Annotated in this window: 59 protein-coding genes (2 of these 59 only partly in view); 42 read left to right on the top strand and 17 right to left on the bottom strand. The window is 42.3% G+C overall.

The genetic code is table 11. The features are described from left to right. Both ADHAQ_RS0100920 and ADHAQ_RS0100925 read right to left on the bottom strand, forming a co-directional pair. On the bottom strand, positions 1–798 hold the beginning of the coding sequence (locus tag ADHAQ_RS0100920; protein WP_157433307.1) for a toprim domain-containing protein. The gene continues 1098 nt to the left of window position 1, outside the view; only the first 798 of its 1896 coding nucleotides appear in the window; its start codon is at positions 796–798; its stop codon lies off the left edge, out of view. Positions 799–891: 93 nt separating this feature from the next. Continuing rightward, positions 892–1269: a hypothetical protein gene (locus ADHAQ_RS0100925; protein WP_026461334.1), complete on the bottom strand. Its 378-nt coding sequence runs from the start codon at positions 1267–1269 to the stop codon at positions 892–894. A 294-nt stretch (positions 1270–1563) separates the two neighbouring features. Here ADHAQ_RS0100925 and ADHAQ_RS0100930 point away from each other — a divergent pair, with 294 nt between their 5' ends. The 14 genes from ADHAQ_RS0100930 to ADHAQ_RS28790 all read left to right on the top strand — a co-directional run bounded on the left by ADHAQ_RS0100930 (position 1564) and on the right by ADHAQ_RS28790 (position 12783). Beyond that, the gene (locus ADHAQ_RS0100930) at positions 1564–2232 is read left to right on the top strand and encodes a hypothetical protein (RefSeq protein WP_026461335.1); all 669 of its coding nucleotides are present in this window, start codon (positions 1564–1566) and stop codon (positions 2230–2232) included. 167 nt (positions 2233–2399) lie between these two features. Continuing rightward, positions 2400–2804: a hypothetical protein gene (locus ADHAQ_RS0100935; protein ID WP_051359622.1), complete on the top strand. Its 405-nt coding sequence runs from the start codon at positions 2400–2402 to the stop codon at positions 2802–2804. A 12-nt stretch (positions 2805–2816) separates the two neighbouring features. Further along, entirely contained in the window at positions 2817–3146 is a 330-nt protein-coding gene (locus ADHAQ_RS0100940) for a hypothetical protein (RefSeq protein WP_026461337.1), read from the top strand. Then, a complete protein-coding gene (locus ADHAQ_RS24090; RefSeq protein WP_051359623.1) occupies positions 3118–5712 on the top strand; it encodes a VirB4 family type IV secretion system protein in 2595 nt (864 codons plus the stop codon). Before ADHAQ_RS0100940 ends, ADHAQ_RS24090 begins: the two co-directional genes overlap by 29 nt. A 7-nt stretch (positions 5713–5719) precedes the next feature. Next, positions 5720–7069 (top strand): TraJ family protein, encoded by a 1350-nt coding sequence (locus ADHAQ_RS0100950; RefSeq protein WP_157433308.1) that lies wholly within the window; start codon positions 5720–5722, stop codon positions 7067–7069. Positions 7070–7102: 33 nt separating this feature from the next. Further along, on the top strand, positions 7103–7867 hold the full coding sequence (locus ADHAQ_RS24095) for a hypothetical protein (protein ID WP_051359624.1): 765 nt from the start codon (positions 7103–7105) through the stop codon (positions 7865–7867). 23 nt (positions 7868–7890) lie between these two features. Next, complete coding sequence (locus ADHAQ_RS0100960; protein ID WP_026461339.1) at positions 7891–8748, top strand: DUF4138 domain-containing protein; 858 nt, start codon at positions 7891–7893, stop codon at positions 8746–8748. Between the two features lie 15 nt (positions 8749–8763). Beyond that, positions 8764–10113 carry a conjugative transposon protein TraM gene (gene traM, locus ADHAQ_RS0100965; RefSeq protein ID WP_026461340.1) on the top strand — a complete coding sequence of 450 codons (1350 nt, stop codon included), beginning with the start codon at positions 8764–8766 and terminating at the stop codon, positions 10111–10113. A gap of 29 nt (positions 10114–10142) precedes the next feature. Further along, positions 10143–11027, top strand: coding sequence for a hypothetical protein (locus ADHAQ_RS0100970; RefSeq protein WP_026461341.1), 885 nt, complete (start codon positions 10143–10145; stop codon positions 11025–11027). Position 11028: 1 nt separating this feature from the next. Further along, positions 11029–11568, top strand: a complete 540-nt coding sequence (locus ADHAQ_RS0100975; protein ID WP_026461342.1) for a hypothetical protein — start codon at positions 11029–11031, stop codon at positions 11566–11568. A gap of 240 nt (positions 11569–11808) precedes the next feature. Beyond that, on the top strand, positions 11809–12045 hold the full coding sequence (locus tag ADHAQ_RS0100980; RefSeq protein WP_026461343.1) for a hypothetical protein: 237 nt from the start codon (positions 11809–11811) through the stop codon (positions 12043–12045). 22 nt (positions 12046–12067) lie between these two features. Next, the gene (locus tag ADHAQ_RS0100985; RefSeq protein WP_026461344.1) at positions 12068–12421 is read left to right on the top strand and encodes a hypothetical protein; all 354 of its coding nucleotides are present in this window, start codon (positions 12068–12070) and stop codon (positions 12419–12421) included. 68 nt (positions 12422–12489) lie between these two features. Beyond that, positions 12490–12618 (top strand): hypothetical protein, encoded by a 129-nt coding sequence (locus ADHAQ_RS28785; RefSeq protein ID WP_281172304.1) that lies wholly within the window; start codon positions 12490–12492, stop codon positions 12616–12618. A 30-nt stretch (positions 12619–12648) separates the two neighbouring features. Next, positions 12649–12783: a hypothetical protein gene (locus ADHAQ_RS28790; protein WP_281172305.1), complete on the top strand. Its 135-nt coding sequence runs from the start codon at positions 12649–12651 to the stop codon at positions 12781–12783. Between the two features lie 85 nt (positions 12784–12868). On the opposite strand, the gene ADHAQ_RS24100 is transcribed toward ADHAQ_RS28790, so the two are convergent. Further along, complete coding sequence (locus tag ADHAQ_RS24100) at positions 12869–13915, bottom strand: IS110 family transposase (protein WP_051359625.1); 1047 nt, start codon at positions 13913–13915, stop codon at positions 12869–12871. A gap of 422 nt (positions 13916–14337) precedes the next feature. Between ADHAQ_RS24100 and ADHAQ_RS0101000 the strand changes: the two genes are divergently transcribed. From ADHAQ_RS0101000 to ADHAQ_RS0101055, 11 genes are all read left to right on the top strand, one after another. Continuing rightward, positions 14338–14733 (top strand): HYC_CC_PP family protein, encoded by a 396-nt coding sequence (locus ADHAQ_RS0101000; protein ID WP_026461345.1) that lies wholly within the window; start codon positions 14338–14340, stop codon positions 14731–14733. 327 nt (positions 14734–15060) lie between these two features. Further along, positions 15061–15330 carry a heavy metal-binding domain-containing protein gene (locus tag ADHAQ_RS0101005; RefSeq protein WP_026461346.1) on the top strand — a complete coding sequence of 90 codons (270 nt, stop codon included), beginning with the start codon at positions 15061–15063 and terminating at the stop codon, positions 15328–15330. Positions 15331–15383: 53 nt separating this feature from the next. Then, a complete protein-coding gene (locus ADHAQ_RS28795) occupies positions 15384–16664 on the top strand; it encodes an efflux RND transporter permease subunit (RefSeq protein WP_026461347.1) in 1281 nt (426 codons plus the stop codon). Further along, positions 16657–18549: an efflux RND transporter permease subunit gene (locus tag ADHAQ_RS28800; RefSeq protein ID WP_051359626.1), complete on the top strand. Its 1893-nt coding sequence runs from the start codon at positions 16657–16659 to the stop codon at positions 18547–18549. Before ADHAQ_RS28795 ends, ADHAQ_RS28800 begins: the two co-directional genes overlap by 8 nt. After that, complete coding sequence (locus tag ADHAQ_RS0101020; RefSeq protein WP_026461349.1) at positions 18536–19783, top strand: TolC family protein; 1248 nt, start codon at positions 18536–18538, stop codon at positions 19781–19783. The genes ADHAQ_RS28800 and ADHAQ_RS0101020 overlap by 14 nt, the downstream gene beginning before the upstream one ends. Then, positions 19761–21110 (top strand): heavy metal-binding domain-containing protein, encoded by a 1350-nt coding sequence (locus tag ADHAQ_RS0101025; protein WP_026461350.1) that lies wholly within the window; start codon positions 19761–19763, stop codon positions 21108–21110. Before ADHAQ_RS0101020 ends, ADHAQ_RS0101025 begins: the two co-directional genes overlap by 23 nt. Further along, the gene (locus ADHAQ_RS0101030) at positions 21107–22330 is read left to right on the top strand and encodes an efflux RND transporter periplasmic adaptor subunit (protein ID WP_026461351.1); all 1224 of its coding nucleotides are present in this window, start codon (positions 21107–21109) and stop codon (positions 22328–22330) included. The genes ADHAQ_RS0101025 and ADHAQ_RS0101030 overlap by 4 nt, the downstream gene beginning before the upstream one ends. Positions 22331–22492: 162 nt before the next feature. Further along, a complete protein-coding gene (locus tag ADHAQ_RS0101040) occupies positions 22493–23557 on the top strand; it encodes a YncE family protein (protein ID WP_026461352.1) in 1065 nt (354 codons plus the stop codon). A 32-nt stretch (positions 23558–23589) separates the two neighbouring features. Beyond that, positions 23590–24285, top strand: coding sequence for a DUF2231 domain-containing protein (locus ADHAQ_RS0101045; RefSeq protein ID WP_026461353.1), 696 nt, complete (start codon positions 23590–23592; stop codon positions 24283–24285). A gap of 51 nt (positions 24286–24336) precedes the next feature. Continuing rightward, positions 24337–24972 (top strand): DUF2911 domain-containing protein, encoded by a 636-nt coding sequence (locus ADHAQ_RS0101050; RefSeq protein ID WP_034256423.1) that lies wholly within the window; start codon positions 24337–24339, stop codon positions 24970–24972. A 32-nt stretch (positions 24973–25004) separates the two neighbouring features. Next, positions 25005–25604, top strand: coding sequence for a helix-turn-helix domain-containing protein (locus ADHAQ_RS0101055; protein WP_026461355.1), 600 nt, complete (start codon positions 25005–25007; stop codon positions 25602–25604). 17 nt (positions 25605–25621) lie between these two features. On the opposite strand, the gene ADHAQ_RS24105 is transcribed toward ADHAQ_RS0101055, so the two are convergent. The 5 genes from ADHAQ_RS24105 to ADHAQ_RS0101080 all read right to left on the bottom strand — a co-directional run bounded on the left by ADHAQ_RS24105 (position 25622) and on the right by ADHAQ_RS0101080 (position 30109). Beyond that, entirely contained in the window at positions 25622–26419 is a 798-nt protein-coding gene (locus tag ADHAQ_RS24105) for a phospholipase D-like domain-containing protein (RefSeq protein ID WP_034256425.1), read from the bottom strand. A 58-nt stretch (positions 26420–26477) separates the two neighbouring features. After that, positions 26478–27311 carry a hypothetical protein gene (locus ADHAQ_RS0101065; RefSeq protein ID WP_026461357.1) on the bottom strand — a complete coding sequence of 278 codons (834 nt, stop codon included), beginning with the start codon at positions 27309–27311 and terminating at the stop codon, positions 26478–26480. Between the two features lie 23 nt (positions 27312–27334). Next, positions 27335–28267, bottom strand: coding sequence for a hypothetical protein (locus tag ADHAQ_RS0101070; protein ID WP_026461358.1), 933 nt, complete (start codon positions 28265–28267; stop codon positions 27335–27337). 151 nt (positions 28268–28418) lie between these two features. Then, a complete protein-coding gene (locus ADHAQ_RS24110; RefSeq protein WP_051359628.1) occupies positions 28419–29084 on the bottom strand; it encodes a DUF305 domain-containing protein in 666 nt (221 codons plus the stop codon). Positions 29085–29341: 257 nt separating this feature from the next. Beyond that, positions 29342–30109 carry a DUF6503 family protein gene (locus tag ADHAQ_RS0101080; protein ID WP_026461359.1) on the bottom strand — a complete coding sequence of 256 codons (768 nt, stop codon included), beginning with the start codon at positions 30107–30109 and terminating at the stop codon, positions 29342–29344. Between the two features lie 240 nt (positions 30110–30349). On the opposite strand from ADHAQ_RS0101080, the gene ADHAQ_RS0101085 reads away from it, so the two are divergent. The 11 genes from ADHAQ_RS0101085 to ADHAQ_RS28290 all read left to right on the top strand — a co-directional run bounded on the left by ADHAQ_RS0101085 (position 30350) and on the right by ADHAQ_RS28290 (position 39490). Then, positions 30350–30697, top strand: a complete 348-nt coding sequence (locus ADHAQ_RS0101085; RefSeq protein ID WP_026461360.1) for a four-helix bundle copper-binding protein — start codon at positions 30350–30352, stop codon at positions 30695–30697. A gap of 48 nt (positions 30698–30745) precedes the next feature. After that, on the top strand, positions 30746–31036 hold the full coding sequence (locus tag ADHAQ_RS0101090; protein ID WP_026461381.1) for a DUF6122 family protein: 291 nt from the start codon (positions 30746–30748) through the stop codon (positions 31034–31036). Between the two features lie 20 nt (positions 31037–31056). Beyond that, positions 31057–31698 (top strand): DUF305 domain-containing protein, encoded by a 642-nt coding sequence (locus ADHAQ_RS0101095; protein ID WP_034256427.1) that lies wholly within the window; start codon positions 31057–31059, stop codon positions 31696–31698. Between the two features lie 126 nt (positions 31699–31824). After that, positions 31825–32037 carry a heavy-metal-associated domain-containing protein gene (locus ADHAQ_RS0101100; protein WP_026461362.1) on the top strand — a complete coding sequence of 71 codons (213 nt, stop codon included), beginning with the start codon at positions 31825–31827 and terminating at the stop codon, positions 32035–32037. 191 nt (positions 32038–32228) lie between these two features. Beyond that, positions 32229–32735, top strand: a complete 507-nt coding sequence (locus ADHAQ_RS0101105; RefSeq protein ID WP_026461363.1) for a heavy metal-binding domain-containing protein — start codon at positions 32229–32231, stop codon at positions 32733–32735. 58 nt (positions 32736–32793) lie between these two features. After that, positions 32794–33213, top strand: coding sequence for a hypothetical protein (locus tag ADHAQ_RS0101110; RefSeq protein ID WP_026461364.1), 420 nt, complete (start codon positions 32794–32796; stop codon positions 33211–33213). 1 nt (position 33214) lies between these two features. Beyond that, a complete protein-coding gene (locus tag ADHAQ_RS0101115; RefSeq protein ID WP_026461365.1) occupies positions 33215–35317 on the top strand; it encodes a copper-translocating P-type ATPase in 2103 nt (700 codons plus the stop codon). A gap of 243 nt (positions 35318–35560) precedes the next feature. Beyond that, positions 35561–36634 (top strand): DUF2231 domain-containing protein, encoded by a 1074-nt coding sequence (locus ADHAQ_RS26990; RefSeq protein ID WP_051359630.1) that lies wholly within the window; start codon positions 35561–35563, stop codon positions 36632–36634. A gap of 38 nt (positions 36635–36672) precedes the next feature. After that, a complete protein-coding gene (locus ADHAQ_RS24120; RefSeq protein WP_084523682.1) occupies positions 36673–39057 on the top strand; it encodes a multicopper oxidase domain-containing protein in 2385 nt (794 codons plus the stop codon). A gap of 4 nt (positions 39058–39061) precedes the next feature. Then, entirely contained in the window at positions 39062–39268 is a 207-nt protein-coding gene (locus tag ADHAQ_RS26995; protein ID WP_026461366.1) for a TVP38/TMEM64 family protein, read from the top strand. A gap of 18 nt (positions 39269–39286) precedes the next feature. Then, the gene (locus ADHAQ_RS28290; protein ID WP_026461367.1) at positions 39287–39490 is read left to right on the top strand and encodes a hypothetical protein; all 204 of its coding nucleotides are present in this window, start codon (positions 39287–39289) and stop codon (positions 39488–39490) included. A gap of 26 nt (positions 39491–39516) precedes the next feature. Here the strand turns inward: ADHAQ_RS28290 and ADHAQ_RS0101140 are convergent, their stop codons facing one another. After that, on the bottom strand, positions 39517–41784 hold the full coding sequence (locus ADHAQ_RS0101140) for a heavy metal translocating P-type ATPase (protein ID WP_026461368.1): 2268 nt from the start codon (positions 41782–41784) through the stop codon (positions 39517–39519). Positions 41785–42002: 218 nt separating this feature from the next. On the opposite strand from ADHAQ_RS0101140, the gene ADHAQ_RS24130 reads away from it, so the two are divergent. From ADHAQ_RS24130 to ADHAQ_RS24135, 3 genes are all read left to right on the top strand, one after another. Continuing rightward, positions 42003–42638 (top strand): hypothetical protein, encoded by a 636-nt coding sequence (locus tag ADHAQ_RS24130; protein WP_051359632.1) that lies wholly within the window; start codon positions 42003–42005, stop codon positions 42636–42638. A gap of 197 nt (positions 42639–42835) precedes the next feature. Further along, entirely contained in the window at positions 42836–43807 is a 972-nt protein-coding gene (locus tag ADHAQ_RS0101150) for a phosphatidylserine decarboxylase (protein ID WP_084523684.1), read from the top strand. Positions 43808–44073: 266 nt separating this feature from the next. After that, positions 44074–45153 carry a sialidase family protein gene (locus tag ADHAQ_RS24135; protein ID WP_051359633.1) on the top strand — a complete coding sequence of 360 codons (1080 nt, stop codon included), beginning with the start codon at positions 44074–44076 and terminating at the stop codon, positions 45151–45153. A gap of 425 nt (positions 45154–45578) precedes the next feature. Here the strand turns inward: ADHAQ_RS24135 and ADHAQ_RS24140 are convergent, their stop codons facing one another. The 3 genes from ADHAQ_RS24140 to ADHAQ_RS0101175 form a co-directional block, all read right to left on the bottom strand. After that, positions 45579–46625, bottom strand: a complete 1047-nt coding sequence (locus tag ADHAQ_RS24140) for an IS110 family transposase (protein ID WP_051359625.1) — start codon at positions 46623–46625, stop codon at positions 45579–45581. Between the two features lie 425 nt (positions 46626–47050). Beyond that, on the bottom strand, positions 47051–47365 hold the full coding sequence (locus ADHAQ_RS0101170; RefSeq protein WP_026461370.1) for a hypothetical protein: 315 nt from the start codon (positions 47363–47365) through the stop codon (positions 47051–47053). A gap of 527 nt (positions 47366–47892) precedes the next feature. Continuing rightward, positions 47893–48261 (bottom strand): GIY-YIG nuclease family protein, encoded by a 369-nt coding sequence (locus ADHAQ_RS0101175; protein ID WP_026461371.1) that lies wholly within the window; start codon positions 48259–48261, stop codon positions 47893–47895. A 298-nt stretch (positions 48262–48559) separates the two neighbouring features. Here ADHAQ_RS0101175 and ADHAQ_RS0101180 point away from each other — a divergent pair, with 298 nt between their 5' ends. Together ADHAQ_RS0101180 and ADHAQ_RS28805 are read left to right on the top strand one after the other, a co-directional pair. Continuing rightward, complete coding sequence (locus ADHAQ_RS0101180; RefSeq protein WP_034256429.1) at positions 48560–49663, top strand: Fic family protein; 1104 nt, start codon at positions 48560–48562, stop codon at positions 49661–49663. A gap of 230 nt (positions 49664–49893) precedes the next feature. Continuing rightward, complete coding sequence (locus ADHAQ_RS28805) at positions 49894–50025, top strand: hypothetical protein (protein ID WP_281172307.1); 132 nt, start codon at positions 49894–49896, stop codon at positions 50023–50025. 524 nt (positions 50026–50549) lie between these two features. On the opposite strand, the gene ADHAQ_RS0101190 is transcribed toward ADHAQ_RS28805, so the two are convergent. From ADHAQ_RS0101190 to ADHAQ_RS27005, 5 genes are all read right to left on the bottom strand, one after another. Next, positions 50550–51878 (bottom strand): nucleotide-binding domain-containing protein, encoded by a 1329-nt coding sequence (locus ADHAQ_RS0101190; protein WP_026461373.1) that lies wholly within the window; start codon positions 51876–51878, stop codon positions 50550–50552. Between the two features lie 12 nt (positions 51879–51890). Then, the gene (locus ADHAQ_RS0101195) at positions 51891–52415 is read right to left on the bottom strand and encodes a Pycsar system effector family protein (RefSeq protein WP_026461374.1); all 525 of its coding nucleotides are present in this window, start codon (positions 52413–52415) and stop codon (positions 51891–51893) included. Positions 52416–52528: 113 nt separating this feature from the next. Further along, positions 52529–54076, bottom strand: a complete 1548-nt coding sequence (locus tag ADHAQ_RS0101200; RefSeq protein ID WP_026461375.1) for an E2 ligase fold family C protein — start codon at positions 54074–54076, stop codon at positions 52529–52531. After that, the gene (locus ADHAQ_RS24145; protein ID WP_051359634.1) at positions 54067–54618 is read right to left on the bottom strand and encodes a Mov34/MPN/PAD-1 family protein; all 552 of its coding nucleotides are present in this window, start codon (positions 54616–54618) and stop codon (positions 54067–54069) included. The genes ADHAQ_RS0101200 and ADHAQ_RS24145 overlap by 10 nt, the downstream gene beginning before the upstream one ends. Next, on the bottom strand, positions 54615–55592 hold the full coding sequence (locus ADHAQ_RS27005; RefSeq protein WP_051359635.1) for a putative metal-binding protein: 978 nt from the start codon (positions 55590–55592) through the stop codon (positions 54615–54617). Before ADHAQ_RS27005 ends, ADHAQ_RS24145 begins: the two co-directional genes overlap by 4 nt. Positions 55593–55982: 390 nt before the next feature. Between ADHAQ_RS27005 and ADHAQ_RS0101220 the strand changes: the two genes are divergently transcribed. Continuing rightward, positions 55983–56899: the 5' portion of a helix-turn-helix domain-containing protein gene (locus tag ADHAQ_RS0101220; protein ID WP_026461377.1), read on the top strand. 136 nt of this gene lie beyond the right edge of the window; the window shows 917 of its 1053 coding nt (coding positions 1–917); it begins with the start codon at positions 55983–55985; its stop codon lies beyond the right edge, outside the window.

The raw sequence follows: 56899 nt of genomic DNA on the forward strand, positions 1-56899 counted from the left end.
TCCTGCCGTTGCGATGTACATAGTGTTTTTACCGTCCTGATGCAGCTGGTGGTAGCTTAGGGAATCAATCGCACTTTCACTTACGACCAACCTTTCAATTGGCGTATCTTTCCCCTGGGTGGGATATGAAACCCAAATCCCGTCTTTGGGTAGTTCCAGCAAATTTTTAAAGCCGGTATTCTTTTGCTCAACACTGGCAAGGCCATTTTCATTATAAAGCGGAAAGGCGGTATTTCGAAAACCATGCTCGTTCTTTTCTGTTGTAAATATCCGCCCTTTGAAAGCCGGGCTATCAATAGTTTCGTCGGAAAGAGACCGGCTATGCAAGTAATGGCGGTCTGATAATTCCTTTTTTACCCCCAATACTTCGGCAATCAGCCGGGTCCGTTTTTCCTCTTCAGTTTCAATCTCTATCAATGATTTAGCGGACTTCTCCAGGCTTCTTTCAGATAAGTTGTTTTGATGTGTGGTAGACACGGAGCTTTGGGGTTCCGGAGTTTCGTTTAGATAGGCCCGTAAATGCTGCCGGACTTCTCCCAGGCTCTTATTTTCCCTGGTTTTTACAAAATCAATGATACTGCCCTTGTCCCGGTCGTCACCTGGATTAAAATAAATTTGCTTATCATCTTTTCTGGAAACAATGATATGTTCCCCATTATTTTCCAGGTGCTGCCAATCGCCGCGCTTACCTTGTTCCTTTAACTGGTAGCCTTGCTTTTGCGCATATCCGACTAAATCAATTGTTTGTTTAAATCGCTCTAATTCCTGAGGGTCATTTTCAATTAGTTTTTGTTCCATATCTCGGTGCACATTAAATTTATAAGAATTCTTTAAAATGCAAATAGCGGTGAGCACCGCTAAGACGTAAAAAATAAAAAGCCAACCTGGCTTTCAGCGAGAGGAGGGAGGGGTTATTTGGTCGATATAAGCTAACTGCTCTTTAAATTTATTTAGTTCCTCTATTCCGGCAAACAAGTATAAGTATTTGTTTTCTTCCGAGGTGGCCAAAGGATTGAGCGAAGCAGTAGTATCAAAAGATAGGGCACTCAATATTTTTTGCAACTGTAGGTATTCTTTTCTTTTGGAAGTACCGTTTTTCAGGTTAACCACGGTATTATAAGAAAATTTAAACTGGTTACAAAATGCCTTCAATTGGCCATGACCTAATACCTTCAACCGATATTGAATATACCGCAGCACCTCTGTATACCCTACAGATAAATCCGGATTAGGAAAACCCCAAGGGGCAGTAGCAACAGAAGAAGACATACTAAAGAACGTTTTTACAATTGCAAACCTACCAATATCAATAAGGTTTAATAGCTTTACAATTGAGCCCTATTAAATGCTTCTAATGTAAATAATTATATTAATAAATAAAAATAAATTCTCCGATAAATCCTCTTTTCGCTAATCATATTAACTTTTACATAACTACATTATAAGAAACGCATAACCTTAACCTAAGTTTTAAATCTACTAGGCTAGGCTAAACAATATTTTCACAACTTTAACACCATAATTACACAACTTCATAGCAACTAACCCGTTAAAGGAATCAATATGGCTCCGCCAGTATATATTATTGGTTTTATCCTAATTCCGGTAATGCTATTAATTGGCTTACTTGGATGGCGATTTTTAGGAAGTGGCAAGAATGAAAAACCTACTTTAACGAAGCGGAGCAATTACAAAGGGTTAAAAACCTTTAATTATAAATTTTCTGACTATATAATTCCTGATGCTAAAATAAGGGAAGTTTGCCCGAATGGGGAAGGCAGCCCAATTTTAAAGGAATTAGTAAGTGAGGAAGGATATGTAAAATCCAAAACAGATTCTGAAACGGCTATAGATTTTGGGAATTTGGAAGAAGATTTTTTCCCCGAAATTGAAAATAGCCCGAATCATGATAAAGTTAAGAATGATGCTATACCGACTGGTAGTAATGAGACGGCCTTAGAGCCTGGTGTTAGGCATTCCATTACAACAGACGGCGCTCCAGAAATTGAGCAGGCAGAAGGTCCCGCGCAATCTCTCTTTCATAACCCCTTGACAGCACCGGCACCAACGGACAACGACAAAAAAAACAGGGAAGCTGAAATTGCCTTAAAAAGGCGGCGACGGGCTGAATTAAAAAACAGTACCGGTTCCGCTAAAGCAGGAGTGGGTGAATTATTCTCACCGGATTCCCCTGTTAAAGTGCCTCCTCCTAAGGGCGGTGCTGACAGATAAAAATTTAACAATTGTAATTTTTAGCGATGGCTTTAAAATTAACATCCCCAGTTAAATATTTTATGGTTCCTCCTATCAATTTGCAATTGCAAACTCCTTAAAAACGGCTTTTACTTGGGATTAAGCACCCCATTTCTGTATAAATTCTACAATTTAAATATTAAACCATGTTAACCGAAATCTACAACAGGATGGCTGGCCAAGTGGCACAAACCTCCGATACACTTCAAAACCTTATTAGTAAAGGCTCCCATTATCAAGCCTCTCCGTGGGAAAAAAGACTAATGGCCACTGCCATGAGCCTGGCTTATATGCAGCAGGCAATGGCGCAGGGTGGAACCGCTGCGGCCCTGGAAGGGGTCCAGGAAACCATCATTACCATTGTACAGGTAGTTTTCTCAATTATCCTGGTGATTGGGTTAATCCGGGTAGTCATGAAATTTATAAATGGCGCTCCGGATGCGCTTTCTTCCTTAGGTTGGCTCGTGGGCGGGGTAATTTTATGGTTTGGCTTCCAGTTCTTTAAAGATGATCTAGTAGGAACTGTTGGCGGCGAAGGTGGTGTAAGATAAATTTCTGCGGGTATGCGCTCCTATAAAAGTATCGAAAAACCGGCGCAGGTCTTAGGGATGAACATTATGGACCTGGGGTTGGCTGTCGGCCTCTTTATCGGTTCCGTTTTGCTGCTGGGCTTCCTGAACATGCTGGTATCCATTCCCCGGTTAGTTTATTTGGCCGTGTTCCTCCTTGAAGTAGGTTTAATCCTGGTCATGCGCTTTTTAACCAAAACCCATCCACCCGGCTTCCTGGTCGGCTGGCTTTCTTTCCGATATGTGCAACCCCGGCGTATTTCCGTCGGCTCTATCCCTGTAGCTGCAAAGAAAGATGAAAAAAGAAAAAACCGTACCCTTTGATAAGGTCATGCCGGTACATTCCTTTGAAGATAATAAGGTTATTTTCAAAGATGGGCGGGTGGCGATTGGTTTTGCCATTGAGCCGGCAGAAATGGAAGCCTGGACCCAACAGGACTTTACGGCCTTCAATGCAGCATTGATGGGCGTATTACGCCCGCTGCCGGTCAATACCATTGTTCAGAAAACTGATATTTACTATGACCGGCCCTACCGGGAAGATAAAAAAGAGCAAACTTATTTCGAAGGAAAAATGAATAAGCACTTCTTTGAAAGGCTGGTGCTGTTCCAAAAATCCTATGTATTTCTAAGTTTTGCTCCGGCCGAAATAAAACCGGTTAAAACGAATGCCTTGAATGCACTGGTTTCCCGGATGGGGGAGGCCATGCTAAAAAATCCTTTTGAAAATCTTCTGCACACCCTGGAAATAGCCGAAGCGGCTGCCCAGGAATTTGCGTCGGGTTTATCCGGAACCGGGGACGTGGAGCTGATGCGATTGGATACGGAAGAAATCAGGGCACTGTACCACCAGTATTTTAATCTCAATTTCGATTATGTACCTAAACGGCAGGAGCGGGAAATATCCAATACGCTGGGTACCCTGGCCGTAGGGGAAAATAAGGTAAATGTTATTTCCATGGTGGGGCAGGGCAGTGAGCAATTCCCGGCGGTACGCAATGCCTACGGCGTTACGGCCCCCATGCTGTACCCACTTACCAACTTTCTACAGTGCCCGCATATTTTAACGCAGGCCTTTATTATCCAGGATACCCGTGCAGCGCTCTCCAGCCTGGATACGGACCGGAAACTGAATAATTCGCTTTCCCGGCTGGCCACCCAGGATAACCAGCTACGGGCCCTTGAAATTGAACAATTCACCGCCGAAGTCCGGGCGGAAAACAAGCAGATTCTCGGCTTACATGTTTCAGTAATTCTTTGGGAAACAAATGACATTATTCGGAAAGAAAATATCGAGAAAACTATGGCCGCTTTCCGGTATATATTCGGCACGGAAAGCGTCGTCGAATCCTATTTAGCCCTACCGCTGTATTTTGGCTTGCTACCTGGCAATATCTACCAGGTGCCGGATAGATGGCTGACCACCACTGCCGACCGGGGCGTATGTTACATACATTGGACGGCCACCTATAAAAACGATAGGGTAGGAGAGTACTTCTGCGACCGCAACCGCAACCTGCTCCAGGTCAATTTATTTAATACGGACTTAGATAACCAGAATGCCATTGTCATTGGCCCATCCGGCTCGGGTAAAAGCTATACGTTTGGCTACATTGTCGTGCAGCGCCACGAACGGAAAGCCCGGCAAATTCTCATTGATATTGGTGGTACCTACCGCAATGTAGTACAATCGCTAAACGGGGCGGATTTTGAAAATACTTATTTCGAATACGACCCGGAAAACCCGATCCAATTCAATCCCTTTCTGGTACCCCGCTCCCCGGATGGCCACCAATGGGTCTATACCGACGAGAAAATAAATTTTCACCTGGCCTTACTGGCGGTACTCTGGAAAGGCGGGGCCGACAGCGCTCCCTTGAATAAATCGGAAAGGGCCATTTTAAGCCGCTTTCTGATTCAGTATTACCAGTACCTGAACACCGAAGGAAATGCCGGGCAGGCCGATGAAGAAATGCCGGGGATGGCAGGTTTCGTGCGCTTTATCCGCCACTTTGATGCCAATATGCAGGCTAACCCGGAAGTACCGGACGGTAGGGAAGAAATGCGCAGCCAGTACAAAAAGGATATGCATTATTTTGATATCCATCAATTCTTTTTGGTGCTGGCGCAATTTACCGAAGGTGGCCGTTATGAGAAAGTTTTAAATGCCCAACAGGACGTCGAGCTTTCGGAATACCGTTTAATCTGTTTTGACCTGGCCAAGGTAAAAACCGACCCGGATTTATATCCCGTGGTGGCCATGCTCATTACCGAGCTATCCCTGGATTTATTCCGCAAATTTCCGGATGATATCAAATACATTGCTTTAGATGAAGCCTGGGCGATGCTATCCGGCGGGGTGATGGAAGACTTTATTGTTTCCATGTACCGCACCATCAGGAAAACCAATGGCTCCATCACCATCATCACCCAGGGCATCGGGGAAATTGTAGAAAGCAAAATTGGATACGCGCTGATTAATAACAGTTCTACCAAAATTATCCTGCGTCACGCCAATCCGGATTCTCTTTCCCAATTGCAAACCCCGCTGGGCTTCACCAACCACGAAATGGATTTAATTAAATCTGTCCGGTCCACGGCGGATTTCCGGGAGTTCTTCATCAAGCAGGGCTCAAAGGGAAAGGTGTATATCCTGGAAGCAGCTCCGGAATTAAGTGCCATTTTAAGTTCTAAGCCGCTGGAACGGAACCATCTGAACCGCTTAGTCAAGCGCTACCAGCAGCAGCATAAGCGGTTTGTCATCGACAAAAACGGCAAAGTTAAAACCGAAAACGGATACCCGGTATTTGAAACATTTACCGAGCAACGCCTGGACTATGCGGTGGAGCAATACACAGAGGATAAACGGGCAGGCTTATTAGGAAAATAATATGGAAATGAAATTACTCTTTGTGGCTCATGGAATCAATGATGATTTTCTACGGGCTTGTGACCGTTCCCTGGAGACGGTGTTAGATGTCTGCCGTTTTATTACGCCTACGTTTATGAGCATTGCCCTGATTATCTCCATCGGGCGCGGTTACCTTTCCGGTCATGGTTTGCAGATTGATTTCTCACCTATTGTAAAAGCCTTAGCCTTATTCCTGTTGCTTTTCTTTTACCAGGATTTAATGAATATCCTGGGAGCAGGTATCAAAGGCGTTACTGCTTTGTTCGATGGTTCGGAAAATGTGGGCGTAGCCTTACAAAAACTGACTACGCCACCGGGTATTGCCGCCGCAGCGCAATCAGATAATATTGCCCCGGCAGATGTGGTAGAACAAGGGGGAACCTGGTACGCCAAAATCTATAATAGTATTGCCAATTTTTCAATAATGCATATCATCACCCAGTTCTTTACAAGTACAACGGTAATGTTGGTACGGCAAATAGTACTTTTTATCAGACAGTTTGTATTAGGATTCCTTTATGTGATTGGCCCAATTACCATTTGCCTTTCAGTTATTCCGGCCTTTTCCGGATTAGCCGGTAAATGGCTCCAGAATTTTATTGCCGTGCAGTTTTGGGCATTAACCATGAACCTGCTGGATTTGATCTATACCAATTTTGCCACGCAGGATACCACTGTGGGTGGAGTATTTGGAGGCCTTACAGATCCCGGGCAGTCGATGGATGATATTAAATTTCTGCTGATGTCCGTCTCCTTCATTATTCTGTACTGTATGGTACCCACGCTAACCAGTTATATTATTGGCTCAACAGCGGTGCAGGGCTTTATGAGTGCGGCGGTCGGAATGGCAGCCGGGGCAGCCGGTTCTGCAGTGGGAGTATTGTCACCAGCAGCCTACGGAGGCGGAGTTTCCGGGGCGTTGGGGCGCGCCCTGGGCTTTGGAAGTCCTGGTGGCGGCGGTAGTGGCAATTCAGGAGGTGGCAGCTATAGTAATGCCTTCTCTGGCGGATCTACAGCCCCATCCATGGCCACCGGAGGCGCAGCTACGGCCCCGGTTCGGTATAATGGAAGCATCAATTCGACTGCTTCGACCAGCGGCAGTTCGTTTTCTTCTGGCGGATCTGCCAGATGGGTAAATAAGTCAGCAAGTAAAAACTCGTCAGTTGTAGAAACTCCTAAAGCTGTCAGTGAAACAGGCACAGATAACGCTGCTTCTGCATCGCTGCCTACCTTGGGCGCTTCGGAAAACCTGGGAACGACGGTTCGGCAAAAGAATATACCTCCGAAACCTAATACAGATGATGAAGATGACTTAATGAACATATTCAAGGAATAAAGGCAAATTTTAGAGTAATATAATTTTCATTTTATGAGTACGATTAAAGATTTAAATACCTCTTTTAAAACGATGCGCACCATTTCTCTGGCGTGTATCATTGGCTTTGTGGTGTTGGCCATCAGCGCCGGTTTCGGCTTCTATAAAGTAACTCAGGATGCTGGTCGGCGGGTGTATGTGGTTTCCAATTCTGGCTCTTCCGCAGCACTGGCGGTGCAGGATGATACCCATACCCCTTTTGAAGCTAGGAATATGGTAAAGGGATTTATGAAAACGATGTTTGGCCACGACCAATACACTTTTAAACAAAACCTGGATGCGGCTTTACCCTTAATTGAAGGGGCAGGAGGGCGCAGAATTTTCGAAAATTTTAACCGGGGGCAGGTGCTGCAGAATTACCAGCGCTATTCCGCCCGGTCAGTACTCGAAGTAGACAGCATTTACCTCGATATGAAAACCCGCCCGTATTCTGGACGGGTGTATACCAAGCAGCGCATTTTTATCGGTGACCAGCAACGGCAAAGCCTGCCCATGGCCGCCAAATTTAACCTGGTGGAAACAGACCGCTCCGATGAAAACCCCTACGGCCTGCTGATTACGAACTTTGATTACATCGCCTACAATCCGCCGGTAAGCCGCGAAGAAAAAGAGTTTTTACAACAACAAGAATTAGAAAGACAACGAAAGCTGCGCGATGCTGCGGCAGGGGCAGGGGTACCATCAGCGCCCGGATATGCAAACCCGTCACCGGTTGACGGATCGCCGGCAACGCCAGGGGCAGTTCCTCCCGGTCAATAATTTTTTAAATCAAATTGAGTTTTATGAAAAATAGCGTCTATTTATTAGCTGTTATACTAGCTTTTGCAGTATCAACGGCACAAGCACAGAAAGTAAATCCGCTTTCGGATATTGCAGTTTCCGATTCTTCTACTACCTATATGGTTTTCAACGGGCCGGTATCCCTGGTGGATGTAGGTATGGCTAATAATTATCTGGTTAAAATTGAAGCCAATGCCGTTTTTGTCCGGGCAAAGAAAAAAAATACAGCTCCTACACCTATCCTGATTCGCTACGGTTCCAAATACTGGATGGGGCGCTTAGTATATACCCCAAGCCCGGTAATGCAATTATATGACTTTAATGAAGGCACTCCTGCCATAAATAATGGTACAGGTAGTGCCCTTTCAGGAAGTACAATCGGTAATGAACTAGCCCTAGATAAGTCAATCGAAAAAAGGGAAGTAGTTGAAAGTAAATTAGCCCAACTCCGGAAAGCTCGGGAAGAAAAACAATCGGTAGCCGTGGTAGAAAATGACCTGGTACTTTCGCTGGCCAACATTCGCAATGACAAAGATTTTACCTACCTGCGCTTTAAAGTCATCAATAAAACCAACATCGACTATAACGTTGACTTTACGGATTTCCAACTGGTAGAAAATTCGAAAAAGAAATTTCTGGGTAAAAAGAAAAACGAAGCCCGGCGGCCACTGGCTCCTTCCGGCGGAGAACTGAATCAGAATATTAACGGACGTTCAACGGGTTATCTGACCTATGCCATTCCATTGTATGCAGCCACAGAAAACGGGTACCTGGAAGTAACCTTGCGGGAACAAAACGGTGCGCGGGTATTGGTATTGCCCATTCCTTCTAAAGTTATAAACCGGGCAGCTTCCATCTAATTTAAAAAGAGCATTATGGAAAATGTAAATGAAAACCGACTGGAAAATGATTTTATAGATGCGCCGGCAGCTACTTCAACCGGCGCGAAGCGTACCCCGGGAGAGGTAGTAAAAGAGCATTGGTTTAAAATCCTGCTGGGATTGGTAATTCTTATTTTTGCCGGTCTTTTTTTCTGGTTAAAATCAGCGCAGAAAGCCGCCGAACAAAAAACCATGCCGGTGGCAGCCGCTTCAGAAAATATTGAACAGGCCATACCCGAGGCCAAAACCGATATTCTGGAAAACAAAACCCCCTCGGCTATCCTGGAGGAACAACGCAAAGCAGAACAGGAAGCCCAATATACGCAGCCAGGCCCATCCGAAGAAGAAGTAGTAAATGCTTTTGTGGTCGATACCGCCGGGCAAGCCGCCCGAAAGCGCTATCAGTTGCAATTGCAAAAAAGACAGGAACAACAAGCCCGTTCGGCCGCGCTAGAGGTAGATACGATAGAAACGACAGTTCAGGACCAATCTACCGGCCAATACCGCACGAGCCAAATAGTAGTTCCCCGTAATAATAATCGCTCCCGGAACGGGGTCCGTTCTACTGCCCGCAGCACTTCGGCTTCCGCTTACGATACCGATGGCACTCCCTTTGAAACCAATCAGGAAGTATTGCGGATGCTGGCTTCTTCTTCGCCGCAAACCCGGCAGGTCTATGAGCAAACCACCGGTAAACGGTACCGGGACCCTGGCCTGGTTAACGCGGCTAAAGAAGCGCAGGCGGCTTTACCTGGTGCCGATGGATTCAACACTTATAAGGTCGCCAATACCCGGTTTAATTCCGCCAGTACCAATAATCAGGTGGAAGCGCTTACCCCTGATGTGTTTTACAAATGCGTGATATCCGGGGAACAGAAAGTCCGTACTGGCTCCGTTGTTATTATGCGCCTGTTGGAAGATGCGGTGGTATCAGGGGTAACCTTCCCCAAAAATATGACCTTTGCCGGCATTGCTAAAGTAGAATCCAACCGGGTAACGGTGCAAATCGACCGTTTGGGCCCTACGCGGGTAAAGGCTGATATTTTTGATTTTAATTACATGCCGGGTATTATGATTGACCCGGAAAAGAAAATAGCCAAAGATGTTGACCGGGGATTATACGATATGCAGCGGCAAACCGGGCAGGAAATCAGTACGGCCATTGACCGCTCGGCTTCCGGCGCTAACTCGGTGGTAGGAGTGGCTGGTCGGGTTGCCGCCAATGCAGTGTCCCGGCCTAAAACGCGGCAACGGTTACGGGATGTGCTGTTACCGGATGGCTACCCGATATTAATTACGTCCGCAGCGGCGGGGCAAATGGCAACCGGTAGCGGAACCAATTAATTGTTTTGTTAAATTTTAAAATGTGAGGTATGAAAAAAGTGGTTATTTCCGTACTGGCAGCCGGGCTGCTGGTATTCCGTCCGAATAATACGGACGCCCAGTTTGTCGTAAACGACCCTATTCATATGGGGGTACATATCAGTGATTTTGCCAAGCGCCTGGCCCAATGGTCGGAAACCGTACAGAATTATCAGGTAATCAAAGATGCCAAAACCATAGCCGGGGTAACGAAAGAAATTACCGGAGAGGTGAAGGATTTGACTTCGGAAGGTTTGGCCTTGCAACGGCAGATTCAGGAAGACTTACGCAAGGTAAACAGCATTGTAGATTTGCGCATTTCCAACCCGGAGCAATTATTCGCGCGGGCGCTGGCCATGTCAGGAGGCAATTCCGGCACCCATTATATGCCACATTTTTCCAAGGCGCAACGCCTGCGGGTGGCCTTGCAAAACAATAATCCGGAAGAAGATATCAAAACCATATTTTCAGTTTTTTCCCGTACCTCCGGTGATTCGGATGGCCACGACCGCATGAGTTCCGCGGAATACGTTGAGCGTAGGGAAGAATCAGCCGTATCGGCTTATGCTTACGAGGAAATGAATCAGAAAAAAAAGATTCAGACAGCCCTGAATTACTATAAAATTGCCGATGAAATGACCGAACAAAGCATCGAAATGAATGCTACGCTTAAAAATCCGGGGCGCTATGCCATGACCGAAGGGGAGCGCATGGCCATGATTAATTCCTCAAATGAAAATATGGTACGGGCAATGCAGCTGCGTCAGGAAGCGGATAGGCTGATTGCCGAAAGTACGCAAAAGGGCCCGGCTCATATTGCCGCTGAAATGGTGTACACGGATCTGATTGCTCAAAAACAATTAATAGAACTCGAACGCAGAAATAAGAATAATTAAGATGAAAAAGGCACTGCTAATCTGGATACTTTTATTTGGTTTTGCCCTGCTTACCCCGGTAATGGCCCAACGGCACGTGAAGCATATCTCCGCCTGGGGTGCTCATTATGGCCGGACGGAAAATGGGGAATTTTACGAAGGTAGTTACCTGAACTACCTAACCGATAAAATCAGTGTGCGGGTTAGCGGCTTGCGGGAATTTGGTAATGTAGAGGGAGAAAGAGAATACTCGGCTTTCAGCAGTCGGGTATTCTTATCACCGCAATTTTTCCGGATAGGAGAGTTTGCTTATTTTCATTTGCTCTTAGGCGGTATGGGTTCTTATGAAAGCACCAAAGGGGTTTCAGTTCCTAGGGAAAGTAATTCAGCAAAGCGCGAGCGCATTATTTATGGCCCTCAGGCTGGCCTGGAGGTGGACATTTTCCTGCATAACCGGATTTCCCTGGTGGCTTCCGGCACCAAAGGTAAAATGTTCAACCATTCCCACCTGGACGAATGGCCGGGACATGCGGGATTTGGAATAAGATACCATTTTAGATAAATGAGAATAATCAACCATACCCGGCGATAGGTAAACAGGAAATTATTTTGGTGCATTTAAAATCATTATTCTAAATCAGAGGGCTAAGAGGTTAAATAGAGCAGGCAATTAGGTCAACCTAGGACCAAATAAGTATCGTATTATATACATTTTACGTAGATTCGGTATTTAATGGAAGGATGATCAGTAATAGGAATTAAATTTATTCTTTCCAGCTGAAGCTTGTAAATATCGAAACCCATGAAATTATCCGATGAGCCGGTTAAAAAATTTTTAGAATTGCAAAAACAATTACCGGAACTTTTAAAGTCTAATGGTATTAAGCAAGTGTATGTATATAAAGGAATTGGTATGCCAAAACCAACCTGGGAGCGAAAAAGAAGAACGCAAACCTTTTCCATTCCAGAAATGCAAGATATTTGTGACCTGATAAATACAGGTAAAACAAAATTAGAATTAAATGATTCGGGCAGTTAGGTAATTATTTTAGTTAAGAACAATGGATAACAGGTATTTTGACTTCAGCGATCTTCTGGAGCCGGTTGCTGGTCCGCTAACAGTTATTGTATTGGTTGTATTAGTTGTTTTTGCCATAAAACGGAGAAGAAACTTTAACCGCCGTCTTTATAATGCTATAACGCGGCCAACAATAATTTATCAGCAAGCACCTGCTCCTCCACCAGCTCCATTATCCAATCCAATGACCGAATCGTCTGTTATTACGAACGAAGAATTTACAAAATTAACTTGGGAGCAAAAAGAGGAGATGTATAGAAATAGAATTATTCAGTTACGGGATGCCAACCGAAAACTTAGAGCCCTTTTGAAAGAAGCAGGTCTACCTACCGATTAATTTACAATTGCTAAATTATAAATCTTTTTTTCTCTACTGCCCGACTAGCTGCATAAAGCAACTAGCTTGTGGATCGGCCATTTTTCTGGCGGATTCACAAGCGGGTAGAATACAATAGCTTGCCGGCACGTTTTGCGGAGGCAGCGCCGGAGCAAATGGTGTGGGCTTGCGGTAGTTTCAGACTCGTTAGCGGCTAAACCGGCAAATGGCCGGCGCTTTTTTCGCCGGTGTTTTGCCGGTTGGGTGATTGGCTGGGCAATTTATCGGTTGATTTTGGGAAAGGAGCGCAGCGGATTGACTGGGAGCAACGGTTAAATTGCCTTTTTGCGGGAAGGATAGAAGGGGAAAGCCCGGAGCACTAGCGAAGACTTGTACCGGATAGGTACTGTGTTAAAAGTCAAGTTTATTTACAGATATTTTTAGGAAGCAATCACCTACCTGGTGTTGCTATCCTGCGCAGCAAGGGCTTAATGCTCTTGCTGTTTTTTCTTGGGGCAGTGGGGAATAAAACTCCTCTTTTTTATACAAACTATACATGAGCAAAAGTAGTTTTCGCTGCACGGCTACTAATGCTACAATGGGCTTTGCCTTGTTTGGTTTCAGGCGCAGGTAAAATTCCCGCAAGGTTGGGTTCACCCGTATGGCCGTCATCGAAGGCATGTACAAGATGCTACGGATGTGCTTATTGCCCTTCTTACTTATTTTGGTGCTGCCCCTAAAATTACCCGACTCCTTCAGCACTACATCAAAGCCAGCATAACTGGTGAGCTGTTTAGCTGAATTTATCTCATTAAACCCACAGGTTTCTCCCACTACCGTGGCTGCTGAAAGGAATGATACGCCCGGAATGCTTTCCAGGTACCGCATCTTCTGAGCCAGCTTTTCATCTGAGGCTACCAGATCCCGCATTTCCTGCTCCACTTCTTCCAGCTGTTCCTCTAACAGTTTTAAGCGCCTGGCATACCGTTTCACTTCTTTTTTATTGCTATAAGCAGCCGTTTCTACCGCATGCAGCCGGTTATTTTCTACATTCTTTTCTTTAAGCAAAAAAGAGCGTTCCCGGCTTAAGGCTTTTAGCTGCTGGAAAGCTTTATCCGGAGGAGACCAATTAGTAAGCTTGCGTTCACAACCCAACATGGCCAGCATCCGGCTGTCCAAGGCATCCGTTTTAGAGCGCTGATCCAGGCTTTGGGCATACCGTTTTACCCGGCCCGATTGCATTACGCTGACAGTATACCCAGATTGGTGCAGGTACACAGCCAATGCTTCATGGTAAACTCCGGTTGCTTCCATCACTACCACTAGTTTCTCCTTCAGGATGTTAAGTTTGTTTAGCCAGCCGGTTATTTTCTGGAATCCGGAAGAATCATTGGCGACATCACCTTTAAAAATAAATTCCTTTTCCAGGTCTGTTTTTAATGTTCCCAGGCAAATGGCTAAAGTGTCTTTAGCTACATCAATGCCCAGGGCGTGTTTTAATACATCAGCTTCCATAGGTTAATTAGCTTTTAAAACCAGAAACTTTCTCCTCAGCCTTTGCTCGCTTTTGATTCGGCCTCGTTAAATGGACCCAGGTACTGTTCAGGCTCTAAAGAAAGTAGATAGCAGGATGGAATTTCTATCCGACGGCATCATCAACATGTGCCCTGCCTAGTTCACCCTATCCCTGCTATCTGGTTTTTGTTATCAATAATTTATCTATTATTAACCTACGTACAAATCAAAATGCGAACATACGAGCCTGGTTCTATGAACCCGCCAATATTAAAAAACCAACCAAGTTATATAACTTTTAACCAAAATTATATAACAGCAATTTGCTGAATGATTTATACTTTTGTAAGCAAAATTAAAATGTTACACAACTATCTCGAATAGCTAACGTTTTGATACTTAAATAATTTCTAATATTCCGGATGAAACCATTGCAGAAATTTGTTCACCTGTGCCTGATAGTAACCATATTATTGGCTACTATGGGTTTCCGTGTGACGGTATCGCATTGTTTCGGCGAAAAAGGCACATCTATAAGCCTTTTTTCTGACCCATCCTGTTGCTGTAGTAAAGCAGCTAAAGGCTCCAGCAAATCCTGTAATGAAATGTCCTGCGTGATGCAGCGCGGTATTGCATCCCAAACAAATTTTAATTCTTCTACTCAGCAAGTAGCCAAACTGGTTAAAGAACCAGTGTCGTATCCAAGCTTTACGCAAAGTATCCGACCAGCTATCCTGGAGAGAACGCCTCATTTTACCTTGCCACCTCCGGTTTCCGGCAGGTTTATCGGCATTTTACATCAAACTTTTATTATTTAGTGCCCCTTCTTTTTTAGAATCTACAGCTATACTGCGCTGATTCAGCATTCTAAACTGTAAAATTCTAATTATTTCATGCATCAGAAAGGCCTGGCTCCATTAGTCAGTAAGGCTTACGCATTTACTTTAAGCTTCTTTTCTGCTTCCTAAGTCTACGCTTTGTAGATATGAATTAACCCGGATTTTACCTTTCTGTTTTATCATTTTTAGCTTATGGAAGTAACGTCCATAGGCCTATTCTTTACCGGAGGACATCCCACCTTTTGGCTGGGCTATGCTTACGGCTAAAGTTTACATTTAAAAATCATCTATAAAATTCAACACTTTATGAAAGCACTTATTTTAAACATCGGCTTAGCCGTTTTCGGCTTATCCCTTTTTACCGCCTGTAACAGCAGCAGCGAAAAGCAAACTACCACAGAACAAACCGAAGTAAAACAAGAGGCTGCCGGTCTAACTTATACCTGCCCCATGCACCTGGAAGTTGTTAGTGATGAACCGGGGAAATGCCCGAAATGCGGAATGAACCTGGAAGAGAAGAAAGCCGGTGCTGCGCAGGATTCTACCCATGAGCATCAGGAAGGTGACCAGCACTAATTTTTAATTATTCCTCCCGGTTTAAAAGGCCGGGAGGTAATTTATAAGTCGCTATGATAGGCAAACTAATTTCATTTTCTCTCCGCAATCGCATGATTGTGCTGCTGATAGCAGCCGGATTATTTGGTTGGGGGGTATTTTCAGTAAGTACCAATAAGGTTGATGCCATTCCGGATTTATCCGAAAATCAGGTAATTGTTTTTACGGAGTGGATGGGCCGTAGCCCGCAAATCATCGAGGACCAGGTTACCTACCCCTTGGTGACGAACCTGCAAGGCATGCCCCAGGTGAAATATGTGCGGGGCGTATCGATGTTCGGCATGAGTTTCATTTACGTCATTTTTGAAGACAAAACCGATATTTATTGGGCCCGTGAACGGGTACTGGAGCGGCTGAATTATGCCAACCGTTTGCTACCCGAAGGCGCAATTCCTACGCTGGGCCCGGATGGTACGGGGGTAGGGCATATTTTATGGTACACCTTGGATGCGCCGGGTATGGACTTGGGCGAGCAACGCGCCATCCAGGATTGGTATGTTAAATTCTCACTCCAGAATGTGGCCGGTGTAAGTGAAATTGCATCATTCGGGGGCTTTCAGAAACAATACCAAGTTACATTGGACCCTAATAAACTAAATTATTATAACCTGTCGGTTCCGGAGGTAATGGCCGCCGTGCGAGCCAATAACAATGAAAGTGGTGGACGCAAATTTGAAATGAGCGATATCGGGTACATTATTAAAACAACTGGCTATCTCAAATCCACGGAAGAAATAGAAAATATTCCCATTGTAACCCAGAATACTATTCCTATAAAAATTAGTGATGTGGCCACCGTGCAAATGACTGGTGAAAGCCGCTTAGGCATATTTGATATAAATGGCGAGGGAGAAGCGGTAGGAGGTATTGTGGTGATGCGCTACGGCGAAAATGCCGCGGAAGTCATCGCCAATGTTAAAACCAAAATGGAAGAAGTTTCGGCAGGGTTACCTAAAGGTGTGAAGTTTAACATTGTGTATGACCGCAGCGGCCTGATTAACGATTCGGTAAACTCCGTGAAAGCCACACTGATTGAAGAAATGATAGTGGCTTCGGTTATTGTGTTTATTTTCCTATTCCACTGGCGCAGCGCTTTAATTATCATTATTCAACTACCGCTCTCGGTTGCCATTGGCTTTATTCTGCTCAATGCCTTTGACATCTCCTCCAATATTATGTCGCTGACGGGTATCGCCCTATCGATTGGGGTAATAGTAGATGATGCCATTGTGATGGTAGAGAACGCTTACCGGCATTTGGCAGAAGCCCAACATAAAGAAGAAAATCATGGATAAGGAAACGCGTCTGTCAATTATAGAAAAATCCTCCAAACAGGTTGGTCCCAGCGTGTTTTGGAGTACCATTATTATTATTACTTCGTTTTTACCGGTATTCCTGCTCACCGGGCAGGAAGGCCGGTTATTCAGCCCGTTGGCCTGGACAAAAACATTTATCCTGATTGTGGATGCTTTTGTGGCCATAACTGTTACGCCGGTATTGCTTTCCTTTTTCCTGAAAGGCAAGTTCAAACCTGAAAGCAGTAATCCTATTAACCGGGGTCTGGAGAAAGTTTATAGCCCGATTTTACGTTGGTGCCTGAATTGGCGAAAAACAACTATTGGCTTAAATGTATTGGCCTTATTAATTGCCATACCCATGCTGCTGCGCTTAGGCTCGGAGTTTATGCCGCCTTTGGATGAAAGTTCAATATTATTTATGCCGGTTACCCTGCCGGATATATCCAACGCCGAAGCCAAACGGATTCTGCAAGTGCAGGACAAAATCATTAAATCGGTTCCGGAAGTAGCTCAGGTACTCGGCAAAGCCGGTCGGGCCAGTACGGCAACGGATAATTCGCCTATCAGCATGATTGAAACCATTATTCAGCTGAAACCGGAATCCGAATGGCGGGAAGGCATGACTAAGGCCAAAATTATAGCGGAGCTAGACCAAAAACTGCAAATCCCAGGGGTTATTAATGGCTGGACCCAGCCGATTATTAACCGGATTAATATGCTGGCTACCGGCATCCGGACGGATGTAGGGGTAAAGGTGTATGGGCAAAGCCTGGATTCTATCGCAACTGTTTCCCAACGGGTACGCAATGCTTTACAGGCCATTCCGGGCGTAAAGGATTTATACATCGAGCCGGTAACCGGCGGTAAATATCTGGAGATTCAAACCAAAAGGGATGAATTAGGCCGCTACGGCTTATCAGTAAATGATGTAAATAGTGTTGTAGAATCAGCGCTGGGTGGCATGTCGATTGGAAATACCATTGAAGGCCGGCAACGGTTTTCCATCAACGTACGTCTGGCCCAGGAGTATCGCAATAGCCTCGACCGCATCCGCCGGATACCGCTTAAAACAAGCGCTGCCGGAACTGTTCCGCTTTCTGCGGTGGCCGATGTGCGCTTTGTGGATGGCCCCCCTATGATTGCTTCGGAGAATGCCCAGTTGCGGGGAGCTGTTTTATTTAACGTGCGTGACCGGGATTTAGGCAGTACTGTACAGGAAGCCATTCAAAAATTAAACGCGGAATTAACAAACTTACCTAATGGCTACCGCCTGGAGTGGAGCGGGCAATGGGAAAATCAAATCCGGGCAAATCAGACCTTGAAATTTATCATTCCGCTGGTACTGGTTATTATATTTCTGATTTTATACTTCTCCTTTGGTTCCTTCAAAGAAGCCCTGTTGAATTTGGTAACCATTCCTTTTGCTATGATAGGCGGAGTTTTTATTGTCTACTTCTATGGTATCAACTTATCCGTGGCCGTGGCCGTGGGCTTTATTGCCTTGTTTGGCTTGGCAGTAGAAACGGCTATGGTGATGGTGGTGTACCTGAATGAAGCTATGGACCAACTGGTAGCTGATAAAGGAAACTCCAGCCAGACCATTACGAAGCAGGATATACGGGAATATGTATTTATGGGGGCGGCCAAGCGGCTGCGGCCTAAAGTAATGACGGTATCGGTCTCACTCTTTGGCTTAATTCCGGTGCTTTGGGCAACCGGTGTAGGTACCGATGTAATGCTCCCGATTGTGCTTCCCCTGATTGGCGGGGTTTTTACATCTTCTATCCATATTTTATTAGTCACGCCGGTAGTATTTGAAATGACCAAAGAGCATGAGTTGAAGAAACACGGCAAAATTGAAATTTACGATGTTAAACATTAGAATATATATAACAGGCTTGCTCTGGGTACTGGCTTTGGCAGCCAATGCGCAAACCCCGGTGGTTTCCCTGGATAGTGTATTAAACCGGATTGCACGGAATAACCCCATGCTGCAGGAGTTTGATTACCGGGCCAAAGCTCAAAACGCCATGGCCGCCGGTGCGAAGAGCCAAATGGCTCCCATGGTAGGAGCGGGGGTATTTATGTACCCTTATCCGGGCCAGATGATAATGGAGGAGCGCGACAAAGGCATGATTATGACGGCAGTGGAGCAAGATATAACTAATCCGGCGAAGCTTCGCGCACGGGAGAAATACCAGCTTTCCAAAGCCGCTATTGAAGAAGCAGGAAAAGCAAATACCTATAACCAGCTACGTGCCCAGGCGAAAACGGCTTATTACCAGATGGTCGTTCTGGAAAAGAAAAAAGCGGTATTGTTAGAAAGCCAGCGCATTATGCAGTTTATGTTTAAACTTTCCAAAGTGCGCTATCCTTATAACCAAAGTACCCTGGGTAGCATTTACAAAGCCGAAGGGCGGTTGGGAGAAGTAGAAAACATGTTACTGATGAACGAAAGTGAAATCGGCATGAAAAATATTCAGCTTAACATGCTGATGAATCTACCAAAAGACAACCGCTTCTCGGTTGATACCCTGGTAAAAATTCCGCAGCCTATCGCTTTAACAGATACGGCAACCATCAGCACTTTTAGAAGTGATGTGCGGCAACTGGACCGCACCATTGAATCCATGCGGCTTAACCTCCGCCTGGAGAATCTGCAACGCCGGCCGGATTTTAGCATTCGCCTGGAAAACATGATGCCCCGCGACCGGATGATGCCGCAGGTATTTACGGCGATGGGCATGGTTTCCATTCCGATTGCGCCATGGTCATCTCGTATGTATAAATCTAATATTAGGGCCATGAACCTGGAAATCGCCGGCATGCAGAAAGGGCGCGAAAATCTTTTAAACGAAGCCCAGGGCATGATAAGAAGCATGGCATTGGAACTGCAAACCAAGCAAACCCAGGTAAAGAACTACGAAACCAAAATCATCCCGGCCCTGCGCCGCAATTACGAAACAACCATGCTCAGCTATGAACAAAACACCGGTCAATTACCACTGGTAATTGATGCCTGGGAAGCCCTGAACATGGCCCAAATGGAATACCTCAACAACCTGGAGCAATTGTACCTGATTGGCGTGAATTATGAGAAAGAACTGGAAAAATAAGCTAATAGGATTACTCGTCTGGTTCGTACCCTTCACCTTTTCGGCGTGTCAGGATAAACATGGCCAGTCGGGGGAAGTGGCCGAAGCAGCCAAAGACCTGGAATATACGTGCCCGATGCACCCGCAAATTGTGCGGAATGAACCTGGCTCATGCCCGATTTGCGGTATGAACCTGGTAGCGAAGCAAACCGCTGATGCTCCGGCACCGGCAGTTTCTTCGGACTTAAATTACCTGCTGCAGCCGGCAAACCAAACCGTAGTCTCCCGAATAAAAACTACGCAACCGGTACAAAAACAAGTTACAAGTGAAATCACCATGAGTGGTATTGTGACTTATGATACCCGTCGGCAGTTCATCATACCTGCCCGTTATGGCGGACGCATTGAAAAACTATATGTACAATTTAACTACCAGCCAGTTCGGAAGGGGCAAAAGCTGTACGATATCTACAGTCCGGAACTGGTAACAGCACAAAAAGAATTATTGTACCTGGTTAAAAATGACCCTACCAATACCACCTTGATAAACGGAGCTAAACAAAAATTACAATTGTTAGGGGCTACGTCCGGTCAGGTAAACCAATTAATCCGGACGGGGCGGGAAACCTATACCTTTTCGGTTTTCAGTCCTTATACCGGTTATGTTCTGGACCCGGCAGTAACTGCGGCTCCTGTTCCGGCAGCCGCTCCGGCTGCTTCGGCTTCGGGAGGTGATGGTATGAACGGCATGGGAGGTACAGGTGGCTCAACGGGGCAAAGCAACGGGATTGCTTCAACTGCCCCTGGCAATGGTTTTGCTATTCGAGAGGGCATGTACGTTACTACCGGGCAAGCTTTATTAAAGGTAATTGATGCCACCCAGGTATGGGCACAATTTAATGTAGCCAGTAACCAGGCCGGTCAATTAAAAACCGGAACACCGATTGCCGTCACTTTTAACCAATCACCGGCGGAAAGTGTGTCTTCCCAGGTATTATTAATCGAACCGGTTTATGAAGCCGGGGAAAATTTCGCACGGGTACGGGCTTCTTTACCTTCCCAAAATAAATCTACCTTAATCGGCCAGCTAATTACCGGTAAAGCTACCTACAGTACCGGTACTGCTCTTTGGGCTCCCAAAGAAGCCGTGCTGGATTTAGGTACGCAATCGGTGGCTTTTCTGAAAATAAAGGGAGCTTTTAAACCTATATCGGTACAGGTGGGCGGTAGGGCTGACGGCTTGGTAGAAATTGTTTCGGGATTAAAGAATCAGGATGTAATTGCTGCGAATGCCCAGTTTCTGATAGATAGTGAAAGTTTCATTCGGGTAGCGGAAAATAACAGATGAAAAAAAGAATAAAAATATTGAGTGTTTGGCTCTTAGCGTTGCTGGTGGTGGCCTGCACGAACAAAGATAAACATGAGCATAACGATGCAGCAGGAACAGCCGCTTCGTCTACCACCTATACCTGCCCCATGCATCCCCAGATTGTTGAGAGCGCACCCGGTTCCTGCCCGATTTGCGGCATGGACCTGGTACCGGTAAAAAAACAAACGGCTGCGGAAAAGAATGCAGGTAGCGTCATGCTCAGCGAAACGCAAATAAAATTAGGGAATATAACTACTCGCCCGGTTCAGATGGAGCAGGTAGGAAGTAATACTATTCTGACAGGCCGATTGGCCATAGACCAAACCCAGGCCGACTTAATCAGCAGCCGCGCTGCCGGTCGTATTGAAAGGCTCTATATTAAGGAAACCGGACGGTCCATCCGGAAAGGTCAACCACTTTATGATTTGTACAGTGAATCGCTGCTTACGCTGGAACAGGAATATCTATTAGCCTTAGACCAGGTAAAAGCTTTCCCGCAGGAAAGGCAATTTGCCTCTATTCTGGATGCGGCCAAAAGGAAATTGTTACTGATGGGCCTATCAGCAGCACAGATTAACCGGGTAGCCCGTACCCGCCGTTTAGATGCGCGCATCACGTTCCTGGCTCCGGCTTCCGGAATTGTAACCGAAATAGCCGCTGCCGAAGGGGTATATGTGGCCGAAGGAAGTTTGCTTTACCGGCTAACACGCTTTAATTCCATTTGGGTAGAGGCAGAATTATATACCCAGGAAGCGGGCAATTTAAAAGTTGGGATGCCTATCGAGGTAACGGTGGCAGGCCAGCCGAATCCAATTAAAACGACCGTAACATTTATTAACCCAGAATTCCGGCAAAACAGCCAGGTAGTCGTGGCGCGGGCTAAACTGCCCAATCCCCAGGGAAGATTAATTCCCGGTACCCAGGCAACCATCAACCTCCCGGCTCAAACAAACCAGGCCTTAGCGTTGCCCCTCGATGCGGTAATCCGGGATGCCCGTGGCGCGCACGTTTGGGTAAAAACCGGCAAGAATACCTTTAATTCCAAAATGGTTAAGCTGGGGGCAGAAAGTGCAGACCAGGTGGCGATTACCAGCGGATTGAACCCCAAGGATACGGTGGTAGTAACCGGAGCTTATTTACTCTACAGCGAATATGTTTTAAAAAACGGGTCTGACCAAATGGCGGGCCATAACCATTAAAAAGCAAATGAAATCCTGTTGTCAAACTGAACCACCTAAGCCCAATAGGCCTTACCTGCGGATTGCCTGGTATGCCTTGTTAGCCGGCCTGATTGGATTTGTACTGGTGCAGCAGCTTAGTCAATAATATTTAATTTAAAGATAGAAGTCATGTTATACAAAATGCAGAAAATACTTATTGTAGCCTTGGTCATTCTTGGCTTTACGGCTTGTAACTTCCATACCGAGGCCGATATGGACGACATGGATGATATGGGCGATAAGGAGGAAATGAATATCAATTATCCGGCTGCCTATGTAGTAAACGGTGAATCCAACAATATTGAAGTCATTAATTTAAATGACGTGACCCAAAAGGTACAGATGTCATTAAATGGGGCCATGTTTCCCCACCATATTAATTTAAGCCCGGACCAATCCAAATTAGCTGTGGCCATTACGAGCACTGATTTAAGTGCCGGTCATGACATGGGCGGATCCGGAGGCATGAAAGGCTTTAAAGTAATGGTGCTGAATAGTTATACCGGTAAAATAGAAAAGGAAATTATGTTGCCGAAAATGCCGCATAATGGGGTATTTAATACTAACGGTTCAGAATTATGGATTGCCCAGGAAGATGAAAACCAAAGCCAGGTATTGGTATATAACACCGGCAACTGGAACCTAAAAAACACGATTCAGGTCGGTAAAGGCCTGTCCGAAGTAACCTTTGCGCAGGACGGCACCAAAGTATTTGCCGCCAATACCATGGATGCCACAGTTTCTATCATTGACCCAACTACCAAAGCAGTTTTAAAAACGGTGCCGGTTGGCAAGGACCCGGTAGGGGCGTGGCCAGCCGCCAATGGCTATGTGTACGCCGATAATGAAACAGACCAAACGGTAACCGAAATAGCCGTGGCCAGCGGCAATGTTACCGAAACGATTACCCTGGGATTTAAGCCCGGTTATGTGGCTTATCATCCGGGCCAGCAAGAACTGTGGGTAAGTGATGCTACGAACGGGAAAATAGCTTATTACAAAGAAAATAATGGCCAGTGGACATTGCAAGGCAGCATTACTACCGGAGCCGATGCCCACGCCATTGCCTTCTCAAAAGATGGTGCTACGGCTTATGTTACGAATCAGGGAGCCGGAACGGTTTCGGTGATTAAAGTAGCTGACCATGCTGTTACGACTACTATTCCGGTAGGCAAAAAACCGAATGGCTTGGTTATCCGGCAATAATATTTAATCATATTTCTAACCTTCTCTCTCTAATGAAAACCTCTAAAAATCTGGTCTATTTCTTGACCTTATTGTTTTTAACATTTTTGGTCAGCCCGACTGGAGCTTGGGCACATGGCAAAGAAAAGCATAAGAAAAAAGCCAATGCTACCGTAACCGCTGATACCGTTAAGCAGGAAACGAAGCCAGCGGGTGATACGGCTGTTTTACAAAATGTAACGCCGGCTGAGCATGCCGGGCATGAAGCCAATCCGGCCAAAGTACACGCGGCCATGGCGGACTTCCCGCACATTCATCCCTTGATTGTTCACTTCCCGATAATGCTGCTGATGATTGCGGCGGCGATGCAATTCGTGAATATTTTATTTCAGAAGAAAGAACTGAACTGGGCGGTAACTATTATGGTGCTGGTAGGCTTTATAACTGCTTATGCTTCTTCTCATTGGTCCCACCCCCACACGTCGGGGCTTTCTGCTCATGCCGAACTGGTATTGGAACAGCACGATAAATACGCGGAGTATACCATTTATTTATCCGGCCTGGGGCTTGTTGCCCAATTGTTAAGCTTATTTGTTTTCCGGGGCAAGCGATGGAGCATTGCTGTAGCGGCAGTAATCCTGATTGGCGCGGGCTATGCCGTCAGCATGGCCGGCCATTATGGTGCGCAATTGGTGCACATTGAAGGCGTGGGCCCGCAAGGGAAATACCTGGAAAAACATGCGCATTAATACTATCTCTTTTCGATAAAATTTTAAATCAAAAACAATCAATTAACAATTATGAAACGAAGATTAAAATTTCTTTTTACGTTTTCCGCTTTGGGTTTCGCTCTGTTATCTAATAGCCAGAACACCTTTGCGCAAGTACAGCCAACTCAGGAAAAAAAGAATACTGCTGCTGCACCTGCTAATGGGGCAACAGACAAAGCCATAGTGATTAAGGAGCAAACAGATGCTGATAACTTAAAAGGCAGCTTAAAAGCGGTAGAGACCGGGAAAATAGGTAAAGTTAACCTGGTCATAAATTATCACTCACCGGCTGTACGCAAACGGATAATTTGGAACGGATTAGTGGCCTTCGGGCAGGTATGGGTTACCGGCGCACATTCAGCTACAACCCTCGAAACAAACGGTACCCTAAAAATAGGTGGGAAAGCAATACCCGCTGGTAAATATGCCCTCTTCACAATACCGGGAGAAAAAGAATGGGTAGTTATTCTGAACAAAAACTGGGAGCAACATCTGGCCGATGAATATGCCCAGAAAGATGATATCATCCGGGTTACGGTTAAACCACAAAAAACGGATAAGCTCCAGGAGCGTCTGCGTTACGTGGTTAAATCAACAGGAGCTAATAAAGGAACCCTTGAAATTCAATGGGAAAAGTTGCGCATTCCGGTTCCGATTACCCTATAAACCAATTTTTTAGTAATTCACTTTTCTTCCTAATGGACCAACAAGACACTGCAAACCGGGCTACCATACATATCAAAAATATGGTATGCCCGCGCTGCATCCGTATTATAAAGGAACAATTTTCCCGGCTGGAGCTACCCGTTTTAGAGGTGCAATTAGGATATGTAGAATTAGCGCGGCCTTTGGAACCGGAAGAAAAGGAAAATGTAAAGGAAGTGCTGGAAGATTATGGCTTTGAGTTACTGGAAGACCGGAAATTGAAATTAGTTGAACAAATTAAAACGCTATTGATTGACTTAATTCACTATACAGAAGAAAAAGTAAAGACCAATTATTCTACCTATTTAGGGCAGGCCATTGGGAAAGATTACAGTACCCTTAGCCATGCCTTTTCTTCCGTAGAAAACATGACCATTGAGCGGTACATTATCCTGCAAAAGATTGAATACATAAAAGCGCAGTTGGATTATGAAGAGCTTTCGTTGGGCGAAATAGCAGCTCGTTTGCATTATAGTAGTTTAAGCCATCTATCTAAGCAATTTAAAGCCATTACTGGCTATACGCCTTCAGAATATAAAAAGCAGGCCATTCGGGACAGGTTGCCGTTAGATATGTTGAAAAAGGCAGAATAGAAGTATAAATATAATTTTTAAGTGGTTAATCTTCGGTACTCCTCTGAAAATCGTGAGGCTTGGTCAGGGTCCCTTTCAATGGTTATATTCTCATCATTTCTAAACTCTGCATTATTTGTCCAATTATATGAGCCCGTAATTACCATTTGATTGTCTATTACACAAAATTTGTCATGCATCAATCCGCCTCTCTGGCCTCGTTTGATTAATTTACTTGGTAAAAGAGCAATATCTACACCATGCTTTTTATTAACTCCATCATCATAAATGGCTATTTGAACGTCAATTCCTGAATTATACTTTTCAATTAATTTATCCAATAGTGTTTGGTTAGTAAACCATGCCATCAATACCCGAATTGATACTCGTGCTAAGTCAAGTGCCGCAAGAATTTGATTTTGGATATCCTGAAAATGGGCTTCATTAATTACTGGCTGCCTTTTGTCAATAATTCCACCTTGAATATAATAAATGCCATTATTTTCTAAAATACCAAACTTTTCAGGTTGGATTAGTTCATTAATTTTGCTAGCAATCGTTGATTTATCATTGGCTGCATTTATTATATGCTCTAATAATAGTCGCACTTCATGTTTGCCTGAAAGCTCTAATAGTCTTGTTTCAACATACTGTTTTCTCGAAGGGCGCTGTCCATTAGCTTTTTTTATATCTGGCAAACCTAGTTCATCATAAATGTCTCTACTTCCAAATGAGTTAAACAACTTAACCAATTCTGGTCCTTTTCTATAAGGAGGATATTCATCTCCAGTAATAAATTGCACTAAATTTTGGATACAGTAATGAGATAAAGTCATAATTTAGAAATGCTTAAGGAATGATACTATTAGATAGGCTAAATTTGTTTTAAAACCTTCAAGTATTAGTTATAAGTGTATTTATTATTTTCCAAATCATTGGGGATGTATTGTTTTCTCTACTAATTACCATTTTCAAGCCCTTTCTTTTCAAGTCAAGTTCATAATTCCAAGGATTTATTATATTAGGTCTCGGATTGAATTGATTAATTGGGTATAATCCTTCTATTGCTTTTAGATTTATTTTATTCTCTGGAATAACCTTAAACTTATATTGAGTTAACCCAATTTCACAAACAGTCCAGAACGAACTATCTTCTAACTGAAAAATTGGAATTTGGGTATTTTCGGTATTTTTATATGCAAACAAATCTATTACTATCTCATTTTTTTTTAAATTTCTAAAAGTTTCCAATGGCACTGTTTCTCCTTGGGCAAGTATATCCTTACTAATCTTTTCTAAATCCAAATCATAACCTTCAATAAATAATTTGGATTTATTTTCCACAATTCCATTTAACATATTAAAAAAGACAGTCAATTCATCTAGCTCATTCAGAAGTTTAGTCTGCAAATTCTCATCGCAAAATTCTACTGTTCTTTCCCACCAATATGAATGAGCAAGAAAATCTCTCTTCTCGTGGAATTTATCAATAAAATCTAATTCTGATTCTGAAAAACAACGGATTTCCTTGATTTCCCTTTTTAACTGCCCAAAGGTCATTGATGATTTTTCATATAGAAATTCATCATATCGCGTTTTAGTTATCCCAAATTTTTGCTGATTAAAAAGTAATATAGACAATATCCCTTTTTCTATAACTTGAGCTAAATACATTGCCCTCCCATAATAAGCAAAGATTTCTCTAACTATATAATCTTGTTCATCCATTTTAATACTTACTAAATAACTCGTTATTCTTCTTCATTATAACAAGACAAGCATAAATCCTCAATATTATCACTATTTATAACATTACCTTTACATGATTTGCATTTACAATCCTTTCGTTCAATACTATATTCTTTACCACAAATTAAACAGTCAAGTATTGTAGAATCTGGTGTATTAGGTTTTAAAAATCCCCACTTTGGTTTTGGTCCATTATGTTCATGCTTGTTGAGCCAATATGTACATTCAGGACACAAATATCTTCTGGCTTTTATATCATAGTTTAAAAATTTGTTAATTTGACCTTTTGTTAGTGAAGCTTCAACAAAATTTAATATTCGATAAAAATATGCACCTTCAACATCAGCATCCCAATAACCAAACGTTGGCTCCGATGTAAACATTTCACGAAAAAGCCCAACCCATCTATCCTTAGAGTAGAATTCAGACAAAAAGAAAAGAGTTTTCTCTACTACATATTTATAATCTAAAGTTTCTACACCAGTGCTATGCACTAATTTATTTCTTTTTAATCGTAGTTCTTCAAATTGTTTGACAAAATCACCCAGATTAAGTTGTAAAGGATTAATAGCACAAAAAACACTTAATAAATTTTCTCCTGAAATTGTCTGCATCTCATCAAAATTCTTATCTTTTTTTTCGGGCAGTGATGGCCAGTCCGTTCTATTATTCTCAATAAGTAATAAGGCGCTTTGTTCAGTTATTTTTCCTTTCATAAGGTATTCAATACCTTGAAAAAGCACAATTAATGATGTTCTGACTGTAATAGTATTATGTGTCCAAAATATTTCTTCCGTTACCTCATCATTGATACTATCTTCTTCTACAATTTCTGCATATCGATTACCCACTTTATATAGCATTTCGAAGGCTTTTGAAATGCATTGTAACCCTACTTTCTCAAAATCTAAGTGAGTTGGAATATCTTTTATCATAATAATTTACAATTTCTAAATAGTTACCATTAATGTTTAAAGCATGAATATAAGCGAATTAACATGGTTTAAAAGAACAATATTAGGGAAAACAAAAAAGACTCTTAATCAAGAGTCTTTTTCCAATTGTAATAAGCTAAAAATTAACAAACTATTCTGGATGCTCCTGCAACCAAGTATCTAACATTTGTTTCTCCTTTTGCTGGTCAGCTATAATCTTTTGGGCCATCGCCTTTAGTTCCGGTACTTTGGCATTTGGTAAATAGGCCTTAGCCATATCAATACCACTTTGGTGGTGCATGCCCATTAAGCTGGCAAAATGGTGGTCGGTGGTGCCTTTCATATTGTGGTCCATTCCGGCCATGGCTCCGTCCATGGAACGCATCAGCTTCATAGAAGTCGCCGTATCACCGGCAGCGGGTTGGTGGCTATCGGTAAACTTTTTCAGTTGGTCAATCTCTTCTTTTTGAGCACTTAAAGTTTTCTTAGCCATATTTACCAGCATGGTATCCCGGCCATTATCAACCTGTTCCTGGGCCATATCCAAGGCACCTTCGTGGTGGGTAGCCATCATCATGGCAAAATCATGGTCTGCATCGCCGGTCATTTTCATACCGTGCATCTTGGTCATATTTTCGTGCATCAGGTCCATCATTTCATTAGAACCTCCAGCTGCCATGTCCATTCCGGAATGGTCTTCTTTTTCAGCAGTAGTTGCCGTTTCAGTTTTATCAGAATTTTGGCTACAGGCGTTAAATAACAGGGTTATACCACAAGCCCACGCGGCCCACTTTACATTCAATAGCATCTTTTTCATAGTTCAGGTTTGGTTCGTTAATATTTTATTTTTACTATATTTTATCAAGTAAATAAAATATACGCCCTTAAAATCTAGTAGTTATAAGTGTCACCCCATTAAAACTAGGAAGAATAAGAATAAAAATTTAAAAAAGTGCTTTGGTTAACTTAAAACCGGTTTTATATATAATAACAGCTAACCTGCCTATTTAATAAACCCAGGCTATCAGCAAAATTATGACAACCTTTTCAGGTAATGTATAACTTATTATATCCCTAAAGTGCCTTAACCTGGATATTTTTCAGTTCAATGCGCGAGAGCTCTTTCAGTTTTCCGGATTCAAATTCCTTTTCTATTTCCCAGAAATCAATTTTCCCAACCGGTTCAAAATTGATATAATCCTGAAATAATATACCCCCTATTTGTTGTGGGTTAATGGCTTGCCGGAAACGGATACCGCCGCCATCGGTTTGGTAGGTATAGGCAAAATAATCAAGGACATAGGTTTTTTGATTGATGTAGTATAGAAATTCATCCTGGAAATCGGTTCCGCCACCTTCCTGTTTAAAGGTAACTTTAACTTTGTGATAGGGGACATTCTTAATAGTAGCGCTACCTAAATATTCTTTAGTAACAGCCGGGTCATTTAACCCGAAGGGCAGTAGGGCAAAATAAATCACTGAATTAACCGAGGCACTAAACGCTTTTACGCGCTCTGCCGGCAAGTCTTTTACCTGGCCATTAATGGTGCGGGTAAAACTGGAGTTGGTTAATACATCTTTTACCTGGCCCGTGGTATCTGAAAAGGAGCGGGTATAGGTATAAACGCCATCCCGCCGAATAGATTCGTAATGCTTATCCCGGAAATCAAAAGCGACTTGCAATTGCAAAAATTTATCTCCGCCATGAGCTGCAATTGCTTTGTCTACTATTACCTGTGGGTCATTTGCTTTAGAACCTGAACCCGTATTTTGTTCCGTTTTTTTGGAATTACAACTTACCAAAAATGATAAAAATATTAGAAAACTTACCAGAACGCGCATAGAATTTATTTAGGGTAGCTCTGCTTAAAACTGAATAATTTTTAAGCTGTTTATTACTTTAAAAGTAATGAAGTAAGCCTAATCTGTCAAAAATACCATCTGGTTAACCCAAAAGATATAACTCTTATCAGAAATTGTATAAAACGAGATAGTCGTATTTAAGGTAAAACTACTAAAGTCTTAGTTTATCAAATTATCTTGACTAACAAGCATTTATGTTTCACCTAAATATTACTTATTATGCATAATAACTCCCAGTATAAACCAATTATTGATGCTTTGGTAGCCTGCGCCGCCGAATGTGAGCATTGTGCTACAGCCTGTCTACAGGAAGATGATGTAAAAATGATGGTGCGGTGTATTCAGTTAGACCGGGATTGCTCTGCTATTTGCCGGACCACTGCGGATGCCCTGGCACGCAATTCTGATAATGCTAAAGTGTTCTTAGAAGCTTGTGCCACAATATGCGCCGCCTGCGGAGCAGAATGCGAAAAACATGCGGCTCATTCAGACCATTGCCGGGCTTGTGCCGAAGCTTGCCGCCGGTGCGAAGAAGCCTGCCGTTCTTTAATTGGCCAAATATATTAATCTAAAATGCCCACCTGCTTTTATTATTCATTTATAAAGTAGAAGTACATGATTCATATTTTTCTGCATGTACTAGTACCAGCCGGGATAGCTTATCTTTTTTATCGTGATAATTGGCTAAAAGTATGGGCAATAATGGCAGGTGGGATAATCTTAGATGTGGACCATTTATTTGCCGTTCCGATGTATGACCCTGGCCGGTGCAGCATTGGTTTCCATTTTTTACATACTTATCCCGCTATTGCGGTTTACATCATTTTGCTTTTCATCCCCAAAGTTCGAATTATCGCCTGGGGGTTTCTTATACATATGGCGTTAGATTATATCGCCTGTTTATAAAATTTTTAAAATACATTCCAATGAAAAACCTATTAACCTTTCGCCCCTGGGCAATATTGCTTTTTGTCAGTTTAATTTTACCTTCTTGTATGAAAGAAGAAGGGTTGGAATTACAACCCCATGATGACAATAAAATGATGTCTATCATGCACGCCATGATGGATGAAATGCATAAAATGTCGATGACCGATGACCCGGATGTAGCTTTTGCTAAAATGATGATTATGCACCATCAGGGAGCTATTAACATGGCCAATGAAGAATTAAATTCCGGAGACGATGCTACCATTAAGGGAATAGCTACCAAAATAAAAGCAGACCAGCAAAAAGAAATTCAGGATTTACAGGCGTTTATCACGTCTTATCAGCCGGACCAGCCCACAAGCAGTAAGTTTAATATGGAGCTCATGGATTCGATGGAAAAATCCAGTAGACAAAGCGATTTACAAATTATAACTGGTGACACTGACCATGATTTTTCCCAGTTAATGATTGTACATCATCAGTCAGCTATTGAGAATGCTTATGCCGTTTTAGAACATGGCACCAGCCCCACGATTAAAACAATGGCCCACATGATGATTGATGCGCAAGTGTCTGAAATTAAGCAATTGCAGGAATGGCTTTTAGCTAATAAACCAGAAGGCATGAGTGGCCATTAGTAGCTTAATTGAAAAATTTTATAACTCTTTTATAAAATTATATCACAGCTAACTTTTAGAAAGCGAGTATTTTTACATCAGAGAATAAATTTCTGTTTAGTATAAAATAACTTATTAATCTAAATTATGGAAACCTTAAAATTTAAGACAAATATTAAATGCGGCGGTTGCGTAGCTACAGTTACCCCTTTTTTAAACGGAGAAAAAAGCGTTGAGAAATGGCAGGTAGATACCAATAATCCGGACAAGATTTTAACAGTAGAGGGAAGCGCGGTAAATGAAGAAGAAGTAATTGAAAGTGTTGAAAAAGCCGGGTTTAAAATAGAGCCGCTTCAATAATAATGGTAAAGGATAATCAAATGATTATCCTTTTTTTTTAACTCAAAATACTGACCGAACATAATAATTACAATCATATATCTTAGTGATAGGTATCATTCTTAATTAATTGGAGGCCGGGTAATCTTGCTAGTGTATTTGCCACGGAGGCAAGGCTATCAAAAATATAGAACCTATAAAATCCAATTAAAATGAAAAAGCTTATTTTATTCTTATTTCTTATTGCTACCACAATAATTTCCGAAGCCCAAACGGCTAAAGTTCCTAAAACGAAAAACGAAAAAGCAGATAAAAAAGAAGTGATGTTTTTCTGCCCGGTGCATCCGGATGAAAAAAGCAATAAAGAAGGTAAATGCAGCAAATGTGGCAAAACCCTGGTTAAAGAAACCAGTCAAAATTATAAAGGTCATCCAACAGTAGAATTTAAAACGATTTACAGTTGCCCGATGCACCCAGGGGAAATACATGCAGCTGGCGGCGCTTGTTCAATATGCAAAATGGCCCTGATGCAAGTACCGGTAAAAAATTATAAAGGTCATGATATTGGCACAGAAGGCGTATTTATTTGCCCGGACCATGCCCAGGTTGCCAATGCAAAAATGGGTTCTTGCCCCGTGTGTAAAAAACCTTTAGTTAAAAAATATCTAGCACCAGAAGAAAATAACCCTAAAAATTATAAAGGCCACCCCAAGGTATAAACAAAGAAAAATTAACAGGGCGCAGCCTTCCTAAAATAACACTTCAAAATTATACCTAATGAACTTTAAACCTCTTTCAGCCGCTCTTTTGGCCTTAGCAGGAATATTACTTATCGGTACCGGACTATATTTTATTTTCCTGCGCCCTGCATTATTACCGGAAGATTTAAAGTTTATAGGTACAACTAGCCAAAACGTAAAAGATAATTTACCTAGTCTGTTATTATGGCTGCCAAAGTTGTTTTGGGTAATGGGCGGGTATATCTTAACAACGGGGGTATTAGTTCTTTATATTTCGCATACATCCTTTCGTAATAGGGAGCAACATGCCTTTACCATAACCGTAATGGCTGGTTTTACTTCTATTGGCCTGATGACCATGGTAAATTTTTTAATAAATTCTGACTTTAAGTGGATTTTATTAGTTTTTACCTTGCCCTGGGCAATGGCATTAATATTATACCAAAAGCACAAATAACATGGAGCATCATCATGGCCATCATGGCAAAGCAGTAAATCCGAAGGACGTTGCTGAACTAAAAGACCAGTTAACTGAGAAAACTCTTCACGGGCATGACCACGCAATGCCGTCTGGTGGGGATCAGCCGCCGGCTCATGGGGAACATGGCCACGACCACCATGCCATGATGATTGATGATTTCCGGAAAAGGTTCTGGATTTCGCTCTTGTTATCGCTGCCGGTAATTGTTATAAGCCCGATGGTTCAGGATATTTTAGGGTACCGCCTGGATATACCTTATAACATGTACATTGCCTTTGTGCTGTCCTCCATTATCTTTTTTTACGGCGGATGGCCTTTTCTTACCGGCTTAAAAGATGAACTAAAGAAAGGGTCGCCGGGTATGATGACCTTAATTGCAATTGCAATATCGGTAGCCTATCTCTATAGTACCGCCATTGTTTTCGGTTTAGAGGGTATGGATTTCTTCTGGGAACTGGCCACCCTGATTGTCATAATGTTACTGGGCCATTGGATAGAAATGAAATCTGTTTTAGGCGCTTCCCGTGCCCTGGAATTACTGGTTAGCCTTATGCCTGCCGAAGCCCACGTTATACAGGATGGGGAAACCGTAAACATCCGGATTGATGCGCTGCAGAAAAATGACCTGATACTGGTAAAGCCGGGCGAGAAAGTACCGGCGGACGGTCTTATTGAAGAAGGAGAGAGTTACATCAATGAGAGTATGCTCACCGGTGAAAGTAAACCGGTGCAAAAAATAAAAGACAGCAAAGTTATTGGGGGTTCTATCAATGGCAACGGTTCTTTAAAAATCCGGGTGCAGGGAACCGGTGAAGACAGCTACCTGAATAAAGTAATTAACCTGGTGCAGGAAGCCCAAAAAACCAAATCTGACACCCAGCATTTAGCCGATAAAGCAGCCCGTTGGCTCACGTATGTGGCCTTAATTGCCGGATTTGCTACGTTTGGGGTTTGGCTCTTATTAGGGGCTGAACTTAGTTTTGCCTTAGAGCGCATGGTAACGGTAATGGTTATTTCCTGCCCGCATGCTTTGGGTTTGGCCGTCCCGTTGGTAGTGGCCATTTCTACCGCCATCTCCGCAAAAAATGGGCTGTTAATCCGTAACCGGACGGCGTTTGAGAATTCGCGTAAAATCACCACTATTATTTTCGATAAAACCGGTACTTTAACGCAAGGCTCTCACCAATTAGCCCGCATTATTTCCTTTCTACCGGCCTATCCGGAAAAAGAATTATTGCGCCTGGCTGCCGGCGTAGAGCAGAACTCGGAACATTATATTTCCCAGGGTATTTTAAAGCGGGTAAAAGCAGATAATATTATTATCCCTACCGCCGAAAACTTTAACTATCTGCCTGGTAAAGGTCTGGAAGGAACGGTAGAAGGAAAATCTGTGAAAGTAGTGGGCCCAAATTATATTTCTGAATTTGGCATCCAGGTACCAAAAAGTGATGCGGAAGAAGGGGTAGATACAGTTGTTTACATTCTGATAGATAATGCAGTGGCCGGATTTATAAGCCTGAAAGACCAGATTCGGCCGGAATCGGCGGAAGCGATTGCTATTCTGAAAAACAACGGCATAAAAAACCTGTTATTAACCGGCGACAATGACCGGGTGGCTAAAAGTGTGAGTGATGCCCTAAAAATGGATGGCTTTCTGGCCAATGTTTTACCCCATCAGAAGCAGGAAAAAATAAAAGAGTTACAGGCGAAGGGAGAATTTGTAGCCATGACCGGCGATGGGGTAAACGATGCCCCGGCCTTAGCCCAGGCGGATGTTGGCATTGCCGTGGGCTCCGGTACCGATGTTGCCGCCGAAACGGCTGATATTATCCTGGTAAACAGCAATCCCAAAGATATAGCATCCTTAATCCTTTTTGGCAAAGCCACTTACCGCAAAATGATTCAAAATATTATATGGGCTACCGCTTATAATGTGATTTCGTTACCGTTAGCGGCGGGGGTTTTATACAATCAAGGCATTATGGTATCTCCGGCAATTGGCGCAGCTCTAATGAGTATGAGTACCGTTATTGTAGCCCTGAATGCCCAACTTTTACGGAAGCAATTAAATCATAATTAACCCAAGTTAATTTAATAAGGGAGAAGACTCTTTGATAGTTATTATTAATCTCTCCCTTAATTATTGGTCTCCTAAGGCAACCTTACAAATCTTATCTGTAATTATACAAAACTGTTTAAATAAAAACGAGTAAAGGAAGGCACCATATAATTGTAGGAATCTTTTACCGTACAAGATATTCAAAAAGGGAGGAATAAGGAAAGTTGACTATGGTTATATAGTGTAAGGTATAACCATTATAATATGTTCTCCGAGTTTCCCAATTTACACCCATTGGTGGTGCACTTTCCCATTGTACTGATCTTATTAGGCGCTGCTTTACAGAGCTTATTGGTGTTTAAAGATTGGCAACAGGTCCGCTGGGGTTGCTTAATTATTCTGGGCGGCGGATTCTTAGGCGCTTTATTGGCCAGTACCATCTTTCATGCCATGCCGAGCGGGTTATCTCCCCAGGCTACCGAAGTTTTTTATGAGCACGAAAAGTATTCCAGTTACACACTTTGGTTATCCGGCATCACTTTCTTGTTAAAAGGCATAGGCGAATTTTTTAAAATTTTCCGTCGCTCCTATGAAATCCTGGTTTTTGGTTTTGCTCTTGTGGCAGCTATATTTTTATCGCTGGCCGGACACCGGGGGGCCCAATTAGTATACGTGGAAGGGGTAGGCCCGAAAGGTAACCTGTTAATGAAGGGCGATCACCACCACGGCGGCAGTGTAAGTAAAAGGGAAGAAATGCCGCAGCAGAAGCATGCGGAAGGAGGCCATTCGCCCGAAATAGTCCCGGATGCAAAGGCCAGGCATGAACCTGGGGCGGGTATGGAAGAAAACCATACCCAGCCGATGGAGCAAATGGCACACGACGAGCCAGCCACTAATAACGTCCCGATGCCGGCTGGTACTATGCCCGGCAAGTCCGGCTCCAGCAATCCTCCCCGAAAAACAAATGCCCCCAAAGAAATGGACATGGCCCGTATGAATCATAGCAATATGCCGGGCATGGAAACGCCGACCAGGAAAAAGAGTACTGCCAATCCGAAGCAGAATATGCCGGGCATGAATCACCAGCAAATGATTCAAAGACCTTCCCCGAATCAAGCCATGGACCATGGAAACATGCCTGGCATGAACCAAAGTCCCAAAACCCCGATTACAAACCAACAGATGCAAAATAGTCCGGAAACTGGCAATAAGCCCGGTATGGATCATAACAATATGAATACCAAAACCGATATGAACGGGCGGCCCCTGATTGATGCGACCAAGCCCTATGATAACAATCCCGGTCGGGAAGCAATAAAGCGCAAACCAAATCCTTAGGTTTCATCCCTGGACATTCACCTAAAATCAGGTAACAAATGACTTTCAGATTTATATTTATAACCCTATTACTTTTTTGTTTCATCCCCGAAGCTTTAATGGCCCAAGGGGAAGTTAAAACCAATGCGCACGAACACAGCGCTCCGGCCCCTACATCAAATCCCGGAAAAATTCCAGGTACGTACCAGGGCAAAAGAGTCGAATATGATTTAGATGTGGCCGAAGGAATGGTAAATTTCACCGGAAAACACCGCATGTCTATTACTGTGAACGGCTCCATTCCCGCCCCCACCCTGAGATTTATTGAGGGCGATACGGCAATTGTCCGGGTACATAACCATATGAAGCAGGAGACTTCTATCCACTGGCATGGCATTCTGTTACCCAATGAAGAAGATGGTGTTCCTTACCTGAATACAGTTCCGATTTTGCCCGGAAAGACCCACACTTTTAAATTTCCCATTATTCAAAGCGGTACCTACTGGTACCACTCCCATACGGGGGTGCAAGAGCAAATGGGCTTATACGGGGCCATTGTAATCAAACGTCCTGACGAGCCCGTGATGAAAGAGCACGTCCTGGTGTTATCTGACTGGACTGATGAGCATCCGCACCAGGTCATGCGCTATCTCAAACGAGGGGCCGAATGGTACGCTGTCCGGAAGGGAGCTTTGCAGAGTTACGGGGAGGCGATTGCGTCTGGTTATTTTAAAGACAAGTTATACCAGGAATGGAAACGCATGACCCCGATGGACGTGGCCGATGTGTATTACGATAAATTTCTGGTTAATGGCAAGGAAAAAGAATATCTGAAAAATATTAAGCCCGGCGACAAAGTAAAATTGCGCATTATTAACGGATCTTCCTCTTCCTACTTTACCACCCAGTTTGCGGGTGGCCCCATGCAGGTGGTGGCGGCGGATGGCATTAATGTTACCCCGGTAATGGTAGATAAACTGGAATTAGCGACGGCCGAAACCTACGATGTTATTGTCCAGGTTCCCGAAGGAGGCGCTTTTGAGTTTCGGTCCACCTCCTGGGATGTTACCGGTTTCAGCTCACTTTTTTTAGGCAGTGGTTCCGATATAAAAGCCCCGGCCCTTCCCCGTCTTAATTATTTTGCCATGATGCGGGATATGAACACCATGATGAGCAGCATGGACATGAGTGGGGGAGGCATGAATATGGGAAACATGAATGAAATGAAAGGCATGCAGATGGGCGGAGATTCCCACCAGGGCATGAATATGGGGGGACAGAAGAAACCAACCGATGCCGGTACTCCCGGAAACCAGCACGACATGCCCAATATGCCCGGCATGGGCAATACAAATAAAAATAGCAAAAATTCAGGTATGCCGGGTATGAACCTGAATTCAGAAGAACACGGGGAAATGCCCGGTATGTTTATGCCCATGGGAGGAGAGGGCACGCTCCTGAATTATGACATGCTCCGGAGCATCAACCCCACTACGTTGGATTCTACTAAAATGGTAAGGGAAGTAAAACTGACGTTGACCGGGAACATGCTGCGTTATATCTGGTCTTTTGATAACAAAACCTTGTCCGAAGCCGATGAAATTCTGATTCGGCGGGGTGAAAATGTACGGTTTGTTTTTACCAACACGACCATGATGCGGCACCCGTTACACTTGCACGGGCATTTCTTTCGGTTTGTTAATGCCCAGGGCCAATATTCTCCCATGAAGCACACCTTTGATATTAAGCCCATGGAGACGGTCACCATTGAGTTTTATGCCAATGAAGAAATGGACTGGTTTTTCCATTGCCATAACCTATACCACATGATGGCCGGCATGGCCCGGATCATTAGTTATGCAGGCGACCCCAAAAATGAATTTGGCCAAACCGGGTACAAAGAACTCAAAAAGGAAGACAAAATGTTGTATTCCTGGTTTGATCTGATGCCGCACTCCCAAGGCATATGGGGCAATTATACTTTATCCGGTAATAAATACGCGTTGGAAGTAGAAGCCAGGTCTTCTTATAAAGGTGACTTTGAAGTAGAAAACCATGTGTTGCGGTATCTGGGCAATCAACAATATTTTGCTCCTTTTATTGGCTTTGATTACCGGAATAATAAAAACTTAATCCTTACAGAGGAGGGAGGGAGCCGGGAAACGAATACCAAAAATAACCGCCGGGTATTTGATGCGGGATTTTATTACCTGCTGCCCATGTTAGTGCGTTCGGAATGGCGGGTGGATCATACCGGAAAGCTTCGGTTACAATTGGAACGACGGGACTTAACGCTGAGCAATAATTTATTTGCTGATTTACGAGTAAATAGTGATAAAGAATATGAAGTTGGCTTCCGTTATATGTTTAGCCGGTACCTTTCCTTAAGCACCAATTACGACAGCGATTACAAATGGGGAGCCGGTTTAACTTTCCATTATTAATAGGATGCCCTATTTCGAGTATTCCTTAAAACTACCGCAGGGCAAACTGCTTAAGTTTATCAATCATTTCGAAAAAGCGGCCATTGTAATGGAAGAATTAAAACACCAAAGCTGGAGCTTAATCATATTAACCCGCATTTCCCCGGTGCTTCCTTTCGCGCTCATGACTTTTATTCTTGCCATGATGAAAGTAGATAAACGCAAGTTTTAACTGGCCAGCATTGCCGGGATGCTACCCCGGACCTTATTTTTCTTCTGGTTAGGCACCCAAGCCCAGGATATAATCCTCTTGCTGCAAAATTCGGATACTGGAACCAGTGGTAAATTGCTTTTAATTGCGCTGATTGGTATTTCCGTTTTCGGATTATATTACTTATTTAACCACGCTTTGAAAAAAGCCCTTTCGAAGCGGGCAGTTAATGTAGCTAAGTAACAAAAGGTCGATTTACGCCCAGCCTCTTATAACTTTTTAGCTTTTAGTCGCAGGCTGTTACCCACTACCGATACGGAGCTCAACGCCATAGCGGCCCCGGCAATCATGGGATCTAATAAAAATTCGTAAAAAGGATACAGCACACCAGCGGCAATTGGAATACCAATGAGATTATAAATAAAGGCCCAGAACAAATTTTGCCGGATGGCATTTACCGTTAACCGGGACAACTTTAATGCCTTCGGCAGCAATTGCAAATCAGAAGTAATTAAGGTCATTTTTGCTACGTCAATGGCAATATCTGATCCTTTTCCCATGGCTATACTAACATTGGCCTGGGCCAGCGCCTGGGAATCATTGATACCGTCGCCTACCATTCCCACTATTTTCCCTTCACTTTGCAGCTTCTTTACAAAATCTGCTTTTTCATGGGGCATTACCTCCGCCTGAAAATGCTGAATACCTACCTGCCGGGCCACTGAAGCCGCAGTCCGGGCATTATCGCCGGTAAGCATGTATATCTCAATTCCCTGTTCTTTTAAGGATTGAATAGCTTTGGCCGACGTTTCTTTTACTTTATCGCTAATGGCAAGAATGGCAACGGCTTTTCCTTCCTCGGCAAAATAAATAACGGTATGGGCTTCCTCCGCCCAACTATTTGCTAAATCAGCTATTTCATCGGGGATAAGAATCTGTTGCGCCTGCATATACTTAGGGCTTCCCACCTGGTATGGTCGACCTTGCCAATTTGCTGTTACGCCGCTACCGGTTATACTTTCAAAGTTGTTTAATGCTACACTTGCACTTACCTGTTCGTGTAAATACCGGACCACTGCCTCGGCCAAGGGATGCTCGGATTGTTTCTCTATTGAAAATAAAATAGCTTTTAATTCCTCCTGCCGAAATCGGGCCTCGTTGGACCACACTAAATCCGAAACTACTGGCTTTCCTTCGGTAATGGTACCGGTTTTATCTAGAATCAGAGCGTTCAGACGATAAGCTTGCTCTAAACTTTCGGCATCCTTAATTAAAATACCTTGTTCCGCCCCTTTACCCACGCCAACCATGATGGCAGTTGGCGTAGCTAAACCCAAAGCACAAGGGCAAGCAATGACAAGCACTGTCACAAAAGCCAATAATCCTTGGGTTAAACCATTCTCGCCGCCCAAGATCAGCCAGGTAACTAAGCTGATTAAAGCTATAACGAACACTACCGGCACAAAAATCCCGGCAATTTTATCGACCAGCTTTTGTACAGGGGCTTTAGAGCCCTGGGCATCCTGCACTAACTTAATAATTTGGGCTAGTAAGGTTTCAGAGCCTACCTTTTCGGCAATAAACCGGAAACTGCCTTTTTGATTAATGGTACCGGCAAAAACCTTATCTCCAGTCTGCTTGGAGACGGGCACCGGCTCCCCGGTTATCATAGATTCATCTACAAAAGAGGTCCCGGAAGAAACCTCCCCATCAACCGGTACTTTTTCGCCTGCTCTCACCAATAGCGTGTTGCCTTTCTGAATAGTGGAAATAGCTACTTCCCGTTCGGAGTTGCCCTCGACTAGCCAAACAGTTTTGGGCTGTAAGCCAATCAGTTTCTTGATAGCCGAGGAGGTATTGGATTTGGCCCGTTCTTCCAGCAGTTTACCTAATAATATAAAGACAATTACGACAGCCGATGCCTCGTAATAAACGTGGGGATGCAGGCCGCGGGCGTGCCAAAACGCTGGGTTAAGAGTATTAAAAACACTAAAAGCAAAAGCGGTACCGGTGCTTAAAGCTACCAGCGTATCCATATTGGCTTTGCCGTGCCGAGCCTGCCGGAAAGCATTTACAAAAAAATTACGGCCAAAGTAAAACAGCACGGGAGCACTTAAAGCCATCATAATCCAGTTGCCGTAGGGCAAATCCATAAAGAACATGCCGATAATAACCACGGGTAAAGTAAGCAAACCGGATAATAGGGTTTTCTTCTTTAATGCCTGGTAGTGGTTTTGCTGGGTTTGTTCCTGAATTTCCTGGGCATTTTCGGTATCAATAATTAAATCATAGCCCACTGATTGAAGCGCCTTTTGCATGTCAATTACCTTAACCTGTTTGGGGTTATAAGTAACCTGTAACGTTTGGGTAGCAAAATTCACGTTTGCCTGGCTAACTCCGGGAGTATTGGCCACCATCGATTCCACGCTCACCGCACAGGCCGCACAGGTCATGCCAGTAACCGGCATAGAGACTTGGGACGTTGCATTGTCCGTTAACTTTTTAGGTTCGGTTGGAATATCTATATCACTTTTCATGGTAGTATCTTCTGTCAAATAACCCTACAAAGATAAACTACGGTATAGCCTGACCTGTTACAAAATTTAAAGAGAGAGTTATAAGATTTTGTCCTAACTCTTAAATGCTTATTTTATAAATATTATTCTTTGAGTGGTCAGTTTAGCTCTAAACATTTTTCATGCATATTTAACAGGAATCTAATTTATCTTTCCTTTTTCCCATATTTAAAAGGCTTATGTTATTTACCCCAAGAATTAGTAAAGCTGTATTAACTACCCATATTACCGTTTCTTTAGGTTGGTTTGGAGCAGTAGTGGTATTTGTTGTCCTGGCAATAACTGGTTTGACAAATCAAAATACTCAAGTAATACGCTCCTGCATTATTGCTATGGAAATAACAACGCGGTATGTAATCATTCCCTTTTGTTTAGCTTCTTTACTAACTGGTATATTACAATCCGCTTTTTCAAAATGGGGTTTATTCCGATATTATTGGATTGTGATAAAATTGCTTTTAACAGCGGGGTCAACTTTACTATTGTTTCTTCACTTGAAGCCAATAAGGTATTTAGCAATGGAAGCTGTTACTCCTGATTTCTCTCTTATAAAAGAATCAGAAACGCTAATAAATCTTATTTCAAAAGCTGGTTATGCTATCATCGTTTTACTTGTGATTACTTCCATATCAGTTTATAAACCCTGGGGTAAAATAGTAATGGAAGAACCTACAGGTAAAAAATTGAATTCAGGTAAATTAATCAGAAACAGCTTCAAAAAGAATACCAGGCTATATTTTATTATTGGAATTGTAACTTTCATTTTATTCCTTTTGGTAAAACATCTCTTGAATGGAGGGATACATCCCCATTAAAAAATGTACTTTAAATTTAAACTAAGCATCGGATGATTTCATCCATAAACCCAAAAACTAAAAATTATATTCAGTTGGTTAAAATAATTGGATTTGGAAGGCAACTTACTTTTACAAAGAGTTAATTGATTAAGAAAAAGTAGGTTAAAACATGGAGCATGCTATGATATTTGCGTATCAAGGCAAACAAAGTAAAAATGAAAATAACAAAAACTAAAAAAAGGTGGGCCAGCAATTTATTGTTGTTTGCTATAATTATCAGCCTGACCAGTTATCCAGCAACGGCTCAATCGACTATTCAATATGTTGAAAGAGAAAGTGAGCAAATAAAAACAGAAAAGGTAGCTGGCGAAAAGTGGTTGAGGTGGTTGTATTATAATCCGATTGGGCAAGCAACCTTGTGGGCGTTGGCGAAAAGAAAGTTTGTTTCAACAATCTATGGTAAAATGATGGATCGCTCTTCTTCAGCGAAAAAGATTCAACCTTTTATTGAAGATTATGATATTGATTTAAGCATTGCTCAAGAACAGGAGTTCGAAAGTTTCAACGGTTTTTTCACCCGGAAACTAAAGGCCGATGCAAGACCGATTGATACCAGCGCTATTACTGTTGTATCCCCTGCCGATGGAAAAATTTTGGCTTATGCCGACATTAGCACCTCTGATTTTATTATAAAAGGAAAGCGCTTTAATGTAGCCTCATTTTTGGATAACCCTGACTTTGCACGAAAATACCATGATGGCGCCCTGCTTATTATCCGATTAGCCCCAGTCGATTACCATCGTTTTCATTTTCCAATCACTGGATATACAACTTTAAACAAAAAAATTAAAGGTGACTATTTTTCAGTAAGTCCCATTGCTTTGCGTAAAAAGGTTGAAATATTTTTTCTTAACAAACGAGAATATACAATTATCTCAAATCCTTTGTTTGGTGATGTAATTATGACCGAAGTGGGTGCCACCATGGCAGGAAGCATCGTGCAAACATTTAAGGAACGTTTTGCAAAAAAAGGGGAAGAAAAAGGCTACTTTAAATTTGGAGGCTCAACGATAGTACTGCTGTTTGAAAAAAGTAAAATTCACATTGATGCGGATTTATTGATTAATACAACACAGGGTTATGAAACTACAATTAAAATGGGAGATAGAATTGGCAAGCAAAAATAGTAATCAATTTATACTAGGAAAGCTTAAAAAAAATAGTGGATTGTATTTCATAATTGCAATTGCAATTCTCATTTTATTCATTTTAGTAAAACACCTCATCGGTGGTGGCATGCAACACCATTAGAAATATGGATACAATTCAGAATCCATTTGAGCTGTTAATATTCCGGTTTGGCAGGGATATAATCTAACTTCAAAATATTAGTCTTGCTTGTATCAGCAATTCCGGTTATTTTTAAAATATTATAAAAATTAATGTTTAGAATATGAAATACGCTGGTTTGTTTGGCTTTTTGCTGCTGATTTTAGTAAATGTGCATTTTAGTTTTAAGAACAAAGATAATCCAGCTTCCGGGCTAACTACTATCAGTATATTTGGCAAACAGCCTACCGTAACCGTCGATAAAGCCAATAACATTAAAGTAGTATTTGGCCAGGATAAAGAGATATTCTATACCTATTCCAAAGATGAAGGCAAAACCTTTATAACGCCGCAACGCATTGCCAAACAGGATAAGCTGGCATTGGGCATGACCAGAGGGCCACAAATTACCACTACCAAAGATTATACGGTAATTGCTGCTGCCGCCCATACCGGCAAAATATTGGCTTACCGCTTGAAAAATGGAGAAACCAAATGGAGCGAACCGGTTAATATTTTACATAGCGATACAACAGCCAAAGAAGGATTTGTGGCACTGGCACCTGGTAAAGATAATGTTGTTCACGCTGTTTTTCTGGATATGCGGATTGATAAAAAGAACAATATTTTTAGTGCTACATCCCCAGATGGCGGGAAAACTTGGTCAAAGAGTACCTTGGTTTACAAATCGCCGGAAGGCCGGGTATGCCCGTGCTGCCGCCCTTCAATAACTGCTGACCAAAAAGGGAATGTATTTGTGATGTTCCGAAATGAGGTAGCTGGAAACCGCGATATGTATTTAGCCCAATCGAAAGACGGCGGTAAAACTTTTAGCCCGGCCCAAAAGTTAGGCATGGGTACCTGGACCTTAAAAGGCTGCCCCATGGATGGCGGCGGTATTGCTCTGGATGCCAAAGGAAAAATTGGCACTACTTGGCGCCGGGAAAACACCATTTATTATGCGGAGCCCGGAGCGATGGAGCAAAAAATGGGAGAGGGCCGGGCCAGTAGCCTGACTAAAACAACAAAAGGTAATTACCTGGTTTGGCAACAGGGCAATAATATTATGGCACAAACGCCAAATCAACTTGGTTCGCAAGTAATTGGAACCGGTACTTACCCCCGGTTAACTACAATGCCTAATCAAAAAGTATTAAGTGTTTGGGAAACGGATGGGAAGATTGTAGCTAAAATTTTACTATAACCTTAGTTTCTATAAAGCTATTTCGTAGTTGCATAAACCAACTAGCTTTTGGATTGGCCATTTTTTTAATGGCGGATCCAAAAGCGGGTAGCATCCGATAGCTTGCCAGCACTTTTTGCGTAGGTCTGCCGGAGCAAAGGGTGTAGGCATGCGGTAGTTTCGGATACGTTAGCGGCTAAACCGGCAAAGGGCAAGCGCCTTTTCGCCGGCGGTTTGCCGGTTGGGTGAATGGATGGGTATTTAAGCTTTTACTTTAGGAAAAGGAGCGTAGCGGATTAACCTGGAGTAAAGGCTTAAATACTTTGCGGGAAGGATAGGAGGGGAAAGCCCGGAGCGCTAGCGAGGACTTGTACCGGATAGGTACTGTGTTAAAAGTCAAGTTTATTTACAGATATTTTTAGGAAGCAATCACCTACCTGGTGTTGCTATCCTGCGCAGCAAGGGCTTAATGCTCTTGCTGTTTTTTCTTGGGGCAGTGGGGAATAAAACTCCTCTTTTTTATACAAACTATACATGAGCAAAAGTAGTTTTCGCTGCACGGCTACTAATGCTACAATGGGCTTTGCCTTGTTTGGTTTCAGGCGCAGGTAAAATTCCCGCAAGGTTGGGTTCACCCGTATGGCCGTCATCGAAGGCATGTACAAGATGCTACGGATGTGCTTATTGCCCTTCTTACTTATTTTGGTGCTGCCCCTAAAATTACCCGACTCCTTCAGCACTACATCAAAGCCAGCATAACTGGTGAGCTGTTTAGCTGAATTTATCTCATTAAACCCACAGGTTTCTCCCACTACCGTGGCTGCTGAAAGGAATGATACGCCCGGAATGCTTTCCAGGTACCGCATCTTCTGAGCCAGCTTTTCATCTGAGGCTACCAGATCCCGCATTTCCTGCTCCACTTCTTCCAGCTGTTCCTCTAACAGTTTTAAGCGCCTGGCATACCGTTTCACTTCTTTTTTATTGCTATAAGCAGCCGTTTCTACCGCATGCAGCCGGTTATTTTCTACATTCTTTTCTTTAAGCAAAAAAGAGCGTTCCCGGCTTAAGGCTTTTAGCTGCTGGAAAGCTTTATCCGGAGGAGACCAATTAGTAAGCTTGCGTTCACAACCCAACATGGCCAGCATCCGGCTGTCCAAGGCATCCGTTTTAGAGCGCTGATCCAGGCTTTGGGCATACCGTTTTACCCGGCCCGATTGCATTACGCTGACAGTATACCCAGATTGGTGCAGGTACACAGCCAATGCTTCATGGTAAACTCCGGTTGCTTCCATCACTACCACTAGTTTCTCCTTCAGGATGTTAAGTTTGTTTAGCCAGCCGGTTATTTTCTGGAATCCGGAAGAATCATTGGCGACATCACCTTTAAAAATAAATTCCTTTTCCAGGTCTGTTTTTAATGTTCCCAGGCAAATGGCTAAAGTGTCTTTAGCTACATCAATGCCCAGGGCGTGTTTTAATACATCAGCTTCCATAGGTTAATTAGCTTTTAAAACCAGAAACTTTCTCCTCAGCCTTTGCTCGCTTTTGATTCGGCCTCGTTAAATGGACCCAGGTACTGTTCAGGCTCTAAAGAAAGTAGATAGCAGGATGGAATTTCTATCCGACGGCATCATCAACATGTGCCCTGCCTAGTTCACCCTATCCCTGCTATCTGGTTTTTGTTATCAATAATTTATCTATTATTAACCTACGTACAAATCAAAATGCGAACATACGAGCCTGGTTCTTTGAGCCCGCCACACTTAAAAACTTAACTTGTTAAGTCTAATTGTTACAACTTTTTATTTTAGATATTTTAAATAAGGATATACAATTCCTATTATTTAGACTGAATCGTATTTTAGATATTGGAAATTCTATTATGGACAGGTTACTTTTACAAATAACTTTATAAACTTTAACTAATCAAACTTAAATAAAAAGGCTCCGCTTGTAAATCTTTTTCCTCCATAAATGCTTCTACATCCTTCTGGAAAAGATGATACATTTGGCGAATTGTGTAATTGGTGCTTTCAGCTTTTAAAACTTGACTTATGGCTTGTAAATGAAAATTTAAAATGTCTTGTTTAGTTTTGTCTAGCGGGGTCCATATAATCTTATCTTGCAGGTTCATTAATTCTGGGAATTTATGCTGATTAAGTATAATGGTCCGTTGTAATTTACTTACTATATGTAAGTAATGTGCAAAAGATTTTATTTGTTTAAGTACCATTTTTGCTTGTGAATCATTAGTTCAAATAAGGTTCTTATCGCCTTAACCATGTTGCTTGGTTAATAATAAAATCTTAATTTATGGGGATTGTACTCAATAATTTAATAATAACTAAAATAATATCTCCGTATAAGCAAAGTTAAAAAATAAACAGTAAACTCTTAAAATAAAATAGGTTGTCTAAATTAATATTTAACTAAGCAAAGGAAGGTTTGGGAAGTAGAAGAAATTAACCAAATGTTCGAAAACTTATATTCTTCTCAGTTTAGTAAGAATAAAGTATCAGACTATGCTAATGTATGTCTGCTATTTACTTACCCGGAAGCACAATATTAAGAAAATCAGTTTTCTTAAATCTTATAAAGCAATATTGGGAGGGCGTCTAGCCGTAACCGATAGTTTAGATAACTATCTGCCTTAAACCCCTGTGTTTCTTAAAACCATCCCTTACAGGGTGATATAACCCTTGATACATCTAATTTGGAATTTATTTAATACTTAAGAAAAGGTTTACGTCATTTTGATAATCAACCAATTAAATCCAATTGCCACCACTTATTATATTGAATATTCAGACGGGGCTGCCAGGCTTTAATACACCGCTTTTCGTACTGTAATGCTTCCCTTTTAGAATCAAAAGCTTTCAAGTATATAGTGGTCTGCTTATTTATCTTATGCGTATGTTTTACCATTCGCCAATAAACGGAGCGGGTACAACCTATATAAACCGGTTTAAACTCTGGTGTATCCGGCTTCCCCTCAAATATAAAATAAACATAATATCTTTCTCCAGATAAGTCACGGGCTTTCCTTAATAAATCGAGGCGGGTATAGTGTTTCATTTCCATCTGGAAAGCATACCAATCGTAAAGCCTTAATTTGGATAGTGTAACCATTAAACAAATGCTATAATTTTTCCTTTTTGTATAATATTATAATATTATAACATTATACAATTATACGAAATTATTCTCTTATTAATCAATATATTAGCATATATTTATAAACATATTTATGTTAATAATTTCCGACTTTATTTTACTTCCATTTCATATTAATTGGTAGAAGTACATATAATAATCCAAATATTGAATCCATGATTTGTCATGTACCATTGTGGTACATATAATTAAGCTCATGTACCATAGAGGGACACGTCTAGGATTCATGTACCAAAATTGTTATTTTTGTCTCATGACATCTGCAATTGCTGATTTATCTTCTGAAAAGCCATTTAATAATCTTTCATTACTGCCTCCGCCCTTAGAGAAAATGGAATCCATTGCCATTTTAAAACAGGAAAGTAAAGCTGCGGTGGCGGTGGCGGAATTGAAGGGACTGGCTAAAACTTTACCCAATCCCGGCATTTTGCTTAATGCAATTGTGTTAAAAGAGGCCCAGGCAAGTTCCGAAGTAGAAAATATTATTACTACCCACGATAAATTGTATCAGGCTTTGGCTGCTACTTCCGTGCAAGCGGATCCAGCCACAAAAGAAGTATTACGTTATCGGGAGGCCTTGTTATCCGGATTTAAAGAAATAGAAGAAAAAGGATTCATCAATACCAATAGCATTTGCCGAATTCAAGCTATCCTGGAAGAAAATGAGGCCGGTATCCGGCAATTACCAGGAACGGCGCTTAAAAATGATTTGACGGGAGTTACCATCTATACGCCACCGGATGATAAAAATGTGATTAACAATTTAATGCGGAATCTGGAGAATTACTTAAATGAAGAACCGGGCGAAATCTCGCCGTTTATCCGGATGGCCATTCAGCATTACCAGTTTGAAAGCATTCACCCCTTTTATGACGGCAACGGGCGGACAGGCAGGATTCTAAATGTCTTATATCTAATTCTACATAGACAGTTGGACCTCCCCATTATATTTTTAAGTGGTTTCATAATTGCCCATAAAAGCACGTATTACCGGTTACTACAGGAAGTAAGAACGAAGGGCAGTTGGGAAGAATGGATTTTATTTATGCTGCAAGCCACGGAAACAACGGCTCGGCAAACCATTGAACAAGTAAAAGCTATTCATCAGTTATTTGATGATGTGCAAACCAAAGTAAAACAAGAAGCAAATAAAATTTATTCTAAAGATTTAATTGAGCAACTATTTGTTCACCCTTATACTAAGATTGAATATATTTCCAGTGGTTTAAGTCTGGAAAGAAAGGCTGCTTCGCGCTATTTAAAAGTTCTACATGAAATAGGAGTGTTAACCTTAAAACAAATAGGTAAGGAGAATATCTATATTAATGAAGGGCTTTATGAATTGCTGAAAAGGTAGTAGAAACTTCTATTTAACATAAGGTAAATTATTTGGGCATTATAATTTATACTATGAGCGTTAATTCTGAGAGGAGAGGCTAAAATTAGTCAAATTGCATTCTGTAACTGGTAGTCCCAACTGGCCCTTAATATGAAGTAATTTTAGGAGAATTGCCAAAACCACAATGCACTTAGCGTTTTAATTGGTCCTTTTAAGGACGAATCAAAAGGCGGGTAGAAAGCAGTAGCTTGCCTTCACGGTTTGCGAAGGAGCGCCGCAGCAAACGATGTGGGCTTACGGTAGTTTCGGATTCGTTAGCGGCTAAACCGGTAATGGGCCAGCACTTTTCTTGCCAGCGGTTTGCCGGTTGGGTGAATTGATGGTATTTAAGGTTTTACTTTAGGAAAAGTAGAGCAGCGGATTGATCTTAAGTTTAGGCTTAAATACTTTTGCAGGAAGGATAGAAGGGAATAGTCCGGAGCGCTAACTAGAACTTGTAAAGGATTGCCTAGTTCTTTAGAACCCGCCCTTAATAAAACATTAACTTATCAGATTGAAGAGCCACCTTTTATTATAAGCAAGGTTCAATTGGACAATAGATATTCACTAACAACTTAAACGCTGTCGGGTTCTGTTCCGAGCCAAGCTCCTAATAAGAAGGCAAGCAGTGAAAAGGAATCCGTTAAACATGAAAAAGCCCTTTTGGAGGGCTTTTTCATTTACTTTATAATCTCACCTATTTATTCGCTACTACGTTAAATCACCATATAAGTCCAGAAAATATAACTTAAAGATAACATAGTAGTCCTGTTAATGAAGGCACATTAATTCAATAAGAGATATACAATTCCTGAATATCTAATCCGGCCTTGTTTTCCTCTGATATAGACAAATACATAAAGGGTTACTGAACAAATACAAAATGGCGTGCATATACGTTGCCATTATACCGCACAATTTTGCATTGAATTTGATGGTGGCCTAAATAAGCGGTATTGGCCGTTGCCTTAACTCCATTATCATAATGGCCTTGTAGGTTATGCTTCAAATCCTGCTTAGCAGCGGCTTCCGCGCCGGTATTGGTTACTTCCCAGGAAATATTTTCATTTTGAGCTTTTATGTACGGGTTACCATATTGATTGACAAGTGTAAAATTCAGTGTGCCTCCTTTTGGTATAGAAAACAAATTTTGCGGATAAATTTTTGTTTGTTCATTAAAGGTGTATTCGCACTTAATCCTAACGGAAGGTTCTTCAATTTTTAAATCCTTTCCGTTTGAATCTTTGATCATAAAGTCAAATGTTTTAAGATAAGTATGCCAATCAAATTCCCAGTACCTGTATTTTGGTGGCCCCTGGAATATATAGGGATCGGCCACCGCTTTGTAACTACCGGAAGAGGAGTCGTAAACCGTTGGTACCCGCAAATAATTCGAGGGCAAATCAAGTTTATCTTTAATATTATTACCGATCATAATGCCATTCGAAGGAGCTTCCGCTTGCAGCTTGGCCGCTAAATCGGTATGCAGGCTAGTTGTAGTCAATTCACTGCAATTGGGAATACCGTAATGTGACCAAAGCACGGTGTCATCGTCCCCATAATCGATTCCCATCCGGATACGCAGCGGATCTATTTCCATGGCTCTAAACGAACTGGCTAAATCGGTACTGATGAATTGTGCTAATACGGAAGCCGCATTTAACGCCGAGATCACGGCATCGTTACGATGCACGTCCCGCCCGACAAAGTAGACAAATATACCGTCTCCCTGCAACCGTTGGATGTGTCCGCCGAAGAAGTTACAGATGTAAATTGCTAATGACAAAATAGCATCCTTCATTAACCGGACCTGGGGAAGTGGATATTTCGCAGATAACCGGGTGGAGCCTTTAATATCGGCAAACATGGAAACAGCATAATGATTTTCATACTGATTATGCAGCAAATGCTTAAAATCCGGATGAGGGCCTAAAATAGCACTATGGGATCTCCAGGGCAAAACACCAAATAACTTAGTTAGCTGGTCCTCAATATTGGCTGGCACCATATTTTTATCTGCCAGCAATACGGTTTTCATATCCCTTGTAGAGCTAAATACTTTGGTACGGGAAGAACTTCCTGGAAGAGAATCAAATCCGCCGAATCGTCCTCCTTTTTCAAAACTTTCATATACTTGCCCTTTTGTTTCAAAAATCCCTTCTATGGATCGCAATTCATTTTCGAATAATCTCATGCCTACTAGCTTTTAAAAATTAAACATAAAAAGTAGAAACAACACCATTAATAATATTAATTCTGCATAAATTACTCTACTGGCCCAACTGATGTAGGCAAACTTCTTATTGACGATTCTGGCAACCTGGTGGGACTGTCGGCTTAAATCATCAATCGTACCTGCTTCATCTTGTTTAGCAATTTCTGTAAGAAAAGTAGATTGGTCCAACTCGCTGACCGATCCAAAGTAAATTAATGATTGATAAGCTCCCCGTAGGTTGCCTGAATCAAGGGAAGGATAAACAGCCTTTATACTCAACCAAATTGATAGAATGGAACTTATAATAAATAAGGCCGATATAACCTGGAACCAAGCTAAAAGTATACATTGGTCTCGAAGTTTATCTACCAAATCCAAATACTTAATAATGTAACCACCCGCAGCAAATGAATTAAAAGCTAACAAAAAGCTTCCTTTGGTGTTAACTGCGTTTGCATAAGCATCATAGCGGCCAATAATAAATTTCAGGTGGGAAATCTTTTCTTTATTATCCATTAATACTTAAAAAATTTAATAATTACTCGTCTTTCATTTCCAATTGCGGCCTGAATCCTACTTATGTGGAAGATTAATTCAGCTTAAAATCCAAGAATTGAAATGAAGCCCCTTTAAGAAATGGCTACTTCCTCTGAGTTATACTTAGCTTTAAATGCCTGTTGGTAATGTTTATCATTACATAAACAACGTTTATCTTTTTGCTTTTGAACCGGAACATTAAGATATTTTCCAACAGAAGATAAAAGATTTATTCGGGTAGAAGTGGCTAATTTTTTTTCACGTAATCCTAAATCTTCCTGTATTAATTCACCTGCTAACATGATTCCGGCTAAGGCCGATTGAAAAGCCATTGGGGTTTCATTTTGTTCGCCATTCCCTGAACTTAGAATGATACCCCCGCAGATCGTTTTTTGATAAAAATTGCGTAGCGGTTTTCCCACTAATGGCATAAGATTCTCTAACGGCTGGTCTTTAGCAGTAGCAATTCTGGTTGCCAAGGTTAGATCTACGACAGCCTGGTGAACCAGCATTAATCGTACCTCTGGTTCAGGTAAACCCAAGGCCTCTGCTATTATTGCTGATTCGGAGAGACTCTCTTCTTTTGGAAGATAAAGACAAGCCAAACAGGCATCTTCCAGAAAATTATTATGTCTGGAAATACCTAAGTCATAGGCTTGGGTCCAGGCATTTACTATTTTAGAAGGAATAGCAGCCTGAATGGCAATGCGATCTTCTGCACTGTCTACTGCTACCGCCACCCGGGGCAATTTCCAATCTTGACGATTTGCCAGAAATGCATTCCATTTACCTCGATGTGGAATTGTCGTCAGCCCTGTTTCATTCAAAAACTTTATCCCTAAATCAACTTTTGATCCATCAATATCGTCCTGGGATGTTAAGACATACCGCTGCAGGTTGGAAAGGTCAATAGGATCATGTTCCACTAAATGCAAAGTTCCTTGTAACTGGGTTAACTTACTTACAGCCCAAATAAAGCCATTCCCTACAGCCCCTAATCCCACTAATATGGTTTCGGAAAAATTTATTATATCAGGAAGCTCAGGATATTCGGTAGTTAATTGTTCGCCGATTGTATAATCCACCAGAGATAAATTAATTTCTCCATCCAATTCCGCGTCTGGAAGCATAGAAGCAAATACCGCCCTGAAAACGTTAGCGGCACCTAAACAGGCCGCGGCACCGGCTCCAAAAGGATTATTACTTGAATTCGAGCCCAATGGCCTATTTGAAGAAAGCTTAGCAATCCAGCCACTGGAACCAATATAAAAGACATGGGCAGCAGGTTGATCAAGTGTCAAACTAGTGTTACCGATTATCACCGCTATGGTCGGACTTGCATCTTCTGAGAGTAGTTCAATATGCGGATTAATCGCTATTAACTGCCCCTTCACCACAGGTACATAACCTTGGGCTTCTGCATCTAAGGCTTTAATAACCATTTTCGGATAAAGCCGCCCTAGTAAACGAATGACCATATCAAGGGATGCCAAACCTTCCCGGCTATTTATGGCAAAAGAATCGAAGCCAACCAGAATAATAGAACTTTCAAGCTGCTGTTCAAAAGAGCGACGGTCAAAACCTTGTAATATTTGAGATGCGGCCAATGCCGCTTTGTCGAAGAAATTTGCTAATGCCATGGCCAGTACCACCGTTTATGCCGGGGAAGTGGTTCGTCCCCAATAAAATTAAATAATTTAGTTTTCTCATAGGTTGGAAGATGTGCCCATTCGGGTCCAGCTTCCAAACGGTAAATTTCCCAGGTAGAGAGATCAATCCCTTTGCGGCCAAAGTATGGTACTACGATAGAAAAACCACCAACCTCTGTAATAATAGCATAAGCATCATCTGTATCAGAATGATAAGCTACGGTTGGATGGCTATGAATCTGCGCAACTAAAATTAACTTCTCTGCATACAACTCCCGATTGATCCGGGTCAACTCAGGCCCTGGAACAAAATAAAGCAGTCCGTCTTCCGTTTGAGTAGCCTCCTGCTCCGGAATAATGGTGCGACGTATATAAAACGTCGCACCATCTTGATTACCGGCAAATAAAGCAACTCCTTCTACTCCTTGGCGTCCAGCTCGCTGAAAATGGTCAATAGCCACTTGAGCCAACTGTCGAGGTAATTCTATGGAAGTAATATCAAGCAAACCTGGAGTAGTCGAGTCAGAACTCATGCAGGTATCCGGTTTGGATCAGGTGGCAAACCTAATTGAAATTGGTAACCCATTAAGGGGTTAATCCCATAGTTATACAGCACATTGATAATATGATCTAAGGTTCCCACTTCCGTATTACGATATAGAAACCACGAGTCTCCAGTATGAGCCGGATGGTTATGATATTCCCGAATACCTCTAACACATAAAAAGGGGAGGCCATCTGGTGCATGAAACTGTAGTAGGGGTTGTACATCTAACTGAATACCGCCGTTTGCATCGGGAGTTTGTACAGTGCCTGTTCTTTTAAAAAAATGAGAACCTACCTCTTCGGCCCGTAATGGCCTTTCGGTAAAAGGATCAACAAATTGAACAGAAAGTGGCTGCAGGTCAAAATCCGAAAAATCAATTTTTACTCCAAACAGAATAGGGGTAGGCTTTATCCTTGGGACGGCAAAACCAAACAGAACATAAGGAAATTCCGCTTTTAATAACAAAATACCTCGCGCACGTTGCATGGCTTCATTAGAGCGAAAATTAGTAACCTGCTCCTGATATTTAGTTCGGGCAATCTGGGGATCAACCAAAGACATAGCTTCTGTTTCAGATTCAATCTGTACAACTGAACCGCCAATACCAGCACCAGGCGTAAAAAATAGTTTAGCGCCGTCTTCTAAATTATAATCTTCAACTTTACTTTCGATATCCAAATTATCACCGGCTTCCGTTTGCAAGGTCCACTGCTTTATGTCGCGGGTAGCATTATTGCTGGTATGCAATGCTTTTTGGGCAGAGACGTGGAGGGGTTGATTAACATTTACTTCCTCCGCATATTCTTTGGAATTGATAATAAAGATCAACGTTATCCGTTGATCATTTCCCGGTTTGTCTCTATTCGGAGATTCAACATTTACGGTTGGTAATTGTGCGTCATGGCGCATAGAAGGCTGATCTTGTTTTTCGTCAGCCCCCTTTGAATTAAAATCATTCATAATAGTATAATATTTGTTAAATGCTCTTTATGAGGAACACTAGCGAGCAAAAAGTGTCCTTTTTGGTTCCGGCCAAGCATATTGTATTACAAATAATTAATACTACCTTTGTAACCGAATACCACAATGCAAAATGGGTTGGGTATGCTAGCCCAGATTTCGTTGGAAGCGAAATGTTATTTTACCCTCTTTCTGTTGACGCAGGTAGAGGGTCTTTTTTTTAGCAGATAATTTTCGTTTTAAATGTGATTATTACTTTCTTAACAACACAAAGATATGTTATTTGGTTGACAAAAAGAAAAATATTTTTGCATTTGTCAACCAAAGTCGTATATTTACGTCAAATAGCTTATAATTCAGCAACTTAATTTTTTAAGTTTTTATCTATAGATGATAAATTTCCCGGAGCGGTTACGTTCAGCCCGTAAAATGCGGGGTTGGTCACTACAAGAATTGGCTAATCAAGTAGGCATCATTAGTAAACAAGCATTAGGAAAATATGAACAAGGTCTGATGAAGCCGGAAGAAAGCACGCTATATGCTTTAACCAAGGCTTTAGGAGTAAAAGCTGACTATTTTCTAAAGCCACAGCGGGTCACATTGGGACCAGTTGAATTTAGAAAAAAATCCAGTTTGAAAGTAAAGGAGAGTGCCACCTTAGCTGAGCAGATCCGGGATTACCTGGAAAGGTATCTGGAAATGCAAGAACTCTTACAGGTAAAAAATGAATTTGTAAATCCACTTGGAGAGAAAAAGAAGGTATCAACCTGCGAAGATGTAGAAGAGGCGGCCGCAAAGGTTTTAAATGTTTGGCAGTTGGGCACCAATCCTATTCCAAATGTAATTGAAATGCTGGAAGAAAATGGGATTTGTGTTCTTACTATTTCCGGTCCAGCCTCATTTGATGGGTTAGCGACCTGGGTAGGGCAGTTACCGGTCATTGTTTTAAATAAGGAATATTCGGTTGACCGGCGGCGCTTTACGGCTCTACACGAGTTGGGGCATCTTTTAATGGATACAAATCACCTAGATGATAAAGAGTGTGAAAAATATTGCCATCGTTTTGCTAGTGCTATGTTGTTGCCAAAAGAGGTAGCCCTTCGGCAATTAGGAAACATAAGAAGTAATATTTCATTAGGAGAGTTCTTATCGATAAAAAAACAATATGGTATATCGGTGCAGGCACTTATGCGCCGTGCTTTTGACTTGGGAATTATTAATAAAAATTATTACCAATTCTTATGTATTAAAACAGCGCCGAATCGCAAAGAGGAAGGGTTTAGTAAATTTAATTTTGCCGGCGAATC

Source organism: Adhaeribacter aquaticus DSM 16391 (genome assembly GCF_000473365.1).
Taxonomy (GTDB): Bacteria; Bacteroidota; Bacteroidia; order Cytophagales; family Hymenobacteraceae; genus Adhaeribacter; species Adhaeribacter aquaticus.

What these genes read in the sequence shown, in the direction of transcription:
- ADHAQ_RS24120 (WP_084523682.1), top strand. Translation starts at nt 36,673, where the DNA reads ATGACTTTCAGATTTATATTTATAACCCTATTACTTTTTTGTTTCATC.
- ADHAQ_RS0100930 (WP_026461335.1), top strand. Translation starts at nt 1,564, where the DNA reads ATGGCTCCGCCAGTATATATTATTGGTTTTATCCTAATTCCGGTAATG.
- ADHAQ_RS0101055 (WP_026461355.1), top strand. Translation starts at nt 25,005, where the DNA reads ATGGACCAACAAGACACTGCAAACCGGGCTACCATACATATCAAAAAT.
- ADHAQ_RS0100985 (WP_026461344.1), top strand. Translation starts at nt 12,068, where the DNA reads ATGGATAACAGGTATTTTGACTTCAGCGATCTTCTGGAGCCGGTTGCT.
- ADHAQ_RS0101065 (WP_026461357.1), bottom strand. Translation starts at nt 27,311, where the DNA reads ATGGATGAACAAGATTATATAGTTAGAGAAATCTTTGCTTATTATGGG.
- ADHAQ_RS0101045 (WP_026461353.1), top strand. Translation starts at nt 23,590, where the DNA reads ATGAAAACCTCTAAAAATCTGGTCTATTTCTTGACCTTATTGTTTTTA.
- ADHAQ_RS24105 (WP_034256425.1), bottom strand. Translation starts at nt 26,419, where the DNA reads ATGACTTTATCTCATTACTGTATCCAAAATTTAGTGCAATTTATTACT.
- ADHAQ_RS24095 (WP_051359624.1), top strand. Translation starts at nt 7,103, where the DNA reads ATGAGTACGATTAAAGATTTAAATACCTCTTTTAAAACGATGCGCACC.
- ADHAQ_RS0101005 (WP_026461346.1), top strand. Translation starts at nt 15,061, where the DNA reads ATGAAAGCACTTATTTTAAACATCGGCTTAGCCGTTTTCGGCTTATCC.
- ADHAQ_RS0100975 (WP_026461342.1), top strand. Translation starts at nt 11,029, where the DNA reads ATGAAAAAGGCACTGCTAATCTGGATACTTTTATTTGGTTTTGCCCTG.
- ADHAQ_RS0101080 (WP_026461359.1), bottom strand. Translation starts at nt 30,109, where the DNA reads ATGCGCGTTCTGGTAAGTTTTCTAATATTTTTATCATTTTTGGTAAGT.
- ADHAQ_RS28795 (WP_026461347.1), top strand. Translation starts at nt 15,384, where the DNA reads ATGATAGGCAAACTAATTTCATTTTCTCTCCGCAATCGCATGATTGTG.
- ADHAQ_RS0101190 (WP_026461373.1), bottom strand. Translation starts at nt 51,878, where the DNA reads ATGAGATTATTCGAAAATGAATTGCGATCCATAGAAGGGATTTTTGAA.
- ADHAQ_RS0100950 (WP_157433308.1), top strand. Translation starts at nt 5,720, where the DNA reads ATGAAATTACTCTTTGTGGCTCATGGAATCAATGATGATTTTCTACGG.
- ADHAQ_RS0101090 (WP_026461381.1), top strand. Translation starts at nt 30,746, where the DNA reads ATGATTCATATTTTTCTGCATGTACTAGTACCAGCCGGGATAGCTTAT.
- ADHAQ_RS0100935 (WP_051359622.1), top strand. Translation starts at nt 2,400, where the DNA reads ATGTTAACCGAAATCTACAACAGGATGGCTGGCCAAGTGGCACAAACC.
- ADHAQ_RS0101050 (WP_034256423.1), top strand. Translation starts at nt 24,337, where the DNA reads ATGAAACGAAGATTAAAATTTCTTTTTACGTTTTCCGCTTTGGGTTTC.
- ADHAQ_RS0101070 (WP_026461358.1), bottom strand. Translation starts at nt 28,267, where the DNA reads ATGATAAAAGATATTCCAACTCACTTAGATTTTGAGAAAGTAGGGTTA.
- ADHAQ_RS26990 (WP_051359630.1), top strand. Translation starts at nt 35,561, where the DNA reads ATGTTCTCCGAGTTTCCCAATTTACACCCATTGGTGGTGCACTTTCCC.
- ADHAQ_RS0101105 (WP_026461363.1), top strand. Translation starts at nt 32,229, where the DNA reads ATGAAAAAGCTTATTTTATTCTTATTTCTTATTGCTACCACAATAATT.
- ADHAQ_RS0100980 (WP_026461343.1), top strand. Translation starts at nt 11,809, where the DNA reads ATGAAATTATCCGATGAGCCGGTTAAAAAATTTTTAGAATTGCAAAAA.
- ADHAQ_RS0101020 (WP_026461349.1), top strand. Translation starts at nt 18,536, where the DNA reads ATGTTAAACATTAGAATATATATAACAGGCTTGCTCTGGGTACTGGCT.
- ADHAQ_RS0101140 (WP_026461368.1), bottom strand. Translation starts at nt 41,784, where the DNA reads ATGAAAAGTGATATAGATATTCCAACCGAACCTAAAAAGTTAACGGAC.
- ADHAQ_RS24110 (WP_051359628.1), bottom strand. Translation starts at nt 29,084, where the DNA reads ATGAAAAAGATGCTATTGAATGTAAAGTGGGCCGCGTGGGCTTGTGGT.
- ADHAQ_RS0101025 (WP_026461350.1), top strand. Translation starts at nt 19,761, where the DNA reads ATGAGAAAGAACTGGAAAAATAAGCTAATAGGATTACTCGTCTGGTTC.
- ADHAQ_RS0101115 (WP_026461365.1), top strand. Translation starts at nt 33,215, where the DNA reads ATGGAGCATCATCATGGCCATCATGGCAAAGCAGTAAATCCGAAGGAC.
- ADHAQ_RS0101170 (WP_026461370.1), bottom strand. Translation starts at nt 47,365, where the DNA reads ATGGTACTTAAACAAATAAAATCTTTTGCACATTACTTACATATAGTA.
- ADHAQ_RS0101195 (WP_026461374.1), bottom strand. Translation starts at nt 52,415, where the DNA reads ATGGATAATAAAGAAAAGATTTCCCACCTGAAATTTATTATTGGCCGC.
- ADHAQ_RS24090 (WP_051359623.1), top strand. Translation starts at nt 3,118, where the DNA reads ATGAAAAAAGAAAAAACCGTACCCTTTGATAAGGTCATGCCGGTACAT.
- ADHAQ_RS24145 (WP_051359634.1), bottom strand. Translation starts at nt 54,618, where the DNA reads ATGAGTTCTGACTCGACTACTCCAGGTTTGCTTGATATTACTTCCATA.
- ADHAQ_RS0101000 (WP_026461345.1), top strand. Translation starts at nt 14,338, where the DNA reads ATGAAACCATTGCAGAAATTTGTTCACCTGTGCCTGATAGTAACCATA.
- ADHAQ_RS0101040 (WP_026461352.1), top strand. Translation starts at nt 22,493, where the DNA reads ATGCAGAAAATACTTATTGTAGCCTTGGTCATTCTTGGCTTTACGGCT.
- ADHAQ_RS24130 (WP_051359632.1), top strand. Translation starts at nt 42,003, where the DNA reads ATGTTATTTACCCCAAGAATTAGTAAAGCTGTATTAACTACCCATATT.
- ADHAQ_RS0101175 (WP_026461371.1), bottom strand. Translation starts at nt 48,261, where the DNA reads ATGGTTACACTATCCAAATTAAGGCTTTACGATTGGTATGCTTTCCAG.
- ADHAQ_RS0101150 (WP_084523684.1), top strand. Translation starts at nt 42,836, where the DNA reads ATGAAAATAACAAAAACTAAAAAAAGGTGGGCCAGCAATTTATTGTTG.
- ADHAQ_RS0100940 (WP_026461337.1), top strand. Translation starts at nt 2,817, where the DNA reads ATGCGCTCCTATAAAAGTATCGAAAAACCGGCGCAGGTCTTAGGGATG.
- ADHAQ_RS24135 (WP_051359633.1), top strand. Translation starts at nt 44,074, where the DNA reads ATGAAATACGCTGGTTTGTTTGGCTTTTTGCTGCTGATTTTAGTAAAT.
- ADHAQ_RS0101095 (WP_034256427.1), top strand. Translation starts at nt 31,057, where the DNA reads ATGAAAAACCTATTAACCTTTCGCCCCTGGGCAATATTGCTTTTTGTC.
- ADHAQ_RS24100 (WP_051359625.1), bottom strand. Translation starts at nt 13,915, where the DNA reads ATGGAAGCTGATGTATTAAAACACGCCCTGGGCATTGATGTAGCTAAA.
- ADHAQ_RS0101100 (WP_026461362.1), top strand. Translation starts at nt 31,825, where the DNA reads ATGGAAACCTTAAAATTTAAGACAAATATTAAATGCGGCGGTTGCGTA.
- ADHAQ_RS24140 (WP_051359625.1), bottom strand. Translation starts at nt 46,625, where the DNA reads ATGGAAGCTGATGTATTAAAACACGCCCTGGGCATTGATGTAGCTAAA.
- ADHAQ_RS0100925 (WP_026461334.1), bottom strand. Translation starts at nt 1,269, where the DNA reads ATGTCTTCTTCTGTTGCTACTGCCCCTTGGGGTTTTCCTAATCCGGAT.
- ADHAQ_RS28800 (WP_051359626.1), top strand. Translation starts at nt 16,657, where the DNA reads ATGGATAAGGAAACGCGTCTGTCAATTATAGAAAAATCCTCCAAACAG.
- ADHAQ_RS0100970 (WP_026461341.1), top strand. Translation starts at nt 10,143, where the DNA reads ATGAAAAAAGTGGTTATTTCCGTACTGGCAGCCGGGCTGCTGGTATTC.
- ADHAQ_RS0100960 (WP_026461339.1), top strand. Translation starts at nt 7,891, where the DNA reads ATGAAAAATAGCGTCTATTTATTAGCTGTTATACTAGCTTTTGCAGTA.
- ADHAQ_RS28290 (WP_026461367.1), top strand. Translation starts at nt 39,287, where the DNA reads ATGCTACCCCGGACCTTATTTTTCTTCTGGTTAGGCACCCAAGCCCAG.
- ADHAQ_RS0101085 (WP_026461360.1), top strand. Translation starts at nt 30,350, where the DNA reads ATGCATAATAACTCCCAGTATAAACCAATTATTGATGCTTTGGTAGCC.
- traM (WP_026461340.1), top strand. Translation starts at nt 8,764, where the DNA reads ATGGAAAATGTAAATGAAAACCGACTGGAAAATGATTTTATAGATGCG.
- ADHAQ_RS0101110 (WP_026461364.1), top strand. Translation starts at nt 32,794, where the DNA reads ATGAACTTTAAACCTCTTTCAGCCGCTCTTTTGGCCTTAGCAGGAATA.
- ADHAQ_RS0101030 (WP_026461351.1), top strand. Translation starts at nt 21,107, where the DNA reads ATGAAAAAAAGAATAAAAATATTGAGTGTTTGGCTCTTAGCGTTGCTG.
- ADHAQ_RS0101200 (WP_026461375.1), bottom strand. Translation starts at nt 54,076, where the DNA reads ATGGCATTAGCAAATTTCTTCGACAAAGCGGCATTGGCCGCATCTCAA.
- ADHAQ_RS27005 (WP_051359635.1), bottom strand. Translation starts at nt 55,592, where the DNA reads ATGAATGATTTTAATTCAAAGGGGGCTGACGAAAAACAAGATCAGCCT.
- ADHAQ_RS26995 (WP_026461366.1), top strand. Translation starts at nt 39,062, where the DNA reads ATGCCCTATTTCGAGTATTCCTTAAAACTACCGCAGGGCAAACTGCTT.
- ADHAQ_RS0101180 (WP_034256429.1), top strand. Translation starts at nt 48,560, where the DNA reads ATGACATCTGCAATTGCTGATTTATCTTCTGAAAAGCCATTTAATAAT.